54 protein-coding genes, 1 tRNA gene and 1 pseudogene (1 of these 56 only partly in view) are annotated in these 56,286 nt (G+C 66.2%); 31 read left to right on the forward strand and 25 right to left on the reverse strand.

Features of this window, described 5'->3' with window-relative positions:
* Positions 1-919, forward strand: a 919-nt coding sequence (locus tag U858_RS0115790; RefSeq protein ID WP_025138115.1) for a hydantoinase/carbamoylase family amidase, incomplete at its 5' end; no start/stop codon positions are given.
* Here U858_RS0115790 and U858_RS0115795 read toward each other — a convergent pair.
* Positions 880-1,353, reverse strand: a complete 474-nt coding sequence (locus U858_RS0115795; protein ID WP_025138116.1) for a hypothetical protein — start codon at positions 1,351-1,353, stop codon at positions 880-882. The two genes, U858_RS0115790 and U858_RS0115795, sit on opposite strands and share 40 nt — an antisense overlap.
* Positions 1,354-1,520: 167 nt before the next feature.
* Here U858_RS0115795 and U858_RS33750 point away from each other — a divergent pair, with 167 nt between their 5' ends.
* From U858_RS33750 to U858_RS35350, 3 genes are all read left to right on the forward strand, one after another.
* A complete protein-coding gene (locus U858_RS33750; RefSeq protein ID WP_255358794.1) occupies positions 1,521-2,246 on the forward strand; it encodes an alpha/beta hydrolase in 726 nt (241 codons plus the stop codon).
* A gap of 129 nt (positions 2,247-2,375) precedes the next feature.
* Entirely contained in the window at positions 2,376-3,443 is a 1,068-nt protein-coding gene (locus U858_RS0115805; protein ID WP_025138117.1) for an alginate lyase family protein, read from the forward strand.
* Positions 3,444-3,513: 70 nt separating this feature from the next.
* Positions 3,514-3,681, forward strand: a complete 168-nt coding sequence (locus tag U858_RS35350; protein WP_115596977.1) for a hypothetical protein — start codon at positions 3,514-3,516, stop codon at positions 3,679-3,681.
* A 53-nt stretch (positions 3,682-3,734) separates the two neighbouring features.
* On the opposite strand, the gene U858_RS0115815 is transcribed toward U858_RS35350, so the two are convergent.
* The 4 genes from U858_RS0115815 to ykgO form a co-directional block, all read right to left on the reverse strand.
* On the reverse strand, positions 3,735-3,962 hold the full coding sequence (locus U858_RS0115815; protein ID WP_025138118.1) for a hypothetical protein: 228 nt from the start codon (positions 3,960-3,962) through the stop codon (positions 3,735-3,737).
* A 68-nt stretch (positions 3,963-4,030) separates the two neighbouring features.
* A complete protein-coding gene (locus tag U858_RS0115820; RefSeq protein WP_025138119.1) occupies positions 4,031-5,671 on the reverse strand; it encodes a nucleoside recognition domain-containing protein in 1,641 nt (546 codons plus the stop codon).
* Positions 5,652-6,767 (reverse strand): NAD(P)/FAD-dependent oxidoreductase, encoded by a 1,116-nt coding sequence (locus U858_RS0115825; RefSeq protein WP_232786551.1) that lies wholly within the window; start codon positions 6,765-6,767, stop codon positions 5,652-5,654. The genes U858_RS0115820 and U858_RS0115825 overlap by 20 nt, the downstream gene beginning before the upstream one ends.
* A 21-nt stretch (positions 6,768-6,788) precedes the next feature.
* Positions 6,789-6,929, reverse strand: coding sequence for a type B 50S ribosomal protein L36 (gene ykgO / locus U858_RS0115830; RefSeq protein WP_025138121.1), 141 nt, complete (start codon positions 6,927-6,929; stop codon positions 6,789-6,791).
* Between the two features lie 219 nt (positions 6,930-7,148).
* Between ykgO and U858_RS0115835 the strand changes: the two genes are divergently transcribed.
* From U858_RS0115835 to U858_RS0115850, 4 genes are all read left to right on the forward strand, one after another.
* Entirely contained in the window at positions 7,149-7,859 is a 711-nt protein-coding gene (locus tag U858_RS0115835) for a GntR family transcriptional regulator (RefSeq protein WP_025138122.1), read from the forward strand.
* Positions 7,856-10,471: a Fe/S-dependent 2-methylisocitrate dehydratase AcnD gene (gene acnD / locus U858_RS0115840; RefSeq protein ID WP_025138123.1), complete on the forward strand. Its 2,616-nt coding sequence runs from the start codon at positions 7,856-7,858 to the stop codon at positions 10,469-10,471. The genes U858_RS0115835 and acnD overlap by 4 nt, the downstream gene beginning before the upstream one ends.
* Before the next feature lie 71 nt (positions 10,472-10,542).
* Positions 10,543-11,727, forward strand: coding sequence for a 2-methylaconitate cis-trans isomerase PrpF (gene prpF / locus U858_RS0115845; RefSeq protein ID WP_025138124.1), 1,185 nt, complete (start codon positions 10,543-10,545; stop codon positions 11,725-11,727).
* A 51-nt stretch (positions 11,728-11,778) separates the two neighbouring features.
* Positions 11,779-13,686, forward strand: a complete 1,908-nt coding sequence (locus U858_RS0115850; protein ID WP_025138125.1) for a hypothetical protein — start codon at positions 11,779-11,781, stop codon at positions 13,684-13,686.
* Position 13,687: 1 nt separating this feature from the next.
* Here the strand turns inward: U858_RS0115850 and U858_RS0115855 are convergent, their stop codons facing one another.
* Both U858_RS0115855 and U858_RS0115860 read right to left on the reverse strand, forming a co-directional pair.
* Positions 13,688-15,238 (reverse strand): argininosuccinate lyase, encoded by a 1,551-nt coding sequence (locus U858_RS0115855; protein ID WP_025138126.1) that lies wholly within the window; start codon positions 15,236-15,238, stop codon positions 13,688-13,690.
* An 86-nt stretch (positions 15,239-15,324) separates the two neighbouring features.
* Complete coding sequence (locus tag U858_RS0115860) at positions 15,325-16,638, reverse strand: ATP-binding protein (protein ID WP_025138127.1); 1,314 nt, start codon at positions 16,636-16,638, stop codon at positions 15,325-15,327.
* Between the two features lie 194 nt (positions 16,639-16,832).
* Here U858_RS0115860 and U858_RS0115865 point away from each other — a divergent pair, with 194 nt between their 5' ends.
* The gene (locus tag U858_RS0115865; protein ID WP_025138128.1) at positions 16,833-17,375 is read left to right on the forward strand and encodes an SMI1/KNR4 family protein; all 543 of its coding nucleotides are present in this window, start codon (positions 16,833-16,835) and stop codon (positions 17,373-17,375) included.
* Positions 17,376-17,433: 58 nt separating this feature from the next.
* On the opposite strand, the gene U858_RS0115870 is transcribed toward U858_RS0115865, so the two are convergent.
* Both U858_RS0115870 and U858_RS0115875 read right to left on the reverse strand, forming a co-directional pair.
* A complete protein-coding gene (locus U858_RS0115870; protein WP_025138129.1) occupies positions 17,434-17,973 on the reverse strand; it encodes a DUF4240 domain-containing protein in 540 nt (179 codons plus the stop codon).
* A gap of 103 nt (positions 17,974-18,076) precedes the next feature.
* A complete protein-coding gene (locus U858_RS0115875; RefSeq protein WP_025138130.1) occupies positions 18,077-18,859 on the reverse strand; it encodes a helix-turn-helix transcriptional regulator in 783 nt (260 codons plus the stop codon).
* A 157-nt stretch (positions 18,860-19,016) separates the two neighbouring features.
* Between U858_RS0115875 and U858_RS0115880 the strand changes: the two genes are divergently transcribed.
* Genes U858_RS0115880 through U858_RS0115915 form a run of 8 tightly spaced genes read left to right on the forward strand, consistent with a single transcriptional unit; the run spans position 19,017 to position 27,276 of the window.
* Positions 19,017-20,726, forward strand: coding sequence for an FAD-dependent monooxygenase (locus U858_RS0115880; protein ID WP_025138131.1), 1,710 nt, complete (start codon positions 19,017-19,019; stop codon positions 20,724-20,726).
* The gene (locus U858_RS0115885; RefSeq protein ID WP_025138132.1) at positions 20,701-20,907 is read left to right on the forward strand and encodes a hypothetical protein; all 207 of its coding nucleotides are present in this window, start codon (positions 20,701-20,703) and stop codon (positions 20,905-20,907) included. The genes U858_RS0115880 and U858_RS0115885 overlap by 26 nt, the downstream gene beginning before the upstream one ends.
* Before the next feature lie 17 nt (positions 20,908-20,924).
* Positions 20,925-21,518, forward strand: coding sequence for a VOC family protein (locus U858_RS0115890; protein ID WP_025138133.1), 594 nt, complete (start codon positions 20,925-20,927; stop codon positions 21,516-21,518).
* 31 nt (positions 21,519-21,549) lie between these two features.
* The gene (locus U858_RS0115895) at positions 21,550-22,509 is read left to right on the forward strand and encodes an MBL fold metallo-hydrolase (RefSeq protein WP_025138134.1); all 960 of its coding nucleotides are present in this window, start codon (positions 21,550-21,552) and stop codon (positions 22,507-22,509) included.
* Positions 22,510-22,532: 23 nt separating this feature from the next.
* Positions 22,533-23,555 (forward strand): fumarylacetoacetate hydrolase family protein, encoded by a 1,023-nt coding sequence (locus U858_RS0115900; RefSeq protein WP_025138135.1) that lies wholly within the window; start codon positions 22,533-22,535, stop codon positions 23,553-23,555.
* Positions 23,556-23,568: 13 nt separating this feature from the next.
* A complete protein-coding gene (maiA, locus tag U858_RS0115905; RefSeq protein ID WP_025138136.1) occupies positions 23,569-24,237 on the forward strand; it encodes a maleylacetoacetate isomerase in 669 nt (222 codons plus the stop codon).
* Positions 24,238-24,294: 57 nt separating this feature from the next.
* Positions 24,295-25,653 (forward strand): MFS transporter, encoded by a 1,359-nt coding sequence (locus U858_RS0115910; protein WP_198529731.1) that lies wholly within the window; start codon positions 24,295-24,297, stop codon positions 25,651-25,653.
* 60 nt (positions 25,654-25,713) lie between these two features.
* On the forward strand, positions 25,714-27,276 hold the full coding sequence (locus U858_RS0115915) for a fumarate hydratase (RefSeq protein WP_025138138.1): 1,563 nt from the start codon (positions 25,714-25,716) through the stop codon (positions 27,274-27,276).
* On the opposite strand, the gene U858_RS0115920 is transcribed toward U858_RS0115915, so the two are convergent.
* A complete protein-coding gene (locus U858_RS0115920) occupies positions 27,257-28,084 on the reverse strand; it encodes a LuxR C-terminal-related transcriptional regulator (protein ID WP_025138139.1) in 828 nt (275 codons plus the stop codon). The genes U858_RS0115915 and U858_RS0115920 overlap by 20 nt on opposite strands.
* A gap of 95 nt (positions 28,085-28,179) precedes the next feature.
* Between U858_RS0115920 and U858_RS0115925 the strand changes: the two genes are divergently transcribed.
* The 5 genes from U858_RS0115925 (at position 28,180) to U858_RS0115945 (ending at position 32,797) form a co-directional block, all read left to right on the forward strand.
* On the forward strand, positions 28,180-29,895 hold the full coding sequence (locus tag U858_RS0115925; RefSeq protein ID WP_025138140.1) for an FAD-dependent monooxygenase: 1,716 nt from the start codon (positions 28,180-28,182) through the stop codon (positions 29,893-29,895).
* Positions 29,892-30,095: a hypothetical protein gene (locus U858_RS0115930; RefSeq protein ID WP_025138141.1), complete on the forward strand. Its 204-nt coding sequence runs from the start codon at positions 29,892-29,894 to the stop codon at positions 30,093-30,095. Before U858_RS0115925 ends, U858_RS0115930 begins: the two co-directional genes overlap by 4 nt.
* A gap of 100 nt (positions 30,096-30,195) precedes the next feature.
* Positions 30,196-31,179 (forward strand): tripartite tricarboxylate transporter substrate binding protein, encoded by a 984-nt coding sequence (locus tag U858_RS0115935; protein WP_025138142.1) that lies wholly within the window; start codon positions 30,196-30,198, stop codon positions 31,177-31,179.
* A gap of 8 nt (positions 31,180-31,187) precedes the next feature.
* The gene (locus tag U858_RS0115940; RefSeq protein WP_051593592.1) at positions 31,188-31,727 is read left to right on the forward strand and encodes a VOC family protein; all 540 of its coding nucleotides are present in this window, start codon (positions 31,188-31,190) and stop codon (positions 31,725-31,727) included.
* Positions 31,724-32,797 carry a fumarylacetoacetate hydrolase family protein gene (locus tag U858_RS0115945; protein ID WP_025138144.1) on the forward strand — a complete coding sequence of 358 codons (1,074 nt, stop codon included), beginning with the start codon at positions 31,724-31,726 and terminating at the stop codon, positions 32,795-32,797. The genes U858_RS0115940 and U858_RS0115945 overlap by 4 nt, the downstream gene beginning before the upstream one ends.
* 70 nt (positions 32,798-32,867) lie before the next feature.
* Here U858_RS0115945 and U858_RS0115950 read toward each other — a convergent pair whose 3' ends face one another.
* The 3 genes from U858_RS0115950 to U858_RS0115960 form a co-directional block, all read right to left on the reverse strand.
* Positions 32,868-33,644, reverse strand: coding sequence for an SDR family oxidoreductase (locus U858_RS0115950; protein ID WP_025138145.1), 777 nt, complete (start codon positions 33,642-33,644; stop codon positions 32,868-32,870).
* Positions 33,645-33,721: 77 nt separating this feature from the next.
* Positions 33,722-34,636 carry a 3-keto-5-aminohexanoate cleavage protein gene (locus U858_RS0115955; protein WP_025138146.1) on the reverse strand — a complete coding sequence of 305 codons (915 nt, stop codon included), beginning with the start codon at positions 34,634-34,636 and terminating at the stop codon, positions 33,722-33,724.
* 36 nt (positions 34,637-34,672) lie between these two features.
* Positions 34,673-35,896 carry an ABC transporter substrate-binding protein gene (locus tag U858_RS0115960; RefSeq protein ID WP_115596978.1) on the reverse strand — a complete coding sequence of 408 codons (1,224 nt, stop codon included), beginning with the start codon at positions 35,894-35,896 and terminating at the stop codon, positions 34,673-34,675.
* A 218-nt stretch (positions 35,897-36,114) separates the two neighbouring features.
* On the opposite strand from U858_RS0115960, the gene U858_RS0115965 reads away from it, so the two are divergent.
* The gene (locus U858_RS0115965) at positions 36,115-36,906 is read left to right on the forward strand and encodes a Crp/Fnr family transcriptional regulator (RefSeq protein WP_029953950.1); all 792 of its coding nucleotides are present in this window, start codon (positions 36,115-36,117) and stop codon (positions 36,904-36,906) included.
* 38 nt (positions 36,907-36,944) lie between these two features.
* Here U858_RS0115965 and U858_RS0115970 read toward each other — a convergent pair whose 3' ends face one another.
* Both U858_RS0115970 and U858_RS0115975 read right to left on the reverse strand, forming a co-directional pair.
* Complete coding sequence (locus U858_RS0115970; protein WP_025138149.1) at positions 36,945-38,186, reverse strand: type II toxin-antitoxin system HipA family toxin; 1,242 nt, start codon at positions 38,184-38,186, stop codon at positions 36,945-36,947.
* On the reverse strand, positions 38,186-38,599 hold the full coding sequence (locus U858_RS0115975; protein ID WP_025138150.1) for a helix-turn-helix transcriptional regulator: 414 nt from the start codon (positions 38,597-38,599) through the stop codon (positions 38,186-38,188). Before U858_RS0115975 ends, U858_RS0115970 begins: the two co-directional genes overlap by 1 nt.
* 553 nt (positions 38,600-39,152) lie before the next feature.
* On the opposite strand from U858_RS0115975, the gene U858_RS33755 reads away from it, so the two are divergent.
* Positions 39,153-40,013, forward strand: coding sequence for a PoNe immunity protein domain-containing protein (locus U858_RS33755; protein ID WP_025138151.1), 861 nt, complete (start codon positions 39,153-39,155; stop codon positions 40,011-40,013).
* A gap of 83 nt (positions 40,014-40,096) precedes the next feature.
* Here U858_RS33755 and U858_RS0115985 read toward each other — a convergent pair whose 3' ends face one another.
* The 3 genes from U858_RS0115985 to U858_RS0115995 form a co-directional block, all read right to left on the reverse strand.
* On the reverse strand, positions 40,097-40,777 hold the full coding sequence (locus tag U858_RS0115985; RefSeq protein ID WP_025138152.1) for an RraA family protein: 681 nt from the start codon (positions 40,775-40,777) through the stop codon (positions 40,097-40,099).
* A 73-nt stretch (positions 40,778-40,850) separates the two neighbouring features.
* Positions 40,851-43,787, reverse strand: coding sequence for an autotransporter outer membrane beta-barrel domain-containing protein (locus U858_RS34825; protein ID WP_157838814.1), 2,937 nt, complete (start codon positions 43,785-43,787; stop codon positions 40,851-40,853).
* 380 nt (positions 43,788-44,167) lie between these two features.
* Positions 44,168-45,229, reverse strand: coding sequence for an RNA methyltransferase (locus U858_RS0115995; RefSeq protein WP_025138154.1), 1,062 nt, complete (start codon positions 45,227-45,229; stop codon positions 44,168-44,170).
* 270 nt (positions 45,230-45,499) lie between these two features.
* On the opposite strand from U858_RS0115995, the pseudogene U858_RS34830 reads away from it, so the two are divergent.
* Positions 45,500-45,694, forward strand: a pseudogene (locus U858_RS34830) (nucleotidyl transferase AbiEii/AbiGii toxin family protein); the annotation flags it as partial.
* Between the two features lie 33 nt (positions 45,695-45,727).
* Here the strand turns inward: U858_RS34830 and U858_RS0116000 are convergent.
* A complete protein-coding gene (locus U858_RS0116000; protein WP_025138155.1) occupies positions 45,728-46,783 on the reverse strand; it encodes a DUF72 domain-containing protein in 1,056 nt (351 codons plus the stop codon).
* 167 nt (positions 46,784-46,950) lie between these two features.
* On the opposite strand from U858_RS0116000, the gene U858_RS35670 reads away from it, so the two are divergent.
* Positions 46,951-47,682 carry a hypothetical protein gene (locus U858_RS35670; protein WP_025138156.1) on the forward strand — a complete coding sequence of 244 codons (732 nt, stop codon included), beginning with the start codon at positions 46,951-46,953 and terminating at the stop codon, positions 47,680-47,682.
* Between the two features lie 213 nt (positions 47,683-47,895).
* Here the strand turns inward: U858_RS35670 and U858_RS0116010 are convergent.
* From U858_RS0116010 to U858_RS0116030, 5 genes are all read right to left on the reverse strand, one after another.
* A tRNA-Gly gene (locus U858_RS0116010) sits at positions 47,896-47,969 on the reverse strand.
* 108 nt (positions 47,970-48,077) lie between these two features.
* Positions 48,078-49,064 (reverse strand): tripartite tricarboxylate transporter substrate binding protein, encoded by a 987-nt coding sequence (locus tag U858_RS0116015; RefSeq protein ID WP_025138157.1) that lies wholly within the window; start codon positions 49,062-49,064, stop codon positions 48,078-48,080.
* Positions 49,065-49,176: 112 nt separating this feature from the next.
* Entirely contained in the window at positions 49,177-50,124 is a 948-nt protein-coding gene (locus U858_RS0116020) for a hydroxymethylglutaryl-CoA lyase (RefSeq protein WP_025138158.1), read from the reverse strand.
* Positions 50,121-51,314: a CaiB/BaiF CoA-transferase family protein gene (locus U858_RS0116025; protein WP_025138159.1), complete on the reverse strand. Its 1,194-nt coding sequence runs from the start codon at positions 51,312-51,314 to the stop codon at positions 50,121-50,123. Before U858_RS0116025 ends, U858_RS0116020 begins: the two co-directional genes overlap by 4 nt.
* A gap of 132 nt (positions 51,315-51,446) precedes the next feature.
* Complete coding sequence (locus tag U858_RS0116030) at positions 51,447-52,343, reverse strand: LysR substrate-binding domain-containing protein (protein WP_025138160.1); 897 nt, start codon at positions 52,341-52,343, stop codon at positions 51,447-51,449.
* 201 nt (positions 52,344-52,544) lie between these two features.
* On the opposite strand from U858_RS0116030, the gene trmB reads away from it, so the two are divergent.
* The 5 genes from trmB (at position 52,545) to lysM (ending at position 55,530) form a co-directional block, all read left to right on the forward strand.
* A complete protein-coding gene (trmB, locus tag U858_RS0116035; RefSeq protein WP_025138161.1) occupies positions 52,545-53,315 on the forward strand; it encodes a tRNA (guanosine(46)-N7)-methyltransferase TrmB in 771 nt (256 codons plus the stop codon).
* Complete coding sequence (pip, locus tag U858_RS0116040; RefSeq protein ID WP_025138162.1) at positions 53,315-54,256, forward strand: prolyl aminopeptidase; 942 nt, start codon at positions 53,315-53,317, stop codon at positions 54,254-54,256. The genes trmB and pip overlap by 1 nt, the downstream gene beginning before the upstream one ends.
* Positions 54,257-54,266: 10 nt before the next feature.
* Complete coding sequence (gene thiS, locus U858_RS0116045) at positions 54,267-54,467, forward strand: sulfur carrier protein ThiS (protein ID WP_025138163.1); 201 nt, start codon at positions 54,267-54,269, stop codon at positions 54,465-54,467.
* A 252-nt stretch (positions 54,468-54,719) separates the two neighbouring features.
* Positions 54,720-55,037 carry a hypothetical protein gene (locus U858_RS0116050; protein ID WP_025138164.1) on the forward strand — a complete coding sequence of 106 codons (318 nt, stop codon included), beginning with the start codon at positions 54,720-54,722 and terminating at the stop codon, positions 55,035-55,037.
* A gap of 46 nt (positions 55,038-55,083) precedes the next feature.
* The gene (gene lysM / locus U858_RS0116055; RefSeq protein ID WP_025138165.1) at positions 55,084-55,530 is read left to right on the forward strand and encodes a peptidoglycan-binding protein LysM; all 447 of its coding nucleotides are present in this window, start codon (positions 55,084-55,086) and stop codon (positions 55,528-55,530) included.
* A gap of 125 nt (positions 55,531-55,655) precedes the next feature.
* On the opposite strand, the gene ffh is transcribed toward lysM, so the two are convergent.
* A protein-coding gene (gene ffh / locus U858_RS0116060) for a signal recognition particle protein (protein WP_025138166.1) crosses the window boundary here: on the reverse strand, positions 55,656-56,286 show its end. The gene runs 776 nt beyond the window's last position; the window shows 631 of its 1,407 coding nt (coding positions 777-1,407); its start codon lies beyond the right edge, outside the window — the gene reads right to left on this strand; its stop codon occupies positions 55,656-55,658.

Here is a 56,286-nt window from a genome sequence, read left to right on the forward strand (position 1 = left end):
CGAACTGGAACACGACTTCGAAGTCATCGACTTCCTGTCCGAAGAACCCAGCGACTACGGCATTTCCTGTGTGGGCAGCCGCGCGCTCAGCGGCCAGCTCAGCGCCGACATGCTGGCCGCCCGCAACCCCGACGGCGAAACGCTGGCGCAGGGCATCGCGCGCATCGGCGGCGACCCGGCCGCGCTGAACGCCCCCTTGCGCGGCGCGCATGGCACCGCGGCATTCGTCGAACTGCACATCGAACAGGGCCCCGTGCTGGAAAGCCGCCAGCTGCCCATCGGCGTGGTCACCAACATCGTCGGTATCCGCCGCGTGCAGATCGTGGTCGAAGGCCAGCCCGACCACGCCGGCACCACGCCCATGGACATCCGCCGCGATGCCCTGGTGGGCGCGGCCCGCCTCATCGACGCCGCCAGCCGCCAGGCCAGCGCCGCCAGCGGCAATCCGCATTACGTGGTGGCCACGGTGGGCAAGCTGGCCATGACGCCCAACGCCGCCAACGCCGTGCCCGGCCGTGTCGAACTGACGCTGGAAATGCGCAGCGACAGCAATGCGGTGCTGGACGTATTTCCCGAAACGCTGATGGCCTCGGTGGCCGATGACCTGAAGGCGCTGCGCCTGACCGCCGGCTTCACCCAGCTGAGCCGCGCCCAGCCCACCGACTGCGCGCCGCTGGTGATGGACGCGGTGAAAGCCGCCGCCGACCAGCTGGGCTACGCCAGCATGCGGCTGCCCAGCGGCGCGGGCCACGATGCCGTCTACATGGCGCCCACCGGCCCCATCGGCATGATCTTCATTCCCTGCCTGAACGGCCGCAGCCACTGCCCCGAAGAATGGATCGAACCGGCCCAATTGCTGGACGGCACGCGCGTGCTGTATCAGACGGTGCTGGAACTGGATCGGGTGCTGCGCGGGTAAATGACGGACGCCAGCTTGCGAATGCCCTGGCGCGCAGCCACGACCGCCAGCGCCAGCGGCAACGCAATATCCCACTGGGCCAGGAACAATTCAAAGGTCGGTTCCCAGCGCGCCCAGGTGTTGCCGAACACGATCGGGGCCGGCGGCCCCAGATAAATGGCCAGCAGCGCCGCCCCCATGCCGGCCGCGGCGCGGCCGCTGGCAGACCGGCCCAACGGCGTAAACCGTTCGGCCACAGCCAGCGCCAGCCAAGCTGCCAGCCCGGCGAATGACGCATCCAGAAAGAAGTCCGACCGCTCGTACAGATAGGGCGCATCGGGAATCGCCAGGCCGTACGACCCAGTCTGTAACTTGGCGGTCAGGCAGGCGCCGAACAGGGCCGCGGCGGCGGCAAGCAACAGGGCATCGCAAAGCCGCGAAAACAGCTTGAACATGGGCAGGAAGGCCGGCAAAAAGCTACATTATCCGGTATCCCTTTCCCTTCGGGCCTACCATGCAGGCGATCCGATTTCTCTGTGCGCTTGCGCTGGCCTGCACGTTGCCCGGCATCTGTCTGGCCGCCCCCCAGAAAGACCTGCGCTACGGCCCAGATGCCGCGTAGCTGGCCGACGTCTACCTTCCCGACACGGCCGCCGCGTCGCCCGCAGCGGCGCCCATCCTGGTGATGGTGCACGGCGGATCGTGGCTTTACGGCGACAAGGCGGAACCCGTCGTCATCGACCAAAAACTGGCCCGCTGGCTGCCACTGGGCTTCGTGGTCGTCTCCGTCAATACCCGCATGCTGCCCGCGGCCCGGCCCGAAGCCCAGGCGGAAGACCTGGGCCTGGCCGTCGCCTGGATTCAACGGCAGGCCGTGGCCTGGAAGGCAGATCCCAGCCGCATCCTGCTCATGGGGCATTCATCCGGCGGCCATCTGCTGGCCTTGCTGGCCGCCGACGACGCCATGCGCCAACGCACGGGCGCTCACCCGTGGCTGGCCAGCGTCATCCTGGACGGCGCCGCCTTCGACCTGCCCGAAATCATGTCCAAGGAACACGCTTCGTTCTATGAAGACGCGTTTGGCACCGATCCTGCCCGCTGGCTGCCGGCATCGCCCGCCGAACACCTGAGCGGCCCCAATCCCCCCACCTTGCTGGTGTGCTCGACGCTGCGGCGCTTCTCGTGCCAACGCACGCAGGAATACGCCGACCGGCTCACCGCGCAGGGCGGCCACGCCCAGGTGCTACCCGTCGCCCGCGACCACGGCCAGATCAATTCGGACGTGGGCGCCGACAATCAAGAGACCCAGGCCATCATCGAATTCATCGATGCACAATTGCGGCGTTAGGCCGGTCCCGCCGCGCGGCGGACGGGCGGCCACGCAACTTTCCAGACGCGGCGGTGTCTATTCCTGATCAGCCAGCCTCCGGATCAGCTTGTCCTCAAGAACCCGCCGGCGCCAACAACGGCAACCGCAATGACCCATCCGCCACGCCCCGCCCGCGACAACCGGATACCGGCCGCCCCGCGCCGACGCTCGCCTTGCACGTACTACCTGGCCTGCCTGCTACTGGCCCTGCCGGGCGTCCAGGCGCTGGCCGCGACGCCGCAGTGCACGACACCGCCCCCCGGGCCGCGCGACCTGCAAGGCACGGGCTACTACACCGACGCCGCCCACTCAAAGATCGATCCCCGGCTGCAAGCCCGCAACCGCGCCCAGACGCGTCCCCTGGACGACTATGCGCAGCGCATCGCCACGATGTCCGACGCCTACCTGGCCGACAACGACGCCGCCGCCGGCCGCTGCGCCCAGGCCTGGCTGGCCGCATGGGCGCAAGATGGCGCGATGCTGGGCCAGATGATCCGCGACAACAATGACCAGCCCGACTACCTGCGTCAATGGACCCACGGCGCCGCTGCCCTGGCCTACCTGAAGACCTTGCCGCTGGCTACACCGGCGCAGCGCGGCGTCATCGAACCCTGGCTCAAGCAACTGTCCCGCGCCAACCTGGCCTACTGGGACGATGCCCGGCACAAGCGCAACAACCACTATTACTGGACCGGTGTCGGCATCATGGCCACGGCGGTGGCAACCCACGATGCCGACCTGCTGCACAGCGCGCAGGCCATTTACCGCAAGGGCGTGGACGACATCCAGCCCGACGGCAGCCTGCCCATGGAAATGGCGCGCGGCCGCCGCGCCCTGCACTATCACGACTACGCCGCCGCCCCGCTGGTCATGATGGCCGAACTGGCTTACGAGTCCGGCCACGACTGGTACACGTACCGCGATGGCGCACTGGGCCGGCTGGCGCGCCGCGTGGCAGATGGCTATCGCGACAGCGCCTGGTTCGCCCAGCGCGCCGGCACGGCGCAAGAGGCCGAACGGCCACACGGCAGCAGCGGCTGGGTCGAGTTCTACCGCCAGCATGCCGCCGACCCGCGCGACTTCGACGCCATGCACACCGACGGGCCATTCAAGGACCCGCGGCTAGGCGGAAACCTGACCCTGATGGCCCGCCACGGCATCGTGCCCAAACCCTGACACAGGCGTAAACTGGAAGCGCAACCATAGGCTGTACGCGGCCGCCGAGGGGCAGCCGCCGGAGATCACCATGAAACCCACCACGACACGCGCGCTGGCTTTGCTGGCCGCCCTGCTTATCCTGGGCGGCTGTTCGTCCCTGGGCCCTGGCGGCCCGCCGCATCCCGGCGCCGTCAACCCCTACAGCAGCGGCGGCTTCCGCGACGCCGGCCCGAACTATCCGGACACCGGTCCGTAATCATGCTTTTACCTGCGCCGGCCCGCCCCTTGGCGCTAGCCGGCCGCGGGTCCTTATCCGTCGACGCCCCTTGAGGCTGTCGCCGGGTCGTTGGCCAACTTGAACCACTTGCGCACGCGCTGCCAATGCGCGTCGCCATACAGCCGGCGAAAGCGCACATTCTCTTGCGATTGCGCATCCGCCAGCGCCGCCAGGCGTTGCGCGATGAAATCCGGGGTCAGCGCAATGCCGCAATCCACCGTAATGCAACGATGCCATTGGGCATAGGTCTCAGGAATCATTTCAGGGTCTCCAGACAGGTCATGGCCGGTGCGTCGGCGAGCACATCGCCACGTCCGGCGCGAGAGAATCAGATCAACACCTGCGCCAGCACCCACGCCGACACCAGCGACGTCGCCGCCTGCCGCCCGGCCAGGCCCCACGCATGGCGCGCCCCCAATTCGCGGCCAACGGTCCATAGCGTCACCAGGCACGCCGAACAGGTGGACGCCAGCCACACCACCACGAAGGTCTGCGCGGCACTCAGCTGTGCCAGCAGCGCGCCCTGCCCCTGGTTCAGCGCCAGCAGGCCATCCTTGCGCAACAGCGAAAACACCACCCCGCCCGCCGCCTGCGCCGGCAGGCCCAGCGCCGCCATGGGCGCGGCCAGCCACGACGACAGCGCCTGGATCGCGCCCATGCCTTGCAGCAAGGAAGCAAACAGGCAGATCAGCAGAAACACCGGCATCGCCTGTTTCAGAAATTGCGCCAGCACGGCGCGCAGACGCCATGCCACCCCGCGCCACGAGGGCCATTGCAGATACGCCTGGCCGGACAGCGGCGCGGCGGCATCGGCCTGCAACGCGCCATGCCACAGCCGCGTGTGCGCGGCGCCGACGGCGAACAGCAGGAACAGGTACGGCGCAAACAGCCACAGCCGCCCGGCCGCGCCGAACACCGACAACGTCGCGCCGATCTGGTAACTGCACGCCGAACCGAAGGCGATCAGGCTGACGCAGGCACGCCGTGTGCAGGCCGAGCAGCCCCGGCTCTGGAACGTGGCCACCACATTGCAGCCAAAGCCCGACAGCACCGGAATCAGGTCGCGTCCGCTCAGGCCGATATGCCGCAGCGCCGGGTCCAGCGCCGCGGTCATGCGGTCCTTCAGCCCGCTTTCTTCGGACAGCGCCATCGACACGCCGATCAGCGCCACCACTGGAAACGCCCAGATGAATGAATACAGCCCCAGGCTGACCAAACCATAGCTGCCGACCAGCACCGTCTGCAACGCGGCCGGCGTGGCTGCCAGGGCGTGGGTCAGCGGCTGCACCAGCGCGGCATCGGCCAAGGGTTGCAGCCATCCGGACAGCAGGTAGGCGAGTACCACCGGCAACGCAAACATCGACAGCAGCGCCAGCAATGCCCACCACGCACCCAACCGCGCGTGGTCGAACGGCGTGCGCTGCGGTCGGCGCAATCCCGCGGCCCGCCAGGCCACCAGCGGCGCGGGTGCGGCGGGCAGCAAGACCGCTCCCGCCAGCGCCGCATGCACGGCGGCCAGTTCCTGCGCCGCGGGTGCGCGGGCGTTGATGGCCGCCACCGGCACACCCAGCGCGGCGCCGCAACGCGCGGCCAACGCGGGCCCGTTGTCGCATTTGTCGGCAAAGGTCAGCACCACGCAGACGCGCCGCGTTCCCGCCAGCGCGGCCAGCAGTTCACGCATGCGCGTCGGCGCATCGGTCACGCGCATCACCACCGCCACCACGGCGGCGGGCGTCAGCCGTGCCAGGGCCAGGCGGGTGGCGGCGCTGTCTTCGCGCAACCGCACGCCCGGCGTATCCACCAGCCGGGTGCCGGTGTCGCGCAGCCAGGCCTCGCGGCAGGCCACGGTGGAACCCGGCACGTTGTTCTCGTCGCCGATCGCCTGGCCCGTCAGGCTGCGAAACAGCGCCGACTTGCCCGCATTCTCCAGCCCGGCCAGCACTACCGTGTCAGCATTCGCAGGCGTCATCGCAGCAATCCGCGTTGCCGAACGGGCCCCAGGCACCCGCTGCGGGCGCATCGTCTTGCGCAGGCAGGCCCAGGTGCTGCGCCACCATCCGCGCCACGCCGTCAAAGCGCTGGCGGAACTTGTAGATGAAGCAATAGATGCGGCGGTCCTGCCGCACCTGCGGCCCCGCCAGGAACAGGCCGGGCGTCAGCGTGGATTCGTCATGCGCGCTCAATATGGGCCGGCCATCGGGCGTCCAGTCGAAGCATTCACGGATCAACTGCGCGCCGCCGCCCCGCAGAAAACCGGTGCCCAGGATCGGCTCGTGCGCGCTGGCAAACACGCGGCCGTCCTCGGCCAACGCCACGAAGCCCGCGGCCTCGTGCCGCACCTCCAGCACATTGACCCCGAACGCGATCTGCAGCCGGCCGCTGTCCAATGCCTGGTACAGCCGCTGGCGGCTGTATGGCGACAGCGACAGGCTGGGGTCGTGCGGACTGGCCGGGTCCCAGGTCGACTTGCGCGCCAGCAATTGCACGCGGGCACCGCCGGCCACCAGGTTCACGGCCGCATCCACGCCGCTTTCATAGCCGCCGATCACCAGGTATTCGTCGCCATCGAAAGCAGACCAGCTGTCCACCTCGGCGTAGTGCACGCAACCCTGTGCCCCCGCGAAGGGCCGCAGGTCGGGATACTGGTATTCGCCCGTCGCCCACACCACCGACCGCGCCAGCGCCGTGCCCTTGGACGTGTCCAGCCGAAACTCGCCGCGCGGCCCGCGCGTCAGTCCGGTCACATCGCACCCCAGCGCCAAAGGCACCTCATGCGCCTGTGCCACCCGTTCCAGGTATTGCGCATAACGCGGACCGTCCAGGTGTTCCATGCCCGCGGACAAAGCCGGCGAACTGGTCTCGGTCACGGCATTCAAGTCCGCCAGGCCAAACGGATTGCTGTAGAACGACGGCGTGATGAAGCGCGTTTCCTGCGGCCACGCCAGGAACGAGGCACCCACCTGGTGCCGGTCGATCACCACACACCGCCGCACCCCGTGCCGCGCCAATGCGATCGCCATGCCGATCCCGGCGGGGCCGGCGCCCACCACGGCAACGTCAAGCACGTTCGATTGCACGATGCGCCGTTACTTGTTTTTTGCGCCGCCCTGGCGCGCCTTGAAGCGCGGGTTGGACTTGCAGATCACGTAGATGCGCCCGCGGCGCTTGACGACCTGGCAGTCCCGGTGGCGGGTCTTGGCGTCTTTGAGAGAGGAAAGGACTTTCATGCGGGGCTCCGGAAGGAAGGGGGAATGCAGGCCCCGATCTCGCGCCAGCGGGATCAACGGCCAGACAATAATGATATGTAATAACATTCTATTTGTCACGCCGCATGCAAAACCAGGGCTTGCACCCACCCCGCCTCGCGGGTAAATTGTTGACAATCCATCGCCCAACGGCGACTTACACCGGGTTTTCGCCCAGATAAAGACCAGATTGTTGACACAATGAGCAAAGTGCTGACGCTACCCAGCGCCGAGCCTGGCGATAACGAGACCCTGGCGGAACACATCTTCCGCAAGATCCAGTCCGCCATCGTCAAAGGCGAAATCGCCCCCGGCAGCAAGATCTCCGAACCGGAACTGGCGCGCATCCATGGCGTCAGCCGGGGCCCGCTGCGCGAGGCCCTGCACCGGCTGGAAGGCCAGAAACTGCTGGTGCGCGTGCCGCATGCCGGCGCACGCGTCGTGTCGCTCAGCCCCAAAGAGCTGGCCGAGCTGTATGAAATCCGCGAATCCCTGGAAGGCATGGCTTGCCGCCTGGCCGCCGACCGCATGCCGCCCGCGGAAATCGAAGAACTGCGCCAGGTGCTGCAAGCCCACGAAAAAGACGAGGCCTTCCAGGCGGGCATCGGCTACTACCAACAGGAGGGCGACTACGACTTCCACTACCGCATCGTCAAAGGCAGCGGCAACGACATGCTGTTTCGCATGCTCTGCGACGAGCTCTACCAACTGGCGCGCATGTACCGCATCCAGTATTCGACCACCCCGAATCGCCCCCGGCAGTCGTATGCCGAGCACCACCGCATTCTTGACGCCATCGCCGACCGCGATGGCGAGCTGGCTGAACTCCTGATGCGCCGTCACATCCGCGCATCCCGTCTCAACATCGAAAATCAGATCGCTCAGGGCAACCTGAAGCGCACCGAGGCATGAACAAATCCTATCGCAAGCCCCTGCCCGGCACCCGCCTGGACTACTTCGACACCCGCGCCGCCGTGGACGCCATTTCGCCCGGCGCGTATGACCGCCTGCCCTATACCTCGCGCGTGCACGCCGAGAACCTGGTGCGCCGCTGCGACCCCGCGATGCTGACCGATGCGCTCAAGCAGCTGATCGAACGCCGCCGCGACCTGGACTTTCCGTGGTATCCGGCCCGCGTGGTCTGTCATGACATCCTGGGCCAGACCGCGCTGGTCGATCTGGCCGGCCTGCGCGACGCCATTGCCGACAAGGGCGGCGACCCCGCCAAGGTCAACCCGGTGGTGCCGGTGCAGTTGATCGTCGACCACTCGCTGGCCGTGGAATACGGCGGCAATGATCCCGATGCCTTCGAGAAGAACCGCGCGGTCGAAGACCGCCGCAACGAAGACCGCTTCCACTTCATCGACTGGACCAAGCAGGCCTTTCGCAACATCGAAGTCGTGCCCCCGGGCAACGGCATCATGCACCAGATCAACCTGGAGCGGATGTCGCCGGTGATCTACACGCAAGACGGTGTGGCATTCCCCGACACGCTGGTCGGCACCGACAGCCACACCCCGCACGTGGATGCGCTGGGCGTCATCGCCATCGGCGTGGGCGGCCTGGAAGCCGAAAACGTCATGCTGGGCCGCGCCTCGTGGATGCGCCTGCCCGACATCATCGGCGTCGAACTGTCCGGCCGCGCCCAACCCGGCATCACCGCCACCGACGTGGTGCTGACGCTGACCGAATTCCTGCGCAAGGAAAAGGTCGTGGGCGCCTACCTGGAGTTCTACGGCGAAGGCGCCGCCAGCCTGACGCTGGGCGACCGCGCCACCATCTCGAACATGGCGCCCGAATACGGCGCCACCGCCGCGATGTTCTCGATCGACCAGCAGACCATCGACTACCTGCGCCTGACCGGCCGCGAAGACGAGCAGATCGCGCTGGTGGAAACCTACGCCAAGACCGCGGGCCTGTGGTCCGACAGCCTGAAGACCGCCGAATACGAACGGGTGCTGCGCTTTGACCTGTCGACCGTGGTGCGCACCCTGGCCGGCCCGTCCAACCCGCATCGCCGCCTGCCGGTGGCCGACCTGGCCGAACGCGGCATTTCCGGCGTGGTCGAAAACCAGCCCGGCCTGATGCCCGACGGCGCCGTCATCATCGCCGCCATCACCAGCTGCACCAACACCAGCAACCCGCGCAACGTCATCGCCGCGGGCCTCTTGGCGCGCAACGCCAACCGCGCCGGCCTGACCCGCAAGCCCTGGGTCAAGAGTTCGCTGGCGCCTGGTTCTAAGGCCGTGGCCCTGTACCTGGACGAAGCCGGCCTGACCGAAGACCTGGAAAAGCTCGGCTTCGGCGTGGTGGCGTTTGCCTGTACCACGTGCAACGGCATGTCGGGCGCGCTGGACCCCATGATCCAGCAGGAAATCATCGACCGCGACCTCTACGCCACCGCGGTGCTGTCCGGCAACCGCAACTTCGACGGCCGCATCCACCCCTACGCCAAGCAGGCCTTCCTGGCCTCGCCGCCGCTGGTGGTGGCCTACTCCATCGCCGGGACCATCCGCTTCGACATCGAACGCGACGTGCTGGGCACCACCGCGGACGGCCGCGAAATCCGCCTGAAGGACATCTGGCCCACCGATGCCGAGATCGACGCCACGGTCAAGGCCGCCGTCAAGCCCGAACAGTTCCGCAAGGTCTACGCGCCCATGTTCGGCATCCAGAACGAACGCCAGGCCGGCGTCAGCCCGCTGTACGCCTGGCGTGCGCAAAGCACCTACATCCGCCGCCCGCCGTACTGGGAAGGCGCGCTGGCCGGCGCGCGCACGCTGCGCGGCATGCTGCCGCTGGCCGTGCTGGGCGACAACATCACCACCGACCACCTGTCGCCGTCCAACGCCATCCTGATGGACAGCGCCGCGGGCGAATACCTGCACAAGATGGGCCTGCCCGAAGAGGACTTCAACTCGTACGCCACCCACCGCGGCGACCACCTGACGGCGCAACGCGCCACCTTCGCCAACCCCAAGCTCTTCAACGAAATGGTGAAGAACGCGGACGGCACGGTCAAACAGGGGTCCCTTGCGCGCGTGGAACCCGAGGGCAAAGAGATGCGCATGTGGGAAGCCATCGAAACCTACATGGACCGCAAGCAGCCGCTCATCATCGTGGCCGGCGCCGACTACGGCCAGGGTTCGTCGCGTGACTGGGCCGCCAAGGGCGTGCGCCTGGCCGGCGTCGAAGCCATTGCCGCCGAAGGCTTCGAACGCATCCACCGCACCAACCTCATCGGCATGGGCGTGCTGCCGCTGGAATTCAAGCCGGGCGTGAACCGCAAGACGCTGGGCCTGGACGGCACAGAAAGCTACGACGTGGTCGGCGAACGCAAGCCGCGCGCCGACCTGACGCTGGTCGTGCACCGGCGCAACGGCGAAACCCTGCAAGTGCCCATGACCTGCCGCCTGGACACGGCCGAGGAAGTCTCCATCTACGAAGCCGGCGGCGTGCTGCAGCGCTTCGCGCAAGACTTCCTGGAGGCCGAATCCGCCGGCTCGGCCAAGCAGGCCGGCTGATTCCCGCAACCCTCATCAAGGCGGGCGCCCGGCGCGCCTGCCGCCCACATTCAAGACATCAGGACTGCCCCATGGCCCACGCACCCCAGATCAAGATTGCCGCCACCTACATGCGCGGCGGCACCAGCAAAGGCGTGTTCTTCAAGCTGGACGACCTGCCCGAATCCACCCGCGTGGCGGGCCCGGCCCGCGACGCGCTGCTGATGCGCGTCATCGGCAGCCCGGACCCCTACGGCAAGCAGATCGACGGCATGGGCGCAGCCACCTCCAGCACCAGCAAGACCGTCATCGTCGGCAAGAGCACCCGCCCCGACCACGACGTGGATTACCTGTTCGGCCAGGTCTCGATCGACCAGGCCTTCGTCGACTGGAGCGGCAACTGCGGCAACCTGTCCGCCGCGGTCGGCCCCTTCGCCATCACCAACGGCCTGGTCGACCCCGCCCGCGTACCGCAGAACGGCATCGCCGTGGTGCGCATCTGGCAGGCCAACATCCAGAAAACCATCATCGCCCACGTGCCCATCACCGACGGCGCCGTGCAGGAAACCGGCGACTTCGAACTGGACGGCGTGACCTTCCCCGCCGCCGAGCTGCAGCTGGAATTCATGAACCCGGCCGAAGAAGGCGACGGCGGCTCGATGTTCCCCACCGGCAATCTGGTGGACGACCTGGAAGTGCCCGGCGTGGGCACCTTCAAGGCCACCATGATCAACTCCGGCATTCCCACCATCTTCCTGAATGCCGACGCCCTGGGCTACAGCGGCGCCGAACTGCAGGACGACATCAACGGCGACGCCGCCGCGCTGGCCCGCTTCGAGACCATCCGCGCGCACGGCGCGCTGCGCATGGGCCTGATCAAGAACCTGGAAGAAGCCGCCGCCCGCCAGCACACCCCCAAGGTCGCTTTCGTGGCCGGCCCCAAGGCCTACACCGCGTCCAGCGGCAAGCCCATCGGCGCCGGTGATATCGACGTGCTGGTGCGCGCGCTGTCCATGGGCAAGCTGCACCACGCCATGATGGGCACCGCGTCGGTCGCCATCGCCACCGCCGCCGCCGTGCCCGGCACGCTGGTCAACCTGGCGGCCGGCGGCGGCCAGCGCGACCAGGTCTGCTTCGGCCACCCGTCGGGCACGCTACGCGTGGGCGCCGAGGCCCAATTGGTCGACGGCGAATGGACCGTCACCAAGGCCATCATGAGCCGCAGCGCCCGCGTGCTGATGGAAGGCCGCGTGCACGTGCCGCGCGTCGGGTTCTAAGGTCCGGGCTGCGGTATTCTCTGCCGCAGCCCCCTACCGACGGACTCCTCCATGGCATTTCCTCGCGCGCTGCGCGGCATCAAGGCTGGCCTGGCCAGCGCCGCACTGGTCGCGTCGGCCGCCGCCGACGCCACCCCGATCCTGATGCAGCCCGCGCCGGGCGCCACCTACGTCCACGGCCGCTATTACCTGATTCCCCAGCCCTACGCGGCGGTCAAGGCCGACCTTGAAAAAGGCCTGTCTGACCCAGGCCTGGGCGGCTTCAGCCAGCGCGACGACAGCGCCCCCGTTTCGGCCATGGAGTTCTATTGGGCGCAGGTCGCGGCGCGCCACCTGCCCGCCGTGAAGCAGGCGCTGGATGACCAGGCCAGCGGCCACGCCACCCCGGTCCTGGACAAGGCGCTGGCCGCGGGCGTCATCACCGCCGACGAACGCGACGCCTTCCGCCAGGCCATCGCCCGCCAGCCCGACTATGCCGACGAAGCCATCAAGTCGCTGCCGTTCTTCTCGCAGCCGGTGGCGCGCTGGTCGTTCGAGCGCGAACGCGAGAAATCCCGCCGCACCCAGGCCGACTACGGCACCGTCATGGACGTCTCTGCCCTGGCCGGCCGCGCGCCATTGACGCTGGTCTGGTACGGCGGCGCGGCCACCACCGTGACCCGCCATTTCCGCATGACAAGCTGCATGATCGGCGTGGCCTGCTTTCCCGACCCGCATATCGAACGCAACGCGCAGACCGTCGAACACGCCGATCCGGCGCTGGACCGCTACATCGACAGCCTGACGCAGCGGCTGCAAGCCCTGCCCCAGGGCGATGCCGACCGGATCATGCAGGCGTACTTCGACGCCTATGCGCGCGGCGCGGACGCCGCCACCACACAGCCCGCCCCCGCCGTCGCCGCGTTGCCGGAAACCCCCCTGCCGGGCACGCCCTTGCCGGCCGACGAATCCGACCTGCGCCGCTACGACAACGACAGCTGGCGCCTGATCGCCCTGCCCGACGGCAGCCTGCTGGCGTCGGGCGCCGCCGTGCACCGCTACGTTCCGCGCGCCGGCACCGCCATCGATCGCGAAAACGGCCCCGCGGGCTTCGGCATGGCGCGCACCTTGAAGATCGCTGCCGACGGCCAGGTCTGGGGCCAAGGCCTGCGTGAAGACGGCTCAGCCGTCCTGCTCACCTGGCGGCCCGGCCAGCGCCAGGCCACGCCGTTCGCGCTGGCAACGGCGATGCCCGACCGCCGCATCGACGACTGGACCCTGCCGGCCCGTGGCGGCGTCGCGCTGCGCGTGGGCGACACGCTGTACACCATGACGCCCCAGGGCCGCTGGAGCCAGCGCCCCTGGGATGCGTCGCTGCGCCGCGCCGCCAGCGACGCGCTCGAACAGGCCCTGCCGTGGCGCTACAGCGAAGCCATTCAATTCGGCGATGGCCTGTTCTGGGGCGCCGACCGCGACGGCTACGGCATCGATCCGGCCACGGCCCAGGTAGCCGCCAGCTTCAAGACCACCGCCGACAAGCTCTTTTTCGGCAGCCGCCGCGGCAACTGGGCCCTGGCCCTGTCCGAAACGCCTGACGGCCGGCGCCTGCGCGCCATCGACCTGGCCACCGGCCAGGCCCGCTTCGATCTGGAAACCCCGGCCGTCTACTACACTTCCAGCGCGGCGCGCAGCGCCCACGGCCGCCTGCTTGCCGTCAGCGGCGCCGACACCACCGTGGTGGTCATGGATATGGCCGCAGGAAAGATGCGGCTCAACCTGCGCGCCCCCAAGGACTACAGCGTCAGCGCCATGGCCTTTTCGTGGGCAGGCGACCGGTTGTGGATCTACGCCCGGCCCGTGGGCAACAACGGACCCGCGCAGTTGTTCAGCTGGGACGTGCCGGCAGACCTGCGCGATGCCGCGCAGGGGCAGGACATTCCCGATCAGTTGCGCTGCGGGTATTCGATGGAATGCCGCTGACTTACTTGGCCTGCTCTTTCGGCGCGCTGGCCACCAGTGCGTCAAACGCCTTGTCCAGGCTGGCCAGCGAATCGGCGATGTGGGCGCGGCGATCCTTGATCCACTTGTCCTGCGACGCCAACTGCTCGCGCGCTTCCTTGATCATGCGGTCCATCTCGGCCGGCTGCGGGCCGCCACTGGTGGCGCGGTTCTTCACAATGGCCACCGGGTCCAGCGTCGAGCGGAACTCGGCTTCGCTCATCGGCAGTTCGTTCGGATACTTCGACCCCTTCATCGCCTCGGCGTAGATACGGCGTGCCTGGTCATACGGGAAGTCCAGCGGCTTGATGTTGTTGGTCTTGGCGTAGCTCACGACTTCCGACGCAAAGTGGTGGCCGTCGCGGAACGGCAGCTTGTACTTGCGCATCAGCACGTCGGCCAGCTCCTGCGAAGCCGTCCAGTCGCTGTTCAGTTCTTCCAGCGCGCGGTCCGGGCTGATGACCATGGCCTTGAGCACGCGGTCCCAGCGCTTCAGCGCCGAAATGCCGCTGTCGACCATCGCCGAATTCTGCTTCACGTCCTTGGGGTCGCTCATGCCCGGGGTGATGTTGTGCGTCTGGATCACCGGCCCCATCGCCAGCGTCACCGCCGTCGACGCATCGCTGCGCGTGTCGTTCAGCAAGCCCGGGTTGCGCTTTTGCGGCATGGCGCTGGACACATAGGTATTGCCGCCGCCCTCTTCCAGCAGAATCCACGGACGCGATTGCGCATACTGCGTCATCACGTCTTCCACGAAATTGCCCGTGCGCAGCGCGATGCTGGTCACGATGGACGCCACTTCCACCGGCTGGTCCATCGACGAGATCTGCGAGGCGTCATAGGCGTTGTCCACCAGCGCCGTGAAGCCCAGGTATTGCGCCATGCGCTTTCTGTCCAGCGGCCAGCTGGTGCCGTTCAGCACCGTGGTGCCCATAGGCGAACGGTCGATGCGCACATAGGCTTCGCGGATGCGCTGGGCATCGCGCGCCAGCCCCGCCGCCTGGCCCAGCAGATAGTGGCCGTAGCTGTTCGGCTGCGCGGCCACGCCATTGGTGTAGTTCGGCACGATGGTGCCGGCGTGCTTGGCCGCCAGTTCCACCAGCGTGGTGGACGTGGCGTTCAGCTGGTCCGCCAGTTCCAGCAGCTTGTCGCGCAGGATCGCGCTGCGGTAGGTCGCGTGCATGTCCTGGCTGGAACGGCCCGCGTGCAGCAGCGTCACGTCTTCGCCCGCCGCCTTGATCAGCAGCGGTTCGAACGTGATGACGCTGGCCGGCCGCTTGGCGCCGGGCTGGTTGCCGTCGTTGATCACCTTGGCCACGCCTGCCGCCAGGCGCGGCGCCATGGACTTGTCCAGCAGCCCTTCATCGGTGTTGATCACCGCCGTGGCCTTGTTGATCTCGCCCAGCCAGAAGAACGGATCATGCGCGGGCGGCTTGGCAGCGGCCGGCGCGGCGGGCGCCTGCTGGGCCAGGGCGGCCTGGCTGCCAAGGGAAAAAACAAGGGCTGCGCCCAGGGCGGGCAGGAAATGTCTCATGGCGTTCTCGTTATGGGAAAGAGAGTCGGCCGGGGAAGCCCCCGATGCCAAGCGCCATTTTTGCTCGGACTGCGATCAAAATGCAATTATTCCGGCACGCCCGCGGGCGCCGCCCAGCGCAGCACGAAACGCGCGCCGCCCAGCGGGCTGTCGAACACCTGAATGGTGCCCCGGTGGCTGGCCGCCACGCGCTGCACGATCGCCAGCCCCAGGCCCGCGCCGCCCGTGCCGCGGTCGCGGCTTTCATCCAGGCGGGTGAAGGGTTCGAAGACCCTGTCGCGGTCTTCGGCGGGAATGCCCGGCCCGTCGTCATCGACGATCAGCTCGAAACCGCCTTGCGGACCGTGCGTCAGCATGATCTCGATGCGGCCGCGTGCATAGCGCACGGCGTTCTGCACCAGGTTCAACAGGGCGCGGCTCATGTAGCGCGGGTTCAGGCTGACATGCGGCGGATGCCCTTGCACCACCACGCAGCGCACGTTGCGCGCATCGGCCTGGTGCGCTACCTGGGCCAGCGCCTCGCCCAGCCAATCGCGCGTATCCACGGTCTCCTGCTTGACCGCATCGTCGGCGGGTCGCTCCAGCCGCGCATACACCAGCAGCTCGGCCACCATGCTTTCCAGCTCGGAGATGTCGGCGCGCATGTCGCGCAGCACGCGGCCATGCTCGCGCGGCAAGCCGCTGCGATCCAGCACGTCCACCTCGAACGACAGCCGCGCCAAGGGCGTGCGCAATTCATGCGACACCGCGTTGGTCAGGCTGCGCTGGTTCTCGATCAGCGTGGCGATGCGGCTGGCCATGGCGTTGAAGCTTTCCCCCACGTGCCGGATGCCCGTGATGCGCGACAGATGCACCCGCATGTCCAGCTCGCCCTGGCCCATTCGCACCGCGGCATTGCGCAGCCGGTCCATATCGCGCCACATCGGCAGCGCCCACAACGCCAGCAGCCCCACCCCCACCATCACCGTCAGAAAGGTCCACAGCGTCCAGGTCAGCACCGTATCGACCAGGCCCTCGCCCGGCAGGCGCACCTCCAGCCATTGCGCGGGCTCGCCGGGCAGCGGCACCAGGTGCGTGTTGTATTCGTCGCGCATCACGAAGCCCTGGCTTTCCAGCTGCTCGCGTTCGTTGCCGCTCAGCCGGACCTGGTCCTGGCGCAGCAGCCGCAGCAGCAGGCCGTAATGCGGCAACACCTGTTCGCGCAGCACGGCCTCGCGCTCGGCCGGCGCCACGCCATCGAGCCGCTGGTGCAGCTCGTAGACCTGGCCGCGTAGCGACTGGTAGGCAATCTCGTCCACCGTCGGCTTGAACAGCTTGCCCAGGCCCTTGTCCACCAGTTGGTACGCCAGGCACAGGCTGATCACGACCACGATGAAGAATCGAACGAAGAATTTGAACATTGAAGGCCCAGGCGCCGACAGCCGGCGGCTTGGGATCATAGGGAGAAAGCGGGGTGGCGATCCGCCGCCATTTGTGGGGGATTTGTGAAAAATCGTGAAACACCGGTGACCCACAAGGCACGCTATTCTGGGGCTGCTGTTCGGCTGACTGCCCGGCGGATTCCCGCGCCCTCCCTCGAAAGGACTTCCACCCCATGGACCCGCTAGAGAAATTCCTGCGTTCGGACAAGATCCTGCAATCGTTCCCCGGCGCCGAGAGCGCCGCGATCCAGGCCTACGAGCAAGCCTGGAAAACGCGTTTTTCCGACGGCTACAAGGCATTCCTGGCGCGCAGCAACGGCCTGCGCTTCGACTTCGATTTCGATCAGGCCCACCGGGCCGGCGTGTCGCCCGCCCTGGCCGACATGAATACGTTTTTCGGCATCGGCAATGGCAACCCGCACCTGGACCTGGCACTGCTGACCCCGAAAATGGGCTTTCACAACCGTGCCTTCCTGCCTTTCGCCCCGGTGCTGGGATTGGGCGGCGACTTCTGTACCTACGTCGAAATCAGCCAGGGCAAGCACCTGGGCCACATCATGTACACCGATGGCGAGATGGCCTCGGAATACGAAGACCTGGATGTCCGAGGCCAGGACGTCGACGCCCTGGTCGACGGTTTCATCGACGACGGCTGGTTCATGCCCGTCGCTGCGTCGTTCGATGATTTGATCCGGCTGTACGCGAAGATGGCGTGAAAGACGCTGCGGGGAATTGCACGACACAAGGCGATTCCCCGCGTGATCGCGCGTCACGTTACATGAACTTCTTGCACAACTTTGGATAACGGCGGCGCATCTCCTTATCGTCGTCGAAATCCCAAATGGGCCCCAACTCGGGAGGCGGAAAAACTGTCAAGTCCGTCGGATAGCCACCCGTCAATTCCTTCAAGTCCGTCGGATAGCCACCCGTCAATTCCTTGTAGGCTTGCGTGGCCACGGCAAGCATATCCTCGCAATACGCATCGTCCGCTTCCACCTCGACCTCGGCCAACCAATCAGGGTCCGCCAACGCCATCTCGTAGGTCTTCTTTCCTTGCCCGATTAGCCATCCGATGAAATCGTCGAAGCCATCGTCGGAACAACCATCATTGATCACATAGGCAGCTCCCCACAGCTGCAGGCTGTAGGCAGCACGAGTCAATTGCGTATAGGCATTGGCCACACCCTTGATGCTTTCAAGATCCATCGTCTTGATGATTTCCTTCAAGCTCTCGGCGACGGCGTGCGCGTCAGCGGGATCGTCGGCCGATTTGCGCGCTTTCTCGACCAATTCCCAGTATTCGTTGATTTTCACTATTCACTTCCCAGGTTTCGAAGGCATTTTCGGACTTCAAGTTTGAACACCGGGCAGATCATGGGGAATTGGAAAATTCTGAAATATGACGGGATCGCCACACTTACCTGGCAACGTGATCGCCAGGCGCCTTGACCAGGAATTCCTTCAGGCTGGCGACCTTGCTCTTCTTGAAGATGCGGTTCTTGTAGGTCACTACCGTGGTGGGCGACAGACCCAGCGCGCGGCCCACTTCCTTGGCCGTGTGGCCCTGGCGCAGCAGGTTCGCCACCTGGATCTCACGAAACGACAGGTCGGCCGGCCAGGCCGCCACGGGCGCCGGCGCGGCCTCGCGCCGACAGAGCTGGTGATGGCGCCGCGCCAACGCGATCAGCAGCGGCGCGCGGCCGCGCATCAGGTCGGTCACGTCCGCCGAATGCGTGCGCGAAAAATACAAGTTCAGGTAGCTGATGCCTTCGCTGCGCGCGCCGATCAATGAAATCTTGCTGGCAAAGCCGGGCCGTTCGAACAGCAGGCGCCGGTACTCGGCATCCAGGATGTGACCGGGCGCGGGCGTCTGGATGATCAGGTCCGGCTGCCCTTCTGGCCGACAGGCCAGGTCGCGCAGCAGCGCGTAATTGGGATCGCGACGATAGAACTGGTCATCGACGTAGACGTTGGTGGTCCATTCGATCAGGGACTGGTTCAAGAGGCTGGCGGCCGACGAATACTGCACCGAGCCGTCGTGACCATAGAACACATGGGCCACGTGATCGGCCGCCACCGTTTCGCGCAGGGCCAGCAGCAGCGCGGCATGGAACATCGGCCCGCCCAGGTCCATCACGGCGGACGCGGCCCATTGGTCCGTCCCCCCGGCCGCAGCCAGCGGCGTGCTTGTCTCTTCCATGGTTCTGGGTCCTCGTACGGACGTGTTTTTCCCGATTCTACGGTCAACCCCGGCCGTCCGTGTGTCCTCTTCCGTGAGGACATGACGGGCCCGCGCGGCGCTTCTAGAGTTTGGCCCTGAGACAAACACGCCGTGCCACAGAGCACTAGGGAAAACGATGACAGAGCTTCCCCTCTACCCCTACATCCGGCCCGCCGAGATGGACGGCCCGCGCGCCGAGCCGCATCCCGTCGCCATCGTCGGCGCCGGGCTTTCCGGCCTGACGCTGGCGCTGGACCTGGTGCGCCGCGGCATTCCCGTGGTGGTGCTGGACGACGACAACACGGTGGGCGTGCGCGGCCTGGCCTCGCGCGGCATGGTCTGGGCCCAGCGCACGCTGGACATCTTCGACCGGCTGGGCATGGCCGGCGCGGTGGTCGACAAGGGCGTGCGCTGGAACGTCGGGCGCGTGCTGTGCCGCGACAAGGCGGTGGCGTCGTTCACGCTGCAAGACCAGCCGGACATGCGCCACAACGGCTTCGTGAACCTGCAGCAATACTATCTGGAGACCTTCCTGGTCGACGCCTTGCAGCGCGAGCCGCTGGCCGACCTGCGCTGGTTGAATGCCGTCGTCGGCGTCGAACCCGGTACGGATGGCCCCGGCACGCTGCGCGTGCAGACGCCCGACGGCATCTACGCCACGCGCGCCCAGTGGGTGGTGGCCTGTGACGGCGCGCACAGCGCGGTGCGCGGCATGCTGGGCCTGCAACCGCGCGTCTACGACCGCACCGAAGACCGCTGGATCATCATCGATATCGTCCTGCGCGGCACGGCCTGGCCCGAAGAACGCTGGACCTGGCTGGACGCGGGCAGCAACCATGGCCGCGCAGTCTGGCGCCACAAGATGGCCGACGACACCTGGCGGCTGGATTTCCAGCTGCGGCCCGACGAAGACGCCGAGGCGGCGGCAACGGAAGCCGGCATGCGCCGGCGCGTGCTGGACCTGGTGGGCGAGCCGGTCGATTTCGACATCGCGTGGCACGGCGTCTGGGCCTACCGCCACGAATGCCTGGACAGCCTGCGCCATGGCCGCGTGCTGTTCGCGGGCGATTCGGCCCACCTGGTCGCGCCCTTTGGTGCGCGCGGCGGCAACGGCGGCATCCAGGACGCGGACAACCTGGGCTGGAAGCTGGCGCTGCTGCTGCAAGGGAGCGCCGATGCCTGCCTGCTGGACAGCTACAGCGACGAGCGCAAGCACGCGGCCATGGAAAACATCCGCCAGGCGCGGCGCTCGTCCCGCTTCGTGTATCCGGGCGCCGCCCGATCGGCCGCACTGTGGCGCGAGGCCATCATCGCGCTCGCGCCGCAGCACCAGGCCGCCGCCCGCCTGATCAACACCGGCCGCCTGTGCATGCCTGCGGTGTACCCCCCGTCGCCGCTGGTGCGCGGCAGCCACGCCCACGCCGGACGCGCGCTGCCCAACATCGTGCTGCGCCAGGCGGACGGGCTGTCTTTGCATGCGTTGCTGGGCCCCTGGTTCACGGCGCTGGTATTCGGCGATGCCTTGCCGCCCGACGCCACAGGCGCAACGCACGCCGATGGCCGGTTGCGCTGGGTGACGGTCGGACCGCTGTGCGATGCGCGCGGCCGCACCGCGCTGGCGCATCAGCTTGGCGTGGCCCTGGACGGCGCCACCTGGCTCGTGCGCCCCGATCAGCACGTCATGGCGGCGGGCGACGCGCAGGCCGTGCCCCCCGCCCAGATCACGACCTGGCTCGACGCTGCGCTGGGCCAGGCCGCCAGCCCGACGTTCCCCGCTGCCCCGGCCCACGGCCTGCAGCATTTCCCCGGAGACCCGCTACATGCCGCCCTCACAGCAACAGCTTGATGATCTGCTCGAACGCCTGATCGCGTTGACCGACCAGCCCGACCCCGTGGACCAGCGCGACAGCCTGGCGCGGCTGTCGCTGCTGCTCATCGAAGCCGTGGACGACGCGGCCCGGGTGCAGTCGGCCGTCGATGAAATCCTCGCGGCGCGCCTCGAACCGCCTGCCCTGCACATCCCTTGACCCACGGAGACGGCGCCATGACGCATCCCATTGAGACCCCGCGGCCCGACGCCGCCTGCCCGCCCATTCAGGGCCTGCACCACTTCGCCTGGCGCTGCCGCGACGCCGAGGAAACCCGGCATTTCTACGAAGACATCCTGGGCCTGCCGCTGGTGCATGTGGTCAAGGAAGAACGGGTGCCGTCCACCGGCGAACACTGCCCCTTCGTGCACCTGTTCTTTGAATTCGCCGACCGTTCGCACATCGCCTTCTTCGACCTGGGCGACAACGCCGTGAGCCAGCCCGACCCCGCGACCCCGCGCTGGGTCAACCACTTCGCCATGGAAATCCGCGGCGAGGCCGAACTGGAACGGATGCGCCAACGCCTGCTGGCCCAGGGCATCGAGGTGGTCGGCCCGACCGACCACCACTTCATCCGCTCGCTCTACTTCTTCGACCCCAACGGCATCCGGCTGGAACTGACCACCCGCCTGCCCGTCCCGGACTACGTGGCCGGCAAGCGCCGCAGCGCCCATGACGACCTGGCCGACTGGACCCGCGACAAGGCCGCCGGCCTGCGGCCCGGCGCCTCGGGCACCAGCAGCCAGGCCCGCCAGGCCCAGACCCGCTGACCCCTTCATTCCCACCCGATACAGGAACACGATGACCAAGCCTTTTGCCTCCCAGGCCGACGTAGCCGAAAAGAAAACGTCTTTCGTCCGCCTTTCCGACAACGCCTACGCCTATCTCGCCGACGGCGATCCCAACTCCGGCGTCATCATCGGCGACGACTGCGTGATGGTGGTCGACGCGACGGCCACGCCGGTCATGGCCCAACCCCTGATCCGCGCGATTCGCGGCGTCACCGACAAGCCCATCCGCCACGTCGCCCTGACCCACTACCACGCCGTGCGCGTGCTGGGCGCGTCCGCCTTTGCCGCCGAAGGCGCCGTCAACACCTTCGCCAGCCGCGGCACCTACGAGCTGATCGCCGAGCGCGGCCAGGCCGACATGGACTCCGAGATCGGCCGCTTTCCCCGATTGTTCCAATCCGCCGAAGGCATCCCCGGGCTGACCTGGCCCACGGTGGTGTTCGAGCGCGAACTGACCGTGAACCTGGGCAATCTGGAAGTGCGCATGATGCATCTGGGCGCCGGCCACACCCGCGGCGATTCGATCGTGTGGATTCCGTCGCAGGGCATCTGTTTTTCCGGCGACCTGGTCGAATTCAATGCCGGCGTCTACACCGGCGACGCCTACCTGGCCGACTGGCCCGCCACGCTGGATGCCCTGCAAGCCTTGCAGCCGCGCCAGCTGGTGCCGGGGCGCGGCCCCGCGCTCACGCACCCCGACGCCTGCCGCGAGGCCATCGGCTACACGAAGCGCTGGGTAGAGACGCTGTACGGCTGCGCCCGCCAGGGCGTCAGCGAAGGCAAGGGCCTCAAGCAAGTCTACGAAGACACCCGCCGCGTGATGGACCCGGAATTCGGCCATGTCGTCATCTACGAACACGCCATTCCCTTTGACATCTCGCGCGCCTTCGACGAAGCCAGCGGCATCACCGAGCCGCGCGTCTGGACGGCTCAGCGCGACCGCGAAATGTGGGCCGAACTCACCGCCTGACGCCATCACCACGGAACCCGACCATGAAACTTGCCACCCTGAACCACGGCACCCGCGACGGCCAGCTGGTCGTCGTCGACCGCGCGCTCGCCCGCCAGCGCCCCGTGCCGCACATCGCCGCCACCTTGCAGCAGGCCCTGGACGACTGGGCCCGCTGCGCGCCGCGCCTGCAAGCGGAATATGACGATCTGCAAGCCGGCGGCGCCGGCCAGCCGTTCGATGCCGCCCAATGCGCCGCGCCGCTGCCGCGCGCCTACCAGTGGCTGGACGCATCCGCCTACCTCAACCACGTCGACCTGACGCGGCGCGCGCGCGGTGGCGAAATGCCGCCGTCGTTTCGCACCGACCCGCTGATGTACCAGGGCGCCTCTGACGACTTCATGGGCCCCTGCGACCCGATCACCGCCGCCAGCGAAGACCTGGGGGTCGACCTTGAAGCCGAGATCGTGGTGGTCACCGACGACGTGCCGCTGGGCGTGAACGCCGACACGGCGCTGAATCATGTGGTGCTGCTGGGCCTGGTCAACGACGTCACGCTGCGCAACGTGGTGCTGCCGGAATTGAGCAAGGGCTTTGGCTTTCTGCAAGGCAAGCCGGCGTCGGCGCTGTCGCCCGTGCTGGTCACCCCCGACGAACTCGCCCCCTATTGGCGGGGTGGCAAGCTGCACCGGCCGATGCAGGTGTGGTTGAACGGCCAACTGCTGGGCCAGCCCCAGGCCGGCGAGGAAATGCAGTTTCATTTCGGCGAGCTGATCGCGCACGCGGCGCGCACCCGCCGCCTGGGCGCCGGCACCCTCGTGGGCAGCGGCACCATCTCGAACGCCAGCGATGCCGTCGGCGTGTGCTGCCTGGTCGAAGCGCGGGTGCGCGAGCAACTGCGCGACGGCCAGATGCGCACGCCCTTCCTCAAGCATGGCGACCAGGTGCGCATCGCCATGCAGGACGACGCCGGCCACAGCCTGTTTGGCGACATCGACCAGCAGGTCCGCATTCCCGGTACCCGCCCGCTGCCGCTGGCCCCGGCCCGCCACGCCGTCACCGCCTGAACAGGACGCCGCCATGGCCGACACGCCCCTCCCCACCCTGCATAGCTACTGGCGCAGCTCGGCAGCCTATCGGGTCCGCCTTGCCCTGGCCATCAAGCGCCTGCCGTATCGGCAGGTCGCCTGGCACATGGCCAAAGGCGAACACCAGCAGCCCGCCTACCGCCAGATCGCGCCGTTCGGCCTGGTGCCCATGCTGGAAATCGACGGCCTGCGCTTGCAGCAGTCGCTGGCCATCATCGAGTACCTGGATGCGCGCCACCCCGAGCCCGCCCTGCTGCCCGACGACCCCGCACAACGGGCACAGGCCCGCGCGCTGGCGCAACTGGTGGCCTGCGAGATGCATCCGCTGAACAACCTGCGCACCTTGAACCAGCTGCGCAGCCAGTTCGGCGCCGATGACGCGCAAGTGCAGGACTGGTATCGCCATTGGTGCGAGGAAGGTTTTCGCGCGTTTGAGGCGGCGTTGGGCGCCAGCCATGGCGACTACGCGCTGGGCGCGGCGCCGTCGCTGGTGGAGTGCTGCCTGGTGCCGCAGGTCTACAACGCCCGGCGTTACGCGGTCGACCTGACGCCGTTTTCCCGCGTGCGCGCCATCGTGCAGGCCTGCGAATCGCTGCCGGCCTTCGACGCGGCACGGCCCGAAAACCAGCCCGACGCGCCACGCCCCGCGCAGGCTGCCTGAACCCTCACTCTACCCCCCAGAAAAAGCGGCCCAGACCGCGCCCCCAAGGAGACAAGCATGCAGACAGACCTTTCCGGACAGGGCGCCGTTGCGCCCGCCCCGCTGGCCGACCGGCCGGCGACAGCCCCATTGGTCAGCGTCGAAGACCGCAAGGTGCTCGCGGCCACACTGGTCGGCTCGGCCATCGAGTGGTACGACTACTTCATCTACGTCCAGGCCGCGGGCCTGGTGCTGGGCAGCCTGTTCTTTGCCCCTTTCGCCCGCGAGAATCCCGAGCTGTCGCTGATCCTGTCGTTTGCCACCGTCGGCGTGGCGTTCCTGTTCCGGCCCCTGGGCGCCATAGTCTGTGGCCATCTGGGCGACCGCTATGGCCGTAAACGCGTACTGGCCGCCACGCTCATCCTGATGGGGGTATCGACCGCACTGATCGGCGTACTGCCCACCTATGCGCAGATCGGGCTGTGGGCGCCGGTCATCCTGGTCGGGCTGCGCGTGCTGCAAGGCTTTTCGGCTGGCGGCGAATGGGGCGGCGCGGCACTCATGGCCGTCGAACACGCGCCGGTCGGACGCCGGTCGTTGTTCGGCGCCTTTCCGCAGATCGGCGTGCCGCTGGGCATGATCGTCGCCACGGGCGTGCTGTGGTGCATCACGGCGCTGGTCGGCGCCGACAACTTCATGGCCTGGGGCTGGCGCATCTCGTTCCTGCTGTCCATTGCGCTGATCATCGTGGGCGTCTTCATTCGCCGCGCCGTCGAGGAATCGCCGGTGTTCCTGCAGATGCGGTCGCGGCGCAGCCATTCATCGGCGCCGCTGGGCACGCTGCTGCGCCAGCATCCGCGCCAGATTGCGCTGACGACGCTGATCTTCGTGGGCAACAGCACCGCCGGCTACCTGCTGGTGGGCTTTTTCATCAGCTACGGCAGCCGTGCGCTGCACATGCCGGCGCAGCAGGTGCTGATGATCTGCACGCTGGCCGCCGCCTGCTGGCTGGGCACCACGCTCCTGGGCGGCTGGCTGGGCGACCGCATCGGCCGCGTGCGCACCTTCCAGGTGGGCTATGTGCTGCTGGCCCTGTGGGCCATTCCCATGTGGTGGCTGATCGAATCGGGCAACCCGGCGCTATTCACGCTGGCGCTGGCGGTACTGTCGGTGCCGCTGGGCCTGACCTATGGGCCGCAGGCCGCCCTGTATGCCGAGATGTTCCCCGCCGACGTGCGCTATTCCGGCGTGTCGGCCGGCTACGCGCTGGGGTCCATCCTGGGCGGCGCCTTCGCCGCGATGATTGCGCAATCGATCATCTCGGCCACCGGGCAATCGTGGCTGGTGGGGGTGTACGTCGTCGTCATGGCGGCCGTCTCGTTCGTCGCCGTCACGCTGGTCAAGGACAAGCCCGGCACGACGCTGCACGCCGACTGACGCCCCGCGCCGCCGCTCGGTATCGCGGCGGCGCCCCCCTTGTCACCCATCCCTGCGCCCATGACCGCCTGCATCCGCCAACAAGACCTGGTCGATTCCGTCGCCCACGCCCTGCAATACATCAGCCACTATCACAGCCCCGACTACCTCGCACACCTGGCCGCCGCCTACCGCCGCGAGGCCAGCGCGCCCGCCCGCGACGCCATGGCCCAGATCCTGGCCAGCTCGCGCCTGGCCGCCATCGGCCGGCGCCCCCTCTGCCAGGACACCGGCATCGTCAATGTCTTCCTGAACGTCGGCATGGACGTGCGCTGGACGGGTTTCACCGGCAGCCTGGAAGACGCCGTCAATGAAGGCGTGCGCCGCGCCTACCTGGACGCCGACAATCCCCTGCGGGCATCGGTGGTGGCCGACCCGCTGTTCGGCCGCGCCAATACCCGCGACAACACGCCCGCCGTCATCAGCATGCGGATCGTGCCCGGCGCAACGCTGGAAGTCATCGTCGCGGCCAAAGGCGGCGGATCGGAGAACAAGGCGCGGCTGGCCATGCTGAACCCGGGCGACAGCGTGGTGGATTGGGTGCTGGCGCAGGTGCCGACGCTGGGCGCGGGCTGGTGTCCGCCCGGCATGCTGGGCATCGGCGTGGGCGGCACCGCGGAAAAGGCCGTGCTGCTCGCCAAGGAAAGCCTGATGCAGCCGCTGGACATGCACACCCTGCAGGAACGCGCCGCACGCGGCGACGCGCTCGCCCCCGAAGACGCCCTGCGGCTGGAGCTGCACGCACGCGTCAACGCGCTGGGCATCGGCGCACAAGGCCTGGGCGGCCTGACGACGGTGCTGGACGTCAAGCTCAAGACCTACCCCACGCACGCCGCCGCCAAACCCGTCGCCCTGATCCCCAACTGCGCCGCCACCCGTCACGCCCGCTTCGTGCTGGACGGCAGCGGCCCCGTGCACCTGGAGCCGCCCTCGCTGGATCTCTGGCCCGACCTGGGCGACGCCGCGCTGCCGCAGGCTGGCCGACGCGTGAACCTGGACACGCTCACCCGGGAAGAGGTCGCCACCTGGCGCGCGGGCGACACCTTGCTGCTGACCGGTCGCATGCTGACCGGCCGCGATGCCGCGCACCAGCGCATCCGCGAACGGCTCGCCCAGGGCCTGCCCCTGCCCGCCGACTTCCGCAACCGTGTCATCTATTACGTAGGCCCGGTGGACGCGGTGCGAGACGAGGTCGTCGGCCCCGCTGGCCCCACCACATCCACCCGCATGGACGGCTACACCGACATGATGCTGGCGCACACGGGCCTGATCGCCATGATCGGCAAGGCCGAACGCGGCCCCGACGCCGTCGCCGCCATCCAGCGGCACCGGGCGGCCTACCTGATTGCCGTGGGCGGCGCAGCGGTTCTCGTGTCCCGGGCCATCCGCCACGCCCGCGTCGTGGCCTTCGAAGACCTGGGCATGGAAGCCATCTACGAATTCGACGTGGTCGACATGCCGGTGACGGTGGCCGTCGATGCGGAGGGTGGCAACTTGCACGTTGCAGGCCCGGCGCAATGGCGTCTTGCGCCCGGGCAACCCATTCGCCTGGGCAGCCGCGAGATCAGGCTTTCCGGGGCTTGATGGCGCCGGCGCGCGCCGACGCCCGCCTGGGCAGGCCCGCGCCCACCAGCGCCAACAGTTCCTGGTGGTTGCGCACGCCCAGATGCTGGAACGCGCGGTAGCGATAGGTCAACGCCGTCGTGTCCGACACCCCCATCTCGCGCGCCGCTTCCTTGGTCGTCAGGCCTTCCAGCACATGCGTCACGATCTGCCGCTCGCGGCCCGACAACTGCTCCATGAGCCGCGCCTGCGGCGCATGGTCTGCCGGAGAACGCCGCGTCACCTGCACGTGACGCATGACTGCGGTGGCGATCAGGGGCGCATGCTGCGCCAGGCGTTCGATGTCCTGCGGCACGAACGCCGGATACGCCAGATTGCGGTACAGGCTGACCGACACCCGATAGCCGTCGGCAAACACCGTCAGCAGCGACAGCCGCTCGCGAATGCCCGGATCGCCATAGCAGACGCGACGGTAGTGCTCATCGGCCACATCCTCGGCCTGCTGCAGCCCGATCCACAACTGCGTCGCCCTGCCCGGCTTGCGCCGCGACAGCCACACCATGTTGGAGTCCTTGCGGTCGAACCCCAGCCGCATGTATTGAACGGCGGTCAGGGTCGCCACCTCGCCGATGGCGCTGGCGCTGGACACGGCCTGCACCCGGCCGCTGCTGCGCAGTGCGAACACCGTGCAGTGGCTGGCCGGGAACATGCCGCCCAGTGCCCGTAGCGCCTGCGCGGCAAAGTCGTCGGCGCCGATCGCGTCCATCAAGGCCATCGCCACCGCAAACGCGGGAGCGGGCGTGTCCTGCACCACCGGCAGCAATTTCATGACGGGTATTCCTGTCCTGATTAATTAGGACAAATTATCGATTCCAAGTCGCCAGAATATACCCAGAGACAACGCCATAAGTACCGGACACCCGCATGCCGCTTGAACGAATCGGACCCTTCCACTATTCACGCTTTGCGCCATCGCTGCCGTCCCGGGATGCGAACGGCGCCGACGCCCAGCGCCATCGCGTCATGATTGCCGGCGGCGGCCCCGTCGGCCTGGCCGTGGCGCTGGGCCTGGCCCGGCGCGGCATCGATTGCGTCGTCATCGAGGCCGACGACTCGGTCTGCGAAGGCAGCCGCGCCGCCTGCATCTCGCGCCGCAGCCTGGAAATCATGGACCGGCTGGGCGTGGCGTCCGCCTTTCTGGGCAAGGGCCTGCCCTGGGCGCGCGGCCGCAGCTATTACGGCACCGACGAGGTGCTGGTATTCGAGATGCCCACCCGCGCGGACGATCGCTATCCGCCCATGATCAATCTGCAGCAGTACTACATCGAACAGTTCCTGCTCGACGCCATCGCAGCCGTCAACGCGCAGCATCCCGGCCGCGTCGACATCCGCTGGGCCAGCAAGATCACCGCCTGCACGCCCGCCGCCGACGGCGTGGCCGTGCGCATCGGCAACGCGTTGGGCAGCTACGCGGCGCAGGCCGGCTGGCTGGTGGCATGCGACGGCGGACAGAGCTTCATCCGGTCCAGCCTGGGCCTGGAACTGGCAGGCACCGGCTATCAGGGCCGCTACGCCATCGTCGACATCGAACTGGCCAGCAGCTACCCCACCGAGCGCCGCGCCTGGTTCGACCCGCCCTGGGCCCGCGGCACCACCATCCTCATGCACCGCCAGCCCGACGACATCTGGCGCATCGACTTCCAGCTGGCCGGCAGCGTGGATGCCGCCCAGGCCATGCAGCCCGAGCAGATTCAACGCTTCGTGCAGACGCACCTGGACGCCATCGGCGAAGGCCACCTGCCCTGGACCCCGGTCTGGTCGTCCATCTACCGCGCCGGCGCCATGACGCTGGACGCCTACCGCCACGGCCGCGTCCTGTTCGCCGGCAACGCCGCGCACGCCATGCCCATCTTCGGCGTGCGCGGCCTGAATTCCGGCTTCGACGACGCCGACAATCTGGTGTGGAAGTTGGCCGCGGTGCTGCAAGGCAAGGGCAGCGATGCCCTGCTGGACCGCTACAGCGCCGAACGCCTGCACGCCTTCCACGTCAACGCCGAGAACGCCATGCGCAGCACCGAATTCATGTCGCCGCCCAACCGGGGCTTTGACCTGATGCGCGAGGCCTGCCTGTCGCTGGCCGCGCGCCACCCCGGCATCGCGCGGCTGATCAATCCGCGCCAGACGCATGCGATCACGTATGCCGAATGCCCCGTGCCGCAAGCGATGGCCGATGCGCCGGAAGGCACGAACGGCCCGCCACTCGACACCGCAACGAACGCAGCCCCCTGCTCCCCCGGCGCGCCCTTGGTCGACGGCCGCCTGCCCGACGGGCGCTACCTGACAGAACGGCTGGCGCCCGACGGCTTCACCCTGTTGGCATTCGGCCCTTGGTCGCAAGCCGACGCCCTTGAAACACAAACGCAAGCGCCCGACTGGCCTTGGCTGCCGTGTCACGTGGTGACGCTGGCGCCTGATGCCAACCTGGCCCGGTGCTTCGGCTTGCCGCAAGAAGCCCTGGCCGACGTGGCCTTCCTGATACGCCCCGACGGCCATCACAGCGCCCATTGGCACGCGCCTGGCCTGCCTGACGTACTGACCGCCCTCGCCCGCGCCTGCGGCGCCCCAGGAGCCCTGCAATGACCTACGACGCCGCCGTCCAAGACCGTCTCTATGCCCGCTGCAGCAACGCCATCGCCAGCGCCGGGCGCGAACGCGAATCCCTGTTCCTGGCCCGCCTGGCGCTGCTGCTGTTCGAGCAGGTGCAGGACGAACAGCGCTGCCTGGACGCCATCGAACAGGCGCTGCAAGACCTGCCGATGCCCTCACTGTCGGCGGACTGACGCCGCCTGCGCGTACCCGACCGGCACGCTCGTCGGCGTTTTCAGCCCCGATACCCAAGACAGGCCAAGAAGCCTGCCCTGCCCCCAAACGGAGACAACCTTGAACCGAAGAACATTCATGGCCGCGGCCTTGGCCGTCGCCGCCGCCCAGTGGGCCGTTGCCACGCCCGTGCAAGCCCAGTCCGCCTACCCTGACCAACTCATCAAATGGGTCGTGCCCTACCCAGCCGGCGGCGGCACCGACACCCTGGCACGCACCCTGGCCGAGAGCATCCGCCCCGGCCTGGGCCAACGCATCATCATCGACAACCGGCCCGGCGCGGCCACCAATATCGGCGCCGAGCAGGTTGCGCACGCCAAACCCGACGGCTACACCCTGATGTCCGCCGACAACGGCGTGCTGGCCTTCAACGAACACCTGTTCAAGAAGCTGCCCTACCGCCCCGCCGACGACTTCACCTACATCGGCGCGATCGGCAAATTCCCCCTGGTGCTGGTCGCCAGCCCCGCCTTTCCCGTCGCGGACTTCGCCCAGTTCCTGGCCTACGTGCGCGCCCGGCCCGGCCAGGTCGACTACGCCTCGGTCGGCAACGGCTCGCCGCATCACCTGGCCATGGCCCTGTTCCAGAGCAAGACCGGCTCCACGCTCACCCACGTGCCCTATCGAGGCGCCGCCCCGGCCATGCAGGACGTCATGGGCGGCCAGGTGCCCGTCATGTTCCTGGATCTGGCGTCCGGCCTGCAGATCATCAAGTCCGGCAAGGTGCGCCCGCTGGCGATCGGTTCGGCCACGCGTTCGCCGCTGCTGCCCGATGTGCCCACCCTGGCCGAAGTGGGCGTGGCCGACGTCGAAGTCTTTGCCTTCCAGGGCTTGCTGGGGCCGGCAGGCCTGCCCGCCCCCATCGTCGCCACGCTCAACCGGGCACTGAACCAGGCCCTGGCCGACCCGGCCGTGCTGAACCGCTTCACCGAATTCGGCTTTGAACCGCTACCCGGCACGCCCGACGCCTTCAAGCAACTCGCCCGGGCGGAATCTGCCCGCTGGGGCCAGGTCATCCGCGCCAACCACATCTCACTGGATTGAGGATCGCCATGAACCTGCCCTCCGCCCGCCCCGTCCAGGGCTTGCACCACTTTGCCTGGCGCTGCCGCGACGCCGAAGCAACGCGGTGCTTCTACGAAGACCTGCTGGGCCTGCCGCTGGTGCACGTCATCAAGAACGACCACGTGCCCAGCACCGGCGAATACTGCCCCTACGTGCACATCTTCTTTCGCATGCGCAACGGCGGCTGCATCGCCTTCTTCGACCTGGGCGACGACACCGCCGCCCTGCCGTCCGCCAACACTCCTGCCTGGGTCAACCACATCGCCCTCGCCGTCGCCAGCCGCGACGACCTGCACGCCATGAAGGCGCGGCTGGAGGCGCACGGCGTCGCCGTCGTCGGCGTCACCGACCACGACGGTTTCATCGAATCGATCTATTTCTTCGACCCCAATGGATTGCGGCTGGAACTCACCGTCGAAGTCGCCGCCCAGGCCGTCGTCGACGGCTACGCCCGCGAGGCACGCAGCCTACTCGACCGCTGGACGACCCGCCAACGCCCCGTCACCCCCCACCAGGACCGCCCATGACCCACCCCGCCCCCCGACTGCGCCTGGCCACCCGCAAGAACGGCACACGTGACGGCGAACTGATGCTCGTCAGTCCGGCGGGCGACCGCTGGATCAGCGCCGGCCCCGGCGCGCCCACGCTGCAAGCCCTGCTGGACAACTGGACCACGCTGGCGCCCGAACTCGACCGCCGCCACGCCGCGCGCGATGCCGGCGCCTGGACCACGGCCAGCGCCTTCGACCCCGCGCAATGCATGGCGCCGCTGCCCCGCGCCTACCAATGGGCCGACGCGTCCGTCTATCGCAACCACGCCCGCCTGATCTACCAATGGCGCCAGGAACCCATTCCCCCGCGCTATGAAGACGAACCCCTGGTCTACCAGGGCGGGTCCGACATCCTGCTGGGCCCGCAAGACGCCATCATCGCCACCGACGACAGCCACCTGATCGACCTGGAAGCCGAAATCGCCGTCATCACCCGCGACGTCCCCCTGGGCACGAGCGCCGCGCAGGCGGCCGACCTGATCGCGCTGGTCGTGTTGCTCAATGATGTCTCGCTGCGCGGGCTGATCCCGCCCGAGCTGGCCAAGGGCTTCGGCTTCTACCAAAGCAAGCCCGCCACCAGCTTCGCCCCCATTGCCGTCACGCCCGCGGCATTGGGCAGCGCCTGGCGCGACAATATGCTGGACCTGCCCGTACGCATCGATGTCAACGGCGCCCGCTTCGGCGAGCCCAACGCCAGCAGCGAAGTCGTCTTCAATTTTGCGCAGATCATCGAGCACCTGGCCCGCACACGCGGTCTGGTCGCGGGCAGCATCGTCGGCGCCGGCACCATCAGCAACGCCGACCCGGCCTCAGGCAGCGCCTGCATTACCGAAGCCCGGGTGCGTGCGCAGCTGGATGGCGCTCGCGAAGACCAGCTGCCGCCCTACCTGCGCCACGGCGACCGGGTGCGGATCTTTGCGCGCGGGCCGGATGGCGCCATGCCGTTCGGGGCGATTGATCAGGTAGTGGAGGTCTGCGCCTCCGCGAATCCAATAATGGATGCGCGAAAACGTTACCCATTCGCCACATCAACCCGAAAACACTAACGGTTGCTGAATTCAGACCGAAAACGTTAACCCCAAAAGTCCAGCCTCTCCTGAAAGGGAGAGGTAAAGGTCACCCCAGATACTCCACATTCCCGCACACGGAAATGCTCTGCCCGCTGACCATCGCCCCCTCGTCCGAGCACAGAAACGCCACTTGATTGGCCACGTCCTCGGGCTGCGTCATGCGGCGCAGCGACACCTTGTCCACCAACCGCATGCGCATCTCGTCCTGGCTGACGCCGCCCGCCTCGGCGCGGGCGGCGATGATGCGTTCGACCCGCTCGCCCGCCACCACGCCCGGCAGCACGGAATTGACGCGGATGTTGTCGGGCCCCAGTTCCATGGCCCAGGTCTGCGTCAGCCCCGCCAGGCCGAACTTGGTGGCGCTGTAGGGCGTGCGCAGCGAGAACCCCAGCCGCCCCGCCACCGACGAGATATTGACGATGGCGCCGCCGCCCGCTTCCCGCAGCAACGGCACGGCGCTGCGAGAGCACAGGAACGTGCCGGTCAGGTTCACATCCAGCGTCTTCTGCCAGGCATCCAGCGCAATCTCTTCCAGGCGGCACGTGGGGCCAGCCACGCCCGCGTTGTTCACCAGCGCATCCAGCCGGCCCCAACGCTTGGCCAGGTCCGCGAACATGGCCAGCACCTCGGCTTCGCGCGATACGTCCGTCACGCTGGCGCTCAGGCTCGGCGACAGTGCAGCCGCCGCTTTTACGGCCGCCTCGTCCACGTCGCAGATATGCACGTCTGCACCGGCCGCCAGGAATTTCTTCGCAATCGCCAGGCCAATACCCTGCGCCCCCGCCGTCACCAGGACCCGCTTGCCCTTCAAGGATTCACTCATGCTGTTCTGCCGGTAAGAGAATAAAAAGCCGGCGCGATCATCGATCGCGCCGCCTGCTTGCAATAACGCCCGCTGCGTCAGCAGGCGAACCGGGGCCGCACGCCACCGCGGCGCGGCAAGCCCATGATCTCGCGCGCTTCGGCCGGCGTGGCCGGTTCCATGTCCATCTCGCGAATGATGCGCACGATGCGTTCCACCAGCTGCACATTGGTGGCCAGCTCGCCATGGCGGTAATACAGATTGTCTTCCAGCCCCACCCGCGCATGCCCGCCCAGCAGCAAGGCGCTGATATTGGCTTCCAGCTGCGACGGCCCGATGCCGCTCACGCAGAACACGCTGTCCTTGGGCAGCATGTCGACCATCATCTGCAGATAGCGCGGCGAGAACGGCATCGCGTTCTGGAAATTGCGGTGCACGTTCATCACCAGGTTCACAAACGGCGGACCGTCATCCAGGCCTTCGTTGATCAGCGTGGTCGTGTCCTGCAGGATGTGGGTCGGGCTGAAGACCTCCCACTCTGGCTTGATGCCGCGCGCCTTCATGCCCGCCGCCAGCTCGCGCGCCTTGGTCAACGGCGTGTTCATCAGGTATTCGTGGTCGCCGAACGCCAGGTTCAGCGTCGTGGCATCCAGCGTGCACATCTCGGCGCCGGCATCCATGCCCTTGAGCCGCTCTTCCCACACGATTTCCCACATGCCCGGATAGCTTTCCCGCACCATGTCGCCATGCACGCCGCCGCCCGTGGAATTGTTCAGCACGATGTCGCAGCGTTCACGAATGCGCTGATTCATGTCCAGGTAGATGCCCGCATCGCACGTCGCCTGGTCGTCCGGGCGGCGCGCATGCAACGCCACCACGCTGGCGCCCGCGTTGTAGCAACGGTAGACGTCGTCGGCAATCTCGGCCGGCTGCGTCGGCAGGTGCGGGTTCTGCGTCTTGAAGGCCATGCCCCCCGTCGGGGCAATGGTCACGATCACTTTACGTTTCGCCATGAAGATTCTCTTTCAAGCTGGGTTGGCCGATGCCGTTCATTTCCACAGTGCGCAGCGCGTCTCGTCCTTTTTGGTAAAGGCCTCGTTGCCGTCGATGGTCTGCACCACGTCGAAGTAGTCCCAGGGTTCCTTGGACTGCTCCGGCGTCTTCACCTGCAGCAGGTACATGTCGTGCACCACCCGGCCATCAGGGCGCACCACGCCGTCCTTGATGTACAGGTCGTTCAGCTTGGTCTGGCGCAGATAGGCCAGCACGCGGTCCGCGTCATCCGTGCCCGTGGCCTTGACCGCACGCAGGTATTGCAGCGCCGCCGAGTAGTCCGCCGCCTGCAACGACGACGGCATTGCCTTGCGGGCCTCGAAGAACTTCTGGCTCCAGGCGCGGGTCTCTTCCGATGCGTTCCAGTACCAGCTGTCGGTCAGGTACATGCCCTGCGTGGCCGGCAGGCCCATCGCGTGGATGTCGTTGATGAACATGATCAGTCCCGCCAGGCGCATCGTCTTGGTGACGCCGAACTCGTTCGCGGCCTTGATCGCGTTGGTGGCATCGGCCCCGGCGTTCGCCAGCGCCAGGATCTCGGCCTTGCTGCTTTGCGCCTGCAACAGGAACGACGAGAAATCCGCCGACGACAGTGGGTGCTTCACCGACCCCACCACCGTGCCGCCGCCCGCTTCCACGACCTTCGTCGTGTCCGCCTGCAACGCATGCCCAAAGGCGTAGTCGGCCGTCAGGAAATACCACTTCTTGCCGCCCGCCTTCACCACCGCCGCCCCCGTGCCGCGCGCCAGCGCAACCGTGTCGTAGGCGTAGTTCAGCGTATAGGGCGTGCATTGTTCGTTCGTCAGCGCCGGGGCGCCGGCGCCCACCACGATGATCGGCTTCTTCTTGTCGGCCGCCACCTTCGACATCGCCAAGGCCGTACTGGAATTGGTGCCGCCGATCAGCATGTCCAGGCCCTTCTGGTCGAACCATTCGCGGGCCTTGGCCGACGCCACGTCCGCCTTGTTCTGGTGGTCTGCCACCAGCAGTTCAATCTTCTTGCCGTTGATCTCGCCGCCCATCTCCTGGATGGCCATCTTGATGGCTTCCACCCCACCCGGACCGTCCGGCCCGGAATACACGCCCGACAGGTCCGTAATGAAGCCGATCCGGATCACATCGTCGGAATACTGGGCCTGGGCGACCGGGGCATTCAGCAGCGAGACCACGGCCCCGCAGGCGACGGCAGCACGGCAGACCGCCTGTTGCATTGACAACATCGTTATCTCCTCTTATGGTTTTTGGGCTCTTGGGGCCAAGAGCCTGTCACGACTACGCCTCGCACCTTGATAAGCGTTCATTGGGTACGCAGGCTACTTTTGATGTCGACAGGCGCTGGCCTATTCTGCGGCCCGCCCGGCATGCGAACAGTCATCATGGTGACAGAGCACCCTAGGGTTTACCTGAGCGATATCGCTTCAAAAAATAAGGGATGGATATGCGTGGATCGCCCGCCGGAAGCGCCAACGCGCAGGCCACCGCCAACGAGTCGCCCGCCGGGAAGCGCCGCCCCGCGACCTGCCCCGTCGATCGCATGCTGGACGTCGTGCCCTGGTACAAGGGCCTGCCCGCACTGGAACGCAGCGTGGTCCGGTCCGAACTGCGCACCGTATCGCTGGCCACCGGCGAGTACCTGTTCCGCTCGGGTTCCCGCTCGCCCGGCTGGTACGGCGTGGTGGCCGGCCTGGTGAAATGGTCGTCCCGCGGCCCCGACGGCCGGTCCCTGTCGCTGGCCGGCTTCAGCACCGGCAGCTGGTTCGGCGAAGCCACCATGATCCGCCGCGAGCAATTCGAGTACGAAGTCGTCGCCCTGCGCCCCAGCCAGATCGTCATCCTGCCGCGCGACACCTGCGAACGCCTGTGGAACAACAACATCGAATTCACCAAAGTGCTGATGATGCACCTGGCACAGCGCGTGAATTGGCTGATGGCCTGCTACACCGGCAACGTGCTGCTGGACGTGGACACCACCGTGGCCCGCGCCGTTGCCACGCAGTGCGATGCCGAACAGCATTCCGGCTTTGACGGCAGGCTGAAGATATCCCAGGAAGAAATCGCCGCGCTATGCGGGGTCTCAAGGCAGCGGTGCAACGCCACCCTGACCCGGCTGGCGCGCGAAGGCGTGCTGCGCACGCACTACGGCGGGTTGACGGTGCTGGATGCGGAAGCGTTGTATCGGTTTGCGAAGATCAGTCGAAAACCGGGCGGATCCGGTGGAGCCGCAGGCTAGGGGAATTGGGTATTTCTTGTGTCGCCCTTTCTACGGACTCAGGACTGCCGCCCGGCGACAAATGCCGGCTCGAAATCGACAAGGTCCGTGCCACGCATGCCCAAAGCCTTGGCGACATTGCGCCAGTTATCAACAGCCTGCGCTACCTCAGCCCAAATGGCGGCCGCCTCTTCAATATTCAGTCTGAAATAGCGCGCGCCATCCATCAATGCCGCTCGACTGTCGATCGGCCCGGAATCCTCGGTCAGCCAGGTCTTGCTCTCGCGGCGGTCACCAGGCATTGGATTGAGGTCGAATGCCGGCGACAGACGCCAACCGCGATGCCGCGCGTCATACAGAAACCCGGTGTTACGCAAATGATCGTCGGTATTGCAGATCAGAAAATTGAAGACCAGGCGCCGCCATAGCTGGTTAATGTCGGCAATGGGGTTGGCCCCGCCCTGCAGCAACACGTCTACCAGTTCGGTGTAGGCATGTGCCGCATCCCGGCCATCGGACTGCAGCATCGTCGCGGCCGAGAGGTAGGGAATCCGGCCGCCATCGTCACTACGATCGAAACGACGGATGATGGCAATGGCTGTTCCGTTGATCGACTCGACCCGCGCCTTCGCCACATTGACGCCGGCCTTGGCGGCAAGATGCATGGCGAGCACTTCGCCGCGAATGATGTCGCGCTGGTCCGCTTGGCTGGGAAACTTGCCCAAGGCCAAATGACCGTCCGTATCTCGAACTGTCGACTTGGGGCGAGCTCCGCCCAATGAGGTGCCTTGCCCAAGCAGGTATTGCAGATCCTGCGCACTTTCCGTGCCAGCCTCCAGTGCACGGGCGGCTTGCACCACCTTATCCAGCTCAATCAGCGGCGGTACGTGCCCATGCGTTCCGCCAGTGCGCAAATAGGTCTGCGATTCTGGATCAAAGAGACGCAACGCGCCCGCTCGGGCTTCGTCGTCCACCCACATCAGGAAGTCGACCGCTTCAAGTGCCGGTGTCGCACGATCCTGCTGACGCGCCTTGGCATGGGCACGCCGAATCACGCGTTCGCCCCAGGAGTCTGGCGCGGTGTCTTCCAGCGCGCGAAAGAATACGTCTTGAGGATGTTGCACGCCCATGACGGGTAATAAGTCGGGAGACACCGCGAAGAATCGCGCATCGCGCAGCCAAGGCGCTTCATAGCTGAACGCACTGCGCTTTCCGCTGCCTAGATGCAGCTGCCCCACGAGCGTGCCGCCCGCCCCCAGATGCACCTCCAGGTCTGGACGTTTGAATGCCTTGGCCGCCATCAGAACCCCTCCAGTTCCGCGGAATCATCCACGACGTCTTCGTCGGCCTTGGCGGAACGAGCCGCACGGGGCTTGCTGCCGCCAGAGGTCCGCACCCGTTGGGGCAACTGTTCCCTCGCCAACTCCATTCCCAGCACATCGTTCTCCATGGCCATCACCTCGGACACAGCATCCAGGCGGCCAAGCACGTGCAAGGCACGCAGAAATGTATGCAGTGCGGTGCCGGAATAGCCGTCCTCCATACGCCTGACGGTGCTGAGCGACGCGCCAATTCGCAGGGCCAGATCTTCCTGGCTAAGCCGGCGCATGCGGCGAGCCGTCGAGATATCTTGCCCGAGACGATGCAACGCGCGCTCGACTGGCCTGGGCAATGCGGCCTTAGTGGCGGCCCCCTTTTGATCGGTAGATGTCATGTCCGCACCTGCTCAGATATGAAGTAAAACGGCTGCTAACCGTTCATATTTGAGCACATAGACCGATAGCGATCAACCATTCCTTGTTATTTAACAGGTCACATATGAAATATTAATATTCATAATAAGTCATATTTGAGTGCTTAATAAAATCTGTCAGTGAACTAAATATAGCTACGGCGGCGGCAACGCCTTGACCACCACGCTCGACGTCAAATCGACGACAACGCCTGCGTGCGGCTCATCGCAACATCCTTCAATGGCAAGACTCATGCAGACAGTCAGGTTTCGGCTGGCAGACGCCGTTCATACTGGCCGTGTCAAACGGGAGTTCGGGGTCATGCAACGAGTCATCTGCATTGCAGAACAGAAATCTCTGCGCAAATTCTCCCCAGAAATTCAGAATCTTCCAATTTCCCCAGCCCCCAGGATTGCGCATGATCCCCGAGACCGTTCATGGATATTCACCGCGGCAAACGACGGATCGAAGCCTGGACGACTCACACGGCGGCTATTCGCTGCCGCTCCCTCAGGCCGTCCTTCAGGATCAAGCATGCTCGACTTCAACAGTATTCGTCGTCAGGAGACTCTCGACCAGCGCGCGTTCCTGAAAGAAGATCATTCTCTGCAATTTGACATCACGCTTGCCGTCGAGTCCCTGGCGTCAGGCCACCCTACGGCCCCGAACGCGCCTTCGGCCAACAGATGGACCGTCGCATTCAAAAGCCTTGAATTGCTTTTGCTGGGCTACACCGCAGGAAGGCCAATAGAAGAACTGCGGACACAACTACCGACCGTCATCGCCCGCTTTGGCAATTACCTCGGCCAAGACGCCTCTCCTTCCCGCAAGCCCCCGCCGGAACACGTCGCAGATACGCTGGAAATCACCCAGCTCGACAACTACGTGTACGTGTTCTGGCTGCTGGCCTTGTGCAAGTTGCTGCGGCACGAGACCCTGGTCCAGGAGGTGGTCCGCTGGGTCGACCAGTCCTGGGACGTCAACCGACGCCGCGACGCCTTGTTTGAAAGCGTCGTGGCCGAGCTGACCGGCGTGCGCCTGGCAACCCCGCGCGTCATGCTGCACCCCGATCCCTATCATTCCCTGGGTCGCGTCACGCTGGTTCCGCCCGATGAGCGCGTGGCCTGCATGAAGACCTTGCTGGACGACTGGTACGACGGCATGGAGCCGACCTACTGGCACGACTCGCATATCGGCGACGTCCACTTCGGGTACTGGTGCCTGGAAGCGGCGCTGGTCACGGTGCTATGGAACGTCGACGACAGCAGCTACCGAGACCATCCCCACTATCCGAGCGACTTGGTTGACTGGTATCGAATCAGTAACGAACAGAACCAGACTACGTTTTCAGGACTGCGGACCAGCGTAGCGCCCGATTCATCTTCAACGATATAAAGCGTCAAATATGAACTATTGCGTGGACGCTGAGTTCATATTTGACCCTTCAATCAGCGCGCGGGCAGCCGCGCGGATTGTCGTCAGAACTTCCGATGCCGCAGATACGCTTCCTGCGGATCCACCCCATCCAGGATTGCCGTACGAACCAGATTTTCCTTGCCCATGGCCTCTTCTGCCAGCAGCAGCACGCGATCAAGATTCGCACGCGGAATGCGCACCACGCCGTCACGATCGCCAAACAGGTAATCGCCAGGAAATATCCTGACCTCACCGATGGTGACTGGCACATCAAAGGCATACGGCAGCCAATAGCCCACCACATCGCGCGGCGTGTAGTAGCGGTGCCAGACCTGAAAACCGATGTCCAGGATGGATTGGGAATCACGAATCCCGCCATCGGCGATCACGCCGCGCACCCCCTTGTACTTGAGCGTTTCGGCAGACAGTTCCCCCATGTGCGATACCGTGGAATCGTTGGGCTGTATCACCACCACATGCCCCGGCTTTGCCTTGGACAACAACCCGGTCCACCCCATCAACGTCTCGTGCCCATCGGCAGAGGGATCGACACGGCCGGCCACGGTAAACGCCGGGCCAGCCATCTTTTGACCGGGTATCAATGGACGCAGCGTAGAAGGCAGCGTGAAATTGCGTAGCCCTTCGGCCCGCATCACATCGTGAAGAATCCCTGAATAGCATTTATCCAGGCGGTCCAGATAGGCGGCTTGCTGGTGTTCCATGTCTTTCTCCAGTGTGCTCATTGTTGTCTCCTCGTGTTGCCATGGCCGTCACGACGATGCGTCGTTGCCCATGGCGTGCCCAGTCCCATCCCCCTCACCACACATATCTGTAGCCCAACGAAAACGCCGAGGGAGTGCCGACACGGCCGCCGGCTGAATAGCGGTAATCGGCGTAGAGCTTGTGGCGGCTAGCCAATGCCGCCGTCACCCCGGCCCCGAGTTCGACGCCGCCGCCCGATATATCGGTACGCCTTGCAACGCCATTGGTGTGCACTACGCTTTTGCCATCGATTTCCTGCAGCCATCCCACCCTGGCATAGGGCTGTATGAAGTTCTCCCCTTGCAGCTCGATTCGCCTGCCCAGCAGCGAACCTGCCCGCAGCTGGATCGAATTGCCTCCCGCCGCATCCACTTGCAGCAAGTTGCTGGCGCGATAGGCATCGCCGCCGGTGCGCACCACGGTCACTTGTGCTTGCGGCTCGACGAACCAGTTGCCGCCGATGTGAACCCGCCGTCCGGCCTCCAACGACGCGCCCACGGCGCCCGTCTGCGTCTTGGCGCGTACCGAGCGGCCATCGGTTGCCGTGACGTCAAAGCGGCTGCTGAAGCGATTGACCTTCACGACGCCATCCAGATACCAGCCGCTCTTGTCCAGGTAGGTGGCGTAGGCGCCGCCGTGGTAGCTGGTGGTGCGGCCGTTGCCCTCGCCACCAAAACGCCGGTCGGTGTGGCTGACGCCGGCGAAGCCGCCCATATACCATTGGCCTGCCCCGACCGGAATACGCTTATCGAGGCCGGTCTGAATGCCTTTGATGTTCTGGTGATAGGCCCGCGCGCCGCGGTTGTCGACGTTCTGCCGTTCGCCAAAGCCGCGCACCCAGACGTTGTCGCCCGCGCTGTTGTCGCGCAGATCGCCCATGCGCCTGATCAGCGTGGCATTCTCTGCGTGCCAGATCGTCTGGGTCGCGCCGGCCGCGGACGTGTTGATAGCCGCGTTGGCGGTGGTGGAAAGCCTGATCCGGCCGAGCGGCGCCACCGGACTGGCGGTGATGTTCACCAGACTCCAGTCACCCGGACGGCCGCCCAGCGAGTCATCAGCTTTCAGTTCATACCGATAGGTACCGACATCGACCACCTGGCCGCGGTTGGCCAACGTAAAAGAGCCGGGCCCGCCCTCGCTCTGGATGAGGCGCAGCGCACCGTTCGGCGCCGACGGTTCACGGCCGCTGTTGGCGACCAGCACGCGGTGGGTGCCCTGGACCGTACCGCCGATACGCAGCAGATCGCCTTGACCCGCCGCCACATCGGTGCGCATCTCGAAGGTCCCCGCGCCAGTCAGATTGCCGGTCACGTCCACCACGTTGAAGCGGGCGTCGGGCGAGGCAAAAGAGACGGTCCCAGCCGTATCCAGGTGCTGCACCGCAGAATCCGCGCGTACGCGCCACGTACTGGATTCATCGATGGACAGCGTGTCGACGGCATGGCCGTCGCTGTTGCGCAAGGCGCCGATCAGGCTGGAGTGATCGTGCAGCGCCAGACGAGTCGCGCCGCTGGTCACCACCACATCGCCTTCCAGCCGGCTTCGCTCGGCGATCACGTCGACCCGGCCCACGCCGACGGGATCGTCGCGGGATGCCGTGGGGTCGGCCACGATCTCCAGAAAGGTCGGCTCGTGCAGGGGTTCCACGTTGAGCATGACGCCCTGCGCGCCATTGGATCGCGCGACAACGGTGGTATCCGACAGCGAGATGTTCTGGCTTCCGCCGCTGACCCGGATCGCGGCGCCGTCCTCGGATTCAATCCGGCTGCCCATGTCGGCAATCACCCCGCCATGGCCGTCGGGGTCCGTGCTGTAGAGCCAGATCCCGTTGGCGCCTGCCCCATAGGTATGCAGATCCACGCTGCTCAGATGCGGCACGGCCCCCATGGAAGCCAGGCCATGTGCGGCCCGACCGTGCGTAGCCACCTTTGTTTTGGCCACAGACAATTTCGGGTCATACATATTCAAGCCATCGACCAGCATGCCATAGGCGTTGGGCCCATAGGTGGTGATAGCCCCTGTGGATAGCGTCATCAATCCGTCGGCAGTCCAGAGACCGAGTCCACGATCGCCATGGGTGGAAATACGGCTTCCGATCATGGACACCCTCGCGCCATTCCCCACGGTCACGCCAAGACCTAGCACGCCGAATGTATCGATGCTGGAATCCGTCACCGTCAAGGTGCTGGCGCCATCAATGACCAGGCCATTGCTGCTGCCAGGGCTTCCTATTCCAGAAACCGTGATTCTCAACGCATCCAGATCGACCTTGGCACCATTTCCGGTGATCCAGACGCCCATTTGACCGGCGTGGATATCGGTGTTGCGAAACACCGCGTCGAGCGGTCGTCCGGAAATCCAGATCGAGACCCCTCGCGCCGCGGCGCGAATGCTGCCGCCCGTATAAGAAACCTGCCCGCCATTCGTCCTCAAGGCATCACCTTGCTCAGCGACCAGATCGGTATCTCTGGCGACGAGCGTACCGTCGCTTTGGAGGATGGCGGTGCCTGTCCCCCGCGTTGTGGCCGTCACACGCTCCAGTTCGACTGCACCTCCCTCGATGTCAACGACGGACGAGGTATCGCCCGTAACAACGATTGACGTGTCGCGCGCCCGGATCGTACTGCCCTCCCCAAACGCATTGAGCGCATGGGAATATCCGCCCTCGGTGCGAATGGCGCTATGAGTGATGTCGATGCGACCGCCACCCTCTACCCCAACCGCATAGGCCCGTCCCGCGCCGTGGGTGAGGATGACGCTATCGCTGACGGTGATCGAACCATTGCTCAATGCCTGCAAGCCCTGCTGGCCGTCGCCGGTGGTTTCTACCGAAATGTTGTCAACCACGACATCGCGGCCGTCGGCAACAACGGGGTTTGAAGCGTTCGCGCCCGAGCGGCGGGGGTCTTCGATTTCAGTCGAGTACGCCGCGCATGCCGGCAACAACGCCAGAAGACAAGCAAGTTGAGTAGAGGTATGACGTAATTTCATGAGGCGCTTCAAAAGCGGTGCCAGATAAAGATGACACCGGTCAAGGCGGCACCTGCCTGACGACGTCGCGTGGTCTTTCAGGCCGATTGGCCTGAACACCGGGTCAACTGCCAGGCAGACACGCGTAGGCGGTCGCCGATGGCAACGCATCGCGGCATGAAATGGGTTGGTTGCGTAGGGGGATCAAGCGAGGAATGCCGGTGGGCGCGGGAAGATTCACACCACCGGACAAACGTGCAGTTGTTCACACCCGGAAGTCAGATTCTCTTCTCGGGGCACACGTCAGGAAATTGGATGTTTCTGAGAAATATTTAGAAACATTTTTCAGGCGATCCAGACAACACCACCAGGCGTGCGGGGCGACCGCCTTGGGCAAGCCCCTAACGGGCAGCTTCCAGCGTGGTGCCCAGCGCTCGTCGGCGCAATTGAACCACCTGCTCCGCCCCGACGGCCCGGGCGCGCAGTTGGCCGCAACCGCCATCCACGTCCTGCCCGGCGCTGTTCCTCACCTTCGTCAGCACGCCACGGCGATGCAGCGTGCGAACAATTTCGCGGATGCGGTCGGTGTCGGGACGCTGGTAGTCGTCGCCTTCCAGGCTGTTGAACGGAATGACGTTGAGCACGCCGAACTTGCCCTTGAGCAGGCGCTCAATGGCATCGAGTTCGTCGTCACCATCGTTCACGCCCTTGAGCAGCGTCCACTGGTACTGCACCGGATAACCGGTATCGCGAGCATAGGCTTCACCCAGCTCGACCAGTTCTTCGGGCGTAATCTGCGGCGCGCGCGGCAAGAGATGACGTCGCAGGTCAGCCTTGGTGGTGTGCAGCGATAGCGCCAGCGCAGGCTTGACGCGTTGCTGGGGCAAGGCGTCAAACACCCGCCGGTCACCTACGGTGGAGAACACCAGATTCTTGTGGCCGATGTTGCCTTCCGTACCGAGCAGGTCGATGGCCTCGAGCACATTGTCCAGGTTGTGTGCCGGTTCGCCCATGCCCATGAAGACCACTTTCTTCACCGCGCGCTGGCGTCGCGCCAACACAAACTGGGCCAGGATTTCCATGCTGGTGACCTGGCGGATGAGGCCGCTCTTGCCGGTCATGCAGAACCGACAGCCCACCGCACAACCGACCTGCGTGGAAACACAGAGCCCGCCGCGCGGCAGCAGCACGCTTTCCACCATCTGGCCATCGGCCAGGGCAAGAAGCAGGCGCGCGCCATCGTTGCCGGCATGCTCGGAATGGACTCGCGCAAGGCCGTCCAGTTCCGACGCCAGGGCGGGAAGCGCATCCCGCAGCGCCAACGGCAGGTAGTTGTCGAAACGCCGGCGCCAGGTGTCGGTGTCGAAGGCCTGCCCGCTCAGCCAGGCGCGCATGACCCGGCCGCGATGAGCCGGCTGGGCGCCGAGGGCGGCGAGACGGGGGTGGAAGTCGGAGAAGCGCATGGGGAGCGGATTTTACTCTGCTCGGTGCGGGCAAAATCAGTCGAAGGCCTATAGAAGCGTGTGAGAGGTCGAGCTATGGTCTCGACGTCGAGATGTTCGTAATTTGAGTCGTTAAGCAAGTTTAAGACTGGAGCTGCAGTCATTAAACGCGGCCCTGAGCAGGCAAAGGGTGACGGATCGGTGAGATTGATCTCACGATTAAATTCAGCATCAGAAATAGCCCATAAGACTATTTCTAATGTCATTTCTCTGTCCACGATGACCGCACATCACAAGCAATTCCTGAGCGGGCTAGTGCGTGCTGAACCTGACTGGGCATTACTGCAATGCCGGCACGCTGCCCAACTGCCAGCTTTACGGTGGAAGCTCGCCAACCTGGAGGCGTTCCGCAAAAAACGCCCGAATGATTTTTTGACACAGGCTGATGCGCTTGATGCCGGGCTGAGCCTCAAAGATCAAAAATGAGCGGGCCGCCGTTGTCAGCTTTAAAAGCCCCACCTACCCCGCAATGGCCTGGGCCAGTTGCTGGATAGACAGCGGCGCGCACCCCTCGGCGTCGTTGCTGACCGTCACGTAGGCCGGCTGGCCCGCGCCCGTAATGCCGCGGACCGTGCGCGCCAACACCATGCGAGTGGGAATGTCCTCGCTGAGAATGGCATTGAACGGATCGTGCTTCTTCTGCGCGGCGGCATACCCATAGGGGCCGAAAACGCGGTTCAGGTTCCAGCGGCAGACCAGCGGCCCCGGCCACAGCGCGCGCAGCATCGGCAGTTGCGCGTCGATCGGTGGCATCTTGCCATGCAGCCCCAGGCAGAAAGTGGCCCCATGCGCCTTGAGCGTGTCGACCAGCGCCTGGCCCAGTAGTTCCGGGTCTCGTACTTCCACCGCGACAATCACGGCATCATGCGTGGACAATGCCTCCCGGACGGCCGCCAGCATGCGTCCCAGTTTCTCGAACAGCGATGCCTGGCGACTCAGCCAGCCCAGAGGCAGCGGACTCAGCTGGAACACCAGGACGCCGAGCTTGGCTCCCAGGCCTTCGAGCGCCGGCCGCACGAATTCCTGGACGGCCAGCGACGGATCGAGGAAGACCGGGTTGGCGTCGCGCGTCCTGCCTTCTTCGCCACGCACCTGGGCATCAGTAATGCTCGAGGGACATTTGACGACGAAACGGAAATCATCATCGACCTGCCCCGCATAACCGGCATACTGGCTCGCCGTCAACGGCTGCCAGAACGTGCGGTCCACGCAAACCGTGCGCAAAAGCGGATGCCGATGGTAGGCGCCAAGGCCGTGCCTGGACAGCGTGCTCGAATCGTATTCGCCGTCCCAGACCAGCCCATCCCAGCCGGGATATGACCAGGTGGAGACGCCAAAGCGCAACTGCGCCGGCAACTGCCGCGCAAGCGCGAGCCATTCCTGCGCCGCAGGGGCGGGAAGCACTCTGGCCATGCTCCGGAGGGCGGAAAGGTCGGGATTGGCAGGAGACGCGACATGCTGCGAGGCCTTGGCCGGCGGCACGGGTAGCGCATCTCCGAAAAGATCGTCTTGCATGCTTGTCGTTCTGGCGCGGGGAGGGCTGTAGGGTACTTGAAGTCAGTATTCGGAAGTTCTAACGATGTCCAGGGACCACCTGTACGGTAAAGCCCGGTACTGGAAGCTCAGGAGCGGCAAATCCAGTTTGTGATAAAACGACACAAAATTTTAATAGAGGCTTCTAAATGCAAAACGCGTTCCTGCTCCTGATGCTGGTGAGTTTCGGTGCTCTGTTATTGGGTCTGGTCCGTCCGACAGCGGTTTTGCCCACTGCGATGACCCCTGGCCGCCTGAAGGTATTAGGTGTCTATTTGACGGCGACGCTCGCCTTCTTCATCGCATTCGGAGTCGTCCATGAGCCGGAGACCGAGCAGACACCCAACTCAGCAACCGCCGAATCCACCACCAAGGCATCCGCAGCGGCGAAACCAAGTCCCGCCGCCACCGCCACCGCCCCCATCGCCCAGCTTGCGGATGCGATCAAGCGGGTCAACAAGGACCTCGAAGCCCAAGTCGTGAAGACAGCCGAAGGCAAGTATCGACTCACCGCCAACTACCGCCCCACTTCGGTCTGGAGCGAGTCGAATTTCGTGCTGACTTCGGCGATGATGTTGCAGAAAACCGGTTCCCTCGCGAAGGAAAGCGGCCTGCCGGTGGAAGAAATCCAGTTTCATGTGTTCGCGCCATCGGTAGATGCCTACGGAAATTCAGGCACCTCGAAAGCCTTTGTATTCACCCTCTCCAACCCTGACCTGGACAAGATCAACTGGAAAGGCATCGGCAGTCATAGGCTCCTGAATCTGCCAAAAGTCGAGTTCCACCCCATGGGACGTAACGCGGTCATCAAATATTGCTCGGACAAAGACAACGCCGAAGACGCGCCAAGTCTGTGCCGCCAAGCGCTCGCTGCTCGCTAAAAATAACGAACCAGACTACGTTTTCAACGCTCCACCTGCCATGCTGGGAGACGCCCAGCCAGGCAGGAATTGGAAGATTCTGAAAACGAGCGCGCAGGGCTGAACCCGACGCGCAGCGGCACGCAGATCGGAAAACGTCTTCAGGGGATTTGCCAAGAAAACTGGCGATCGCACAGATCAGTACAAGAACTGTGGTGTAAGCGATAGGGGTTTTGGAGCGGGTGAAGGGAATCGAACCCTCGTATGAAGCTTGGGAAGCTGCCGTTCTACCATTGAACTACACCCGCTCGGGTGTCGTGTCCGGGACTCAAACCTGGACAGAGGCCGGAATTATAGCGCGCCTTTTTCTGCTCCGGGTGGCGGTTTCCCGCCCCCCAGTTTCCCGCAAGCCGACCTTAATTGGCCGTGATGTTGGCGGCCTTGACGACCTTGCCCCAGCGGTCCAGTTCCGACTGCGTATAGGCGCCCAGTTCCTTCGGCCCCATGAAGATGGCCTCGGCGCCCTGCTCGGCGGCTTTCTGGCGGAAGGCGTCGGTCTTCATGATCTTCTGGATTTCGCCGGCGATCTTGTCCACGACCGGCGCGGGCGTGTCCTTGGGCGCGTACATGGCGAACCACGAGGACACGATCAGGTCGGGATAGCCGGCCTCGGCGGCGGTGGGCACGTTCGGCAGGGACGGCAGGCGGGTGTTGCCGGTGACCGCCAGCGCGCGCAGCTTGCCGGCGGCGATCTGGCCCAGCAGCGGCGGCGGCGTGGTGATGGTCATGTCGACGGCGCCGCCCAACAGGTCGTTCAGCGCGGGGCCGGTGCCCTTGTAGGGAATGTGGGTGATCTGGGTGCCGGCCATCTGGTTCAGCAGTTCGGTGGCCACCTGCTGCAGCGAGCCGTTGCCGGACGAGGCGTAATTCAGCTTGCCCGGGTTGGCCTTGGCGTAGGCCACCAGATCCTTGAGCGACTTGATCGGCAGGTCCGGGCGCACCACCACGACTTGCGGCGCCGACAGCACGTTGGCGACGGGCGCGAAGTCCTTGATGGGGTCCCAGCCCGTGGCGGGCGTGACGTGGGGCGTGATGACCTGAAAGCCCGAGTATTGCAAGAGCAGCGTGTAGCCGTCGCCTTTGGCACGGGCCACGGCCTGCGCGGCGATGCCGCCGGAAGCGCCCGGCTTGTTCTCGACGACGACGCTCTGGCCCAGCGCCACGCCCAGGGGCTGGGCGATCAGGCGGGCGGCGATGTCAGTGGTGCCGCCGGGCGCGGCGGACACGATCAGCGTGACGGGGCGGTTGGGAAAGTCGGCTTGCGCGCTGGCGGCGCCGGCGGCAACAGTCAGCGCGGCGGCGATACCGGCGCGCAGGGTGAGGGGCAGGCTGGGCAATGCCATGGGTGTGTCTCCTTGGATTTTTATAGTGTGGTCAAAAACGATGGATCTGACTGCGGTACTGACAGGCGACAAGCGCCGCCTGCTATGGCGCGGCCGCGGGACGGCCGCCGCATTACGGTGGAAATCGTTCAGCCAGCCACGCGGGTGCCGCGTGCGTCGCCAGGCGTGGGCCGGCTTGCAGCAAGGCGTTGGACAAGTCCCGTTGCACCAGGGCAGGCAAGCCGCGCACGATGGCCATCAGGGGTTCCAGCGATACGCCGGTGTCCACGCCCATGCAGGCGAACATATGCACCAGTTCTTCGGTGTTGACGTTACCGCTGGCGCCCGGCGCGTAGGGGCATCCGCCCAAGCCGCCGGCCGCGGCGTCGAAGCGGGTAATGCCGGTCTGCCAGGCGGCCATCGCGTTGGCCAGGGCCATGCCGCGCGTGTTGTGCAGGTGCACGGTCAGCGGCACGCCGGGCAAGCTCGTGAACGCCTGTTCGCACAGCGCGGCCACTTGCGTGGGAAATGCCATGCCCGTGGTGTCGCACAGCGTGATGCCGGCGGCGCCCGCATCCACCAGGCGCGCGGCCAGGTCCAGCACCTGGCCAGCCGCGACATCGCCGTCGAACGGACAGCCGAAAGCGGTGGACAAGGAGACGTTGCACGGCGTGCCGGTCTGCGCGGCCGCGGCCAGCACCTGCGACAGTTCGGCATAGGACTGGTCGCGCGTCATGCGCAGGTTGGCGCGGTTGTGGGTTTCGCTGCACGACATGACGAGATTCATCTCGTCGGTGCCGGCTTCCAGCGCGCGTTCCAGCCCGCGGATGTTGGGCACCAGCGCGGTGTAGATCACGCCGGGCTGGCGGCGGATGCGGCGCATGACGTCGGCGGCGTCGGCCAGGGCGGGAATGGCCTTGGGCGAGGTGAAGCTGGTGACTTCGATGCGCGCGAAACCGCAGTCGGACAGGGCGTCGACCAGGGCGACCTTGTCGTCGGTGGCGACCAGGGCTTTTTCGATCTGCAGGCCGTCGCGAGGGCCGACTTCGTTGATTTCTATCTGGGCGGGGCCGGCGTTCATGCGATGACTCCCTTGGCGCGCAGCGCGTCGCGTTGTGCATCCGTCAGGCCCGCCTGCGCCAGCACGGTGTCGGTGTGTTCGCCCAGGGTGGGCGCGCGCTCGCGCACCGCGCCGGGATGGGACGACAGGCAGGGGAAGACGGCCGGCATTTCCACGGCGACGCCGGCCGCGGATTCGACGGTGGTGATGGCGTTGCGGGCGCGGTAGTGCGGGTCGGCGGCGATGTCGGCCACGGAATAGATACGCCCGGCAGGCACGTCGGCTTCGCGCATGGCGGCCAGCACGTCGTCGATGTGGCGGGTGTGCGTCCAGGCGCCGATGGCCGCGTCGATCTCGGCGACGCGCCGCGCACGGCCGTCGTTGTGCGCCAGGTCCGGGTCCTGCCCCAGGTCGTTGCGGCCGATGCGGGCCATCAGGCGGGTGTAGATGGCGTCGCCATTGCCGGCGATGAGCACATAGCCATCTGCGCAGGGATAGGCGTTGGACGGCGCGATGCCGGGCAACGCGGCCCCGGCAGGTTCGCGCACGGCGCCGAACACGGAATATTCCGGCAGCAGGCTTTCGCTGAGGTTGAACAGGCTTTCGTACAGCGCGGCGTCGATCACCTGCCCCACGCCGCCGCGCGCATCGCGCTGGTACAGCGCCAGCATCACGCCCAGCGCGCCGTGCAGGCCGGCGATGGTATCGCCCAGCGACAGGCCGGCGCGCACCGGGGCGCGGCCAGGTTCGCCGTTCAGGTAGCGCAAGCCGGCCATGGCTTCGCCGATGGCGGCAAAGCCGGGTTCGCGCGACTTGGGGCCGGTCTGGCCGTAACCCGAAATGCGCAGCATGATCAGGCGGGGGTTCAATTCATGCAGGGCTTCCCACGACAGGCCCCATTTTTCCAGGGTGCCGGGGCGGAAGTTCTCGATCAGCACGTCGGCCTGCCGGGCCAGCAGGCGCACGATGTCCTGGCCTTCTTGCTGGCGCAGGTCCACGCACACCGACTGCTTGTTGCGCGACTGCGCTTCCCACCATACGGACGTGCCTTCGTGCAGCAAACGCCATTTGCGCAGCGGGTCGCCCTGCCCCGGCGGCTCGATCTTGATGACCTGCGCGCCAAAGTCCGCCAGCGTCTTGGCGGCGAACGGCCCTGCTATCAGTTGGCCCAGCTCCAGCACGCGGATGCCGGCAAGAATCTGCCCTGCCATTTCGCCTCCCTGGCGACACTCGATATCAATGGACGGCAGTGTGCGCGCAAAGCGGCGGCGGGCGGAATGGACAATCCGGGAAAGGGGCATTCCCGGAACGAGAAACCCCGGGCAAACCCGCAACCGCAGGAATCAGCTGTCGCTGCGCAGATGCGCCAGCAGCAGGCGGGCCGCCACGGTCAGCGTGTCGGCATCGCGCACGCCCAGCAGCAGCCAGCGGCGCGCCCACTCGTCGGTCAGGGGAATCAGCTTGATCGGCATCGAGCGCGCATGCGGCTCGGCGGCGATGCGCGGCAGGATGCCCACGCCGCGGGTGGCCGACACCATGCGGCAGATGGCATCGAAGCTGCGCACCTGGATGCGCAGGCGTATCGCCCGGCCCAGGCGTCCGCTTTCGTCGGCCAGGCGCGTGGCCAGCGACGTGGCGGGCGGCAGGCCGACGTAGTCGTAGGCCAGCGTATCGGCAAAGGCTACCTGGGGTTCACCGGCCAGCGGATGGCGCTGCGGCACGATCAGCACCAGTTCGTCCAGGCGGTAAGGAAAGGTGGCCAGGCCGTCGGCCGGAGTGCGGTCGGCAAACACGCCGATATCCGCGCGGTTTTCCAGCACGGCGGTGACGATGTCGCTGCTGTTCTGCTCTTCCAGGTCGATGCGCACGGCCGGGTGGCCGTCCATGAAGGCGGCCAGGTCTTCGGGCAGGAATTGCGTCAGCGACGAGGTATTGGCGGCGATGCGCACCTGGCCGCGTACGCCCTGGGCAAAGTCGGACAACGCGCCGGCCATCTGTTCCACTTCCTGCAGCACGCGCAGCGCATGGACCAGGCAGGCCTGGCCGGCGTCGGTCAGTTCCACCCCGGCGGCGTTGCGGTACAGCAGCGCGGTGCCCAGCGCGGCCTCCAGGTCGGAAATCCGCTTGCTGGCCGCGCCCACGGCCAGATGCGACTGGCGCGCGCCGGCCGAAATGCTGCCCTGGCGTGCCACGGACACAAACAGGGAAAGCGTGACGAGGTCGAAGCGGGCAACGTTCATGAAAAGAAACCGGGGCGGCGGGCGCCGTGCAGGGAACCAGGCAGGGAACTATAGCCGCATCGCCGGAGCGATTCGGGATAAATATGTCCCCATTTTTATCACCCTGGGCCGCGGCAGCCGGGCTGGGCTGCCACTACAATTCCCCCCATGACTACGAACAAGCCCGCGGACACCCCCGCGAACAACTCCGCGACCACGCCTGTGAACACCCCCGCAACACCCGCCGGCGACGCCGCCGCCGCGCCCATTTCCCCGGAAACGCAGGCCGCGCTGGCCAGCACCTCGCACGCGCCGAACAGCCCCGGCGCCACCCACATCCGCAGCTTCGTGCACCGTCGCGGCCACATCACCCAGGGCCAGCTGGCCGCGCTGGAGCGCCTGATGGGCCAATGGTCCATCCCGTACGCGCCGCGCCGCCTGGACCCCGCTGCCACCTTCGGCCGCGCGGCGCCGACGGTGCTGGAAATCGGCTTCGGCATGGGCGAGACCACCGAGAAGATCGCGCTGGCCCGCCCTGGCGACAATTTCCTGGGCGTGGAAGTGTTCAACGCCGGTGTGGGCTCGCTGCTGCGCCGCATTGAAGATTCCAGCATCCCGAACCTGCGCATCATCCAGCACGATGCCGTCGAGGTCGTGCGCGACATGATTGCGCCTGATTCCCTGGCCGGTGTGCACATCTATTTCCCCGACCCCTGGCCCAAGAAGCGCCACCACAAGCGCCGCCTGGTGCAGCCGCCGTTCATCGCGCTGCTGGCCAGCCGCATCGCCCCCGGCGGCTACATCCATTGCGCCACCGACTGGGAAGAATATGCGGCGCAGATGCTGGAAGTGCTGGGCAACGAACCCCTGCTGCAAAACACCGCGGACGGCTACGCGCCGCGCCCGGACTACCGCCCCCTGACCAAATTCGAGACACGCGGCCTGCGCCTGGGCCACGGCGTCTGGGACCTGATCTTCAAGCGAGTCGCCTGATGCTCTATCCGTCGATTGAACCCTACCGCCACGGCTTCCTGGATACCGGCGACGGCCACCAGGTCTACTGGGAACTCTGCGGCAATCCGCAGGGCAAGCCGGCGGTGTTCCTGCATGGCGGGCCAGGCAGCGGCTGCTCGCCGGTGCATCGCCAGCTGTTCGACCCGCAGCGCTACAACGTGCTGTTGTTCGACCAGCGCGGTTGCGGCCGGTCGACGCCGCATGCCAGCCTGGACAACAACACCACCTGGCACCTGGTCGCCGACATCGAACGCCTGCGCGCCGAAGTGATGGGCGCCGACAAATGGCTGGTGTTCGGCGGCTCGTGGGGCTCGACGCTGTCGCTGGCGTATGCAGAAACGCATCCGGACCACGTCAGCGAACTGGTGCTGCGCGGCATCTTCGCGTTGCGCCGCGCCGAGATCGACTGGTTCTACCAGGAAGGCGCGTCGTGGCTGTTCCCCGACCGCTGGGAAGAGTACCTGGCGCCCATCCCCGAAGCCGAGCGCGGCGACCTGGTCACGGCGTATCACAAGCGCCTGACCGGTGCGGACCCCGTCGAGCAGTTGCGCGCGGCCAAGGCCTGGAGCAAATGGGAAGACAGCACGATCACACTGTTGCCCAGCCCGCGCCACCAGCAAAGCCACGCGGCCGACCGCGCCGCGCTGGCCTTTGCCCGCATCGAGAACCACTATTTCGTCAATGCCGGCTTCATGGAAGAAGGCCAGCTGATCCGCGACGCCCACAAGCTGCGCGGCATTCCCGGCACCATCGTGCAGGGCCGCTACGACACCTGCACCCCCATGCGCACGGCCTGGGACCTGCACCGCGCGTGGCCGGAAGCCGACTTCCATATCGTGCCCGACGCGGGCCATGCCTTTGACGAACCCGGCACGCTGGCGCGCCTGATCGCGACCACCGACGCCTACGCAAAACGCTAAGGAGACCAGCATGCACATCACCCTGAACGGAGACGCTCGCGAGTTCCCGCTGGACACCACGGTGAACGAACTGCTCGACACCCTGGGCTACGCCGGCAAGCGCGTGGCGGTGGAACGCAACGGCGAGATCGTCCCCAAGAGCCAGCACGGCCAGACCGCGCTTGCCGACGGCGACCAGATCGAGATCGTCGTGGCAGTAGGCGGGGGCTGAACGCCCCAGGCCAAGATCCCTTGGATGTCGACAAAGGGCTGCAGCGATGCAGCCCTTTTTTGTTGCGGCCAGGCCGACGCAGTGGCTCGCATTCTTGCGTAACCTGACAAGGGGCTAGCAACCTGTTACACGTTAACCCCTCGTCTCGCGGCGACAGAGGGGGTCATAATCGTCGTTGCTGGCGTTGTCGTCGTACGGTTGTCGTGTTGTTGTTCTAGCGTTGCACATTGCCCCACGGGCAGAGGAGGCATCATGAACACCGCGGTCATCATTAACCTCATCATCCAGCTTGTCGCCGGCGCAGCCGGGGGCAATGGCCTGGGCAAGATGCTTCAGCAATTCACGCTGGGGCCCCTGGGCAACACGATCGCGGGCGCGATCGGCGGCCTGGCCGGCGGGTCCTGGCTGGCCCCGATGATCACCGCCGGGGCCGGCGCCATGGCGGCGGGCAACAGCGGCATGGATCTTTCCGCCATTGCCAGCAGCGTGGTCGGCGGCGGCGTGGGCGGGGCGGTACTGACGCTTATTGCCGGCGCCGTGCGCAAGATGCTGGTCGGCCGCACGTCCTGACAGCAATTTCTCTTTTTCTCACCGCAACATAGATAAAGGAAACACTATGGGTCTGCTCAATTTCATCAAGGATGTTGGGGAAAAGCTCTTCGGCGCCAGCGAAGCCAAGGCGGCAACGGCGGACGAACTGAAGAAAGAACTGGATAAGCACGGCCTGAACGCCGACGGCCTGCAGATCACCGTGGACGGCGACAAGGTCACGGTCGCGGGCGAAGCCGCCAGCACCGAAGCCGCCGAGAAGATCTCGCTGGCGCTGGGCAACACCGTCGGCGTGGCCGCGGTGGACAACCAGTTGAAGGTCAAGCAGGCCGCCCCCGAAGCCAAGATGTACACGGTGCAGAAGGGCGACAACCTGTGGAAGATCGCCGAAGCGCAGTACGGCAAGGGCCAGGGCGCCAAGAACACCCTGATCTTCGAGGCCAACAAGCCGATGCTGACCAGCCCCGACAAGATCTATCCGGGCCAGGTGCTGCGCATTCCGCCCCTGTCGTAAATCAGAACAGCGAACAAGCCGGCTGCGCCTTTGCAGTGGTCGGCTTGCATCGCGGCGCAGAACCCCCTGCCGCCGCGATCACTTGGCCAGACGCAACGTCTGGCCATTTTTTTTGCGCGGCCCCATCAGCCCTTCATGAAGCGGCCCATGCCCTTCATGCCGCCCATGGCGCGCATCATCTTGGCCATGCCGCCCTTTTTCATCTGCTTCATCATGCCCTGCATCTGTTCGAACTGGGCCAGGAGGCGGTTGACCTCTTGCACGGGCACGCCCGACCCCGCAGCGATGCGGCGCTTGCGCGAGGCCTTGATGAGTTCGGGCTTGGCGCGTTCGGCGGCGGTCATGGAATTGAGGATGCCTTCGGTGCGGCGCAACTGCTTTTCAGCCTGGCCGCCCTGCAGCTGGCCGGCGGCCTGCTGGAACTGGGCCGGCAGCTTTTCCAGCAGCGAACCCATGTCACCCAGCTTTTTCACCTGGCCGAGCTGGTCGCGGAAGTCGTTCAGGTCGAACTTGTTGCCCGACTTGATCTTGGCCGCCAGCTTTTGCGCTTCGGCGATGTCGATGTTCTTTTGCGCCTGCTCGACCAGGGAGACGATGTCGCCCATGCCCAGCACGCGCTGCGCCATGCGCTCGGGGTAGAAGGGTTCGAGCCCGTCCAGTTTTTCCGAGACGCCGACGAACTTGAGCGGCTTGCCGGTCACGTGGCGCACCGACAGGGCCGCGCCGCCACGGGCGTCGCCGTCTAGCTTGGTCAGC

Origin of the sequence: Achromobacter sp. DH1f (assembly GCF_000633435.1) — a bacterium.
Taxonomy (GTDB): domain Bacteria; phylum Pseudomonadota; class Gammaproteobacteria; order Burkholderiales; family Burkholderiaceae_B; genus Achromobacter; species Achromobacter deleyi.

Coding starts and splice junctions, on each gene's coding strand:
- U858_RS0115795 (WP_025138116.1), bottom strand. CDS start 1,353: ATGTTCAAGCTGTTTTCGCGGCTTTGCGATGCCCTGTTGCTTGCCGCC.
- U858_RS0115805 (WP_025138117.1), top strand. CDS start 2,376: ATGACCCATCCGCCACGCCCCGCCCGCGACAACCGGATACCGGCCGCC.
- U858_RS35350 (WP_115596977.1), top strand. CDS start 3,514: ATGAAACCCACCACGACACGCGCGCTGGCTTTGCTGGCCGCCCTGCTT.
- U858_RS0115815 (WP_025138118.1), bottom strand. CDS start 3,962: ATGATTCCTGAGACCTATGCCCAATGGCATCGTTGCATTACGGTGGAT.
- U858_RS0115820 (WP_025138119.1), bottom strand. CDS start 5,671: ATGACGCCTGCGAATGCTGACACGGTAGTGCTGGCCGGGCTGGAGAAT.
- ykgO (WP_025138121.1), bottom strand. CDS start 6,929: ATGAAAGTCCTTTCCTCTCTCAAAGACGCCAAGACCCGCCACCGGGAC.
- U858_RS0115835 (WP_025138122.1), top strand. CDS start 7,149: ATGAGCAAAGTGCTGACGCTACCCAGCGCCGAGCCTGGCGATAACGAG.
- acnD (WP_025138123.1), top strand. CDS start 7,856: ATGAACAAATCCTATCGCAAGCCCCTGCCCGGCACCCGCCTGGACTAC.
- prpF (WP_025138124.1), top strand. CDS start 10,543: ATGGCCCACGCACCCCAGATCAAGATTGCCGCCACCTACATGCGCGGC.
- U858_RS0115850 (WP_025138125.1), top strand. CDS start 11,779: ATGGCATTTCCTCGCGCGCTGCGCGGCATCAAGGCTGGCCTGGCCAGC.
- U858_RS0115855 (WP_025138126.1), bottom strand. CDS start 15,238: ATGAGACATTTCCTGCCCGCCCTGGGCGCAGCCCTTGTTTTTTCCCTT.
- U858_RS0115860 (WP_025138127.1), bottom strand. CDS start 16,638: ATGTTCAAATTCTTCGTTCGATTCTTCATCGTGGTCGTGATCAGCCTG.
- U858_RS0115865 (WP_025138128.1), top strand. CDS start 16,833: ATGGACCCGCTAGAGAAATTCCTGCGTTCGGACAAGATCCTGCAATCG.
- U858_RS0115875 (WP_025138130.1), bottom strand. CDS start 18,859: ATGGAAGAGACAAGCACGCCGCTGGCTGCGGCCGGGGGGACGGACCAA.
- U858_RS0115880 (WP_025138131.1), top strand. CDS start 19,017: ATGACAGAGCTTCCCCTCTACCCCTACATCCGGCCCGCCGAGATGGAC.
- U858_RS0115885 (WP_025138132.1), top strand. CDS start 20,701: ATGCCGCCCTCACAGCAACAGCTTGATGATCTGCTCGAACGCCTGATC.
- U858_RS0115890 (WP_025138133.1), top strand. CDS start 20,925: ATGACGCATCCCATTGAGACCCCGCGGCCCGACGCCGCCTGCCCGCCC.
- U858_RS0115895 (WP_025138134.1), top strand. CDS start 21,550: ATGACCAAGCCTTTTGCCTCCCAGGCCGACGTAGCCGAAAAGAAAACG.
- U858_RS0115900 (WP_025138135.1), top strand. CDS start 22,533: ATGAAACTTGCCACCCTGAACCACGGCACCCGCGACGGCCAGCTGGTC.
- maiA (WP_025138136.1), top strand. CDS start 23,569: ATGGCCGACACGCCCCTCCCCACCCTGCATAGCTACTGGCGCAGCTCG.
- U858_RS0115910 (WP_198529731.1), top strand. CDS start 24,295: ATGCAGACAGACCTTTCCGGACAGGGCGCCGTTGCGCCCGCCCCGCTG.
- U858_RS0115915 (WP_025138138.1), top strand. CDS start 25,714: ATGACCGCCTGCATCCGCCAACAAGACCTGGTCGATTCCGTCGCCCAC.
- U858_RS0115920 (WP_025138139.1), bottom strand. CDS start 28,084: ATGAAATTGCTGCCGGTGGTGCAGGACACGCCCGCTCCCGCGTTTGCG.
- U858_RS0115925 (WP_025138140.1), top strand. CDS start 28,180: ATGCCGCTTGAACGAATCGGACCCTTCCACTATTCACGCTTTGCGCCA.
- U858_RS0115930 (WP_025138141.1), top strand. CDS start 29,892: ATGACCTACGACGCCGCCGTCCAAGACCGTCTCTATGCCCGCTGCAGC.
- U858_RS0115940 (WP_051593592.1), top strand. CDS start 31,188: ATGAACCTGCCCTCCGCCCGCCCCGTCCAGGGCTTGCACCACTTTGCC.
- U858_RS0115945 (WP_025138144.1), top strand. CDS start 31,724: ATGACCCACCCCGCCCCCCGACTGCGCCTGGCCACCCGCAAGAACGGC.
- U858_RS0115950 (WP_025138145.1), bottom strand. CDS start 33,644: ATGAGTGAATCCTTGAAGGGCAAGCGGGTCCTGGTGACGGCGGGGGCG.
- U858_RS0115955 (WP_025138146.1), bottom strand. CDS start 34,636: ATGGCGAAACGTAAAGTGATCGTGACCATTGCCCCGACGGGGGGCATG.
- U858_RS0115960 (WP_115596978.1), bottom strand. CDS start 35,896: ATGTTGTCAATGCAACAGGCGGTCTGCCGTGCTGCCGTCGCCTGCGGG.
- U858_RS0115965 (WP_029953950.1), top strand. CDS start 36,115: ATGCGTGGATCGCCCGCCGGAAGCGCCAACGCGCAGGCCACCGCCAAC.
- U858_RS0115970 (WP_025138149.1), bottom strand. CDS start 38,186: ATGGCGGCCAAGGCATTCAAACGTCCAGACCTGGAGGTGCATCTGGGG.
- U858_RS0115975 (WP_025138150.1), bottom strand. CDS start 38,599: ATGACATCTACCGATCAAAAGGGGGCCGCCACTAAGGCCGCATTGCCC.
- U858_RS33755 (WP_025138151.1), top strand. CDS start 39,153: ATGCTCGACTTCAACAGTATTCGTCGTCAGGAGACTCTCGACCAGCGC.
- U858_RS0115985 (WP_025138152.1), bottom strand. CDS start 40,777: ATGAGCACACTGGAGAAAGACATGGAACACCAGCAAGCCGCCTATCTG.
- U858_RS34825 (WP_157838814.1), bottom strand. CDS start 43,787: ATGAAATTACGTCATACCTCTACTCAACTTGCTTGTCTTCTGGCGTTG.
- U858_RS0115995 (WP_025138154.1), bottom strand. CDS start 45,229: ATGCGCTTCTCCGACTTCCACCCCCGTCTCGCCGCCCTCGGCGCCCAG.
- U858_RS0116000 (WP_025138155.1), bottom strand. CDS start 46,783: ATGCAAGACGATCTTTTCGGAGATGCGCTACCCGTGCCGCCGGCCAAG.
- U858_RS35670 (WP_025138156.1), top strand. CDS start 46,951: ATGCAAAACGCGTTCCTGCTCCTGATGCTGGTGAGTTTCGGTGCTCTG.
- U858_RS0116015 (WP_025138157.1), bottom strand. CDS start 49,064: ATGGCATTGCCCAGCCTGCCCCTCACCCTGCGCGCCGGTATCGCCGCC.
- U858_RS0116020 (WP_025138158.1), bottom strand. CDS start 50,124: ATGAACGCCGGCCCCGCCCAGATAGAAATCAACGAAGTCGGCCCTCGC.
- U858_RS0116025 (WP_025138159.1), bottom strand. CDS start 51,314: ATGGCAGGGCAGATTCTTGCCGGCATCCGCGTGCTGGAGCTGGGCCAA.
- U858_RS0116030 (WP_025138160.1), bottom strand. CDS start 52,343: ATGAACGTTGCCCGCTTCGACCTCGTCACGCTTTCCCTGTTTGTGTCC.
- pip (WP_025138162.1), top strand. CDS start 53,315: ATGCTCTATCCGTCGATTGAACCCTACCGCCACGGCTTCCTGGATACC.
- thiS (WP_025138163.1), top strand. CDS start 54,267: ATGCACATCACCCTGAACGGAGACGCTCGCGAGTTCCCGCTGGACACC.
- U858_RS0116050 (WP_025138164.1), top strand. CDS start 54,720: ATGAACACCGCGGTCATCATTAACCTCATCATCCAGCTTGTCGCCGGC.
- lysM (WP_025138165.1), top strand. CDS start 55,084: ATGGGTCTGCTCAATTTCATCAAGGATGTTGGGGAAAAGCTCTTCGGC.